Source organism: Massilia sp. P1_C10, from assembly GCF_056406475.1.
On the sequence record NZ_JBFUAC010000003.1, the window covers coordinates 398510 to 456180 of the forward strand.

Below are 57671 nucleotides of genomic sequence, written 5' to 3' on the forward strand. Positions count from 1 at the left end.
CGCCACCAATCCGAGCGCCAACGACGTGGTGCTGCTGCTGGCCGCGTCCGGCGGCACGCCGTACGTGCTGGGCGCGCTGCGCGCGGCGCGCGAAATCGGCGCGCTGACGGTCGGCTTCGCCAACAACGTCGACGCCCCGGTGGCCAACGAGGCCGAAATCGGCGTCACCCTCGACACCGGCTCCGAGCTGATCTCGGGCAGCACCCGCCTGAAGGCCGGAACCTCGCAGAAGATCGCCCTGAATACTTTCTCAAGTGCATTGATGGTGCGTTTGAACAAGGTTTATGGCAACCTGATGGTAGACTTGAAGCCGACCAACGCAAAGCTGGTGAAGCGCGCGGTGAGCCTGACGATGATTGCGACGGGCGCCGACGAGCCCGCAGCCCGCGCCGCGCTGGAGCAGTGCGATTTCCACGTCAAGGTCGCCATCGTGGCCCTGTCCAAAAAAACCAGTATCGACCAGGCCCGGGCATTGCTCGAGGCGGCGCGCGGCAGCGTGCGCCAGGCGCTCGCCGCATAACCGGGCGGCGCCCGGCGCACTGTGCCGCGCGATCACGAAAGTCCTATGCAAACATCGCAAGTGAAGAGTCCGTGGCTGTGGGTGCCGTCGCTGTATTTCGGCCAGGCCATTCCGTACGTGGTCGTCATGATGCTGTCCGTGATCATGTACAAGGCCAACGGCATCTCGAATACCGACATCGCGCTGTATACCAGCTGGCTGTACCTGCCGTGGGTGATCAAGCCGCTGTGGTCGCCCTTCGTCGACATGTTCCGCACCAAGCGCTTCTGGATCGTCAGCCTGCAGCTGCTGATCGGCGCCTCGCTGGCGCTGGTCGCGCTGACCATGCGGCTGCCGACCTTCTTCCAGGTCAGCCTGGCCGTGCTGTGGCTGATGGCGTTCAGCTCGGCCACCCATGACATCGCCGCCGACGGCTTCTACATGCTCGGCCTGCGCCAGCAGCACCAGGCCGCCTTTGTCGGCGTGCGCAGCACCTTCTACCGCCTCGGCATGCTGGCTGGCCAGGGCGCGCTGGTCTACCTCGCCGGCCAGCTGACCGAACGCACCGGCGACGTGCGCTTCGCCTGGTCGGTGGTGTTCTTCGTGCTTGCCGCGATGTTCCTGGCGCTGTGCGTGTACCACCACTTCATGCTGCCGCGCCCCGCCGAGGACCACGCGGTCGCAAGCGGCGGCAGCCCGCTGGCCGAATTCTTCGCCACCTTCGGCGCCTTCTTCAAGAAGCGCGAGATCTGGCTGATCCTCGGTTTCATTCTGACCTTCCGGCTGGGCGAGTCGCAGCTGCTGAAACTGGCCGCGCCGTTCCTGATGGACCCGCTGGCAAAGGGCGGCCTCGGCCTGACCACCTCGCAGGTCGGCGTGGCGTACAGCACCGTCGGCGTGATCGCGCTGACTCTCGGCGGCCTGCTCGGCGGCTTGCTGATTTCGCGCCTCGGCCTGAAACGCTGCCTGTGGCTGATGGTGTTCTCCGTCCACATCCCCGACCTGGTGTTCGTCTACCTGGCGAGCGTGCAGCCGCAGAACTTCTACCTGATCTGCTCGTCGCTGGCGCTGGAACAGTTCGGCTACGGCTTCGGCTTCACCGCGATGATGATGTACATGATCATGGTCGCGGAAGGCGAGCACAAGACCGCGCATTACGCGATCTGCACCGGCCTGATGGCGCTCGGCATGATGGTGCCTGGCATGGTCAGCGGCAAGATCCAGGAGCTGCTCGGCTACCAGCACTTCTTCATCTACGTCTGCCTGATGACGATCCCGGCCTTCATCATGGCCGCGCTGGTGAAGATCGACCCGGAATTCGGCAAGAAATGAATTTCGGCCGGCTGACTTCGCTCGACGCATTCCGCGGCTTCACGATTGCCGCCATGCTGCTGGTGAACAACCCGGGCGACTGGAACAACCTGTACCCCCAGCTAGAACACGCGAAGTGGAACGGCTGGACCTTCACCGACACCATCTTCCCGTTCTTCCTGTTCATCGGCGGCGTGTCGATGGCGCTGTCGCTCGGGCGCCTGGCCGCGCAAGGCGCCGACAAGCCGCGCCTGCTGCGCAAGCTGGCCCTGCGCGCGCTGCTGATCTTCGCGATCGGCTTCGCGCTGAACGTGGTCCCGTATTTCAACTGGCCGATCGTGCGCATTCCCGGCGTGCTGCAGCGGATCGCCATCTGCACCCTGCTGGCCGCGCCGATCGTCGTGTACTGCACCTGGCGCCAGCAACTGGCGTGGATAGTCGGCCTGCTGGCCGCGTATTCGGCGCTGATGCTGTGGGTGACGGTGCCCGGGTTCGGCGCCGGCGTGCTCGAGCCGGGCAAGGATATCGGCGCTTACCTCGACCGCATGCTGCTCGGCAAACACCTGTGGATCCAGTCGAAGACCTGGGATCCGGAAGGCTTCGTCAGCACATTGCCGGCGCTGGGCAGCCAGCTGATCGGCGTGCTGGCCGGCCGCTGGCTGCTGTCGTCCGCGCCGCGCACCGAGCAGACCGTCTGGATGCTGCTGATCGGCCTGCTGCTGCTGGCGCTGGGCTCCACGCTGGACGCCGTCCTCATGCCGATCAACAAGAGCCTGTGGACGCCGTCGTTTTGCCTGTTCATGAGCGGCTGGGCGCTGGTGGCGTTCTCGGCGTTCTACTGGCTGCTCGACGTCAACCCGAGCGCCGCGGTGCGCGAAGCGGCCGGCCGCTGGAGCAAGCCCTTCGTCATCTACGGCATGAACGCGCTGTTCATCTTCGCGCTGTCCGGCCTGATCGCCAAGATGCTCGGTTTCATCAAATTCGCCCAGCCGGACGGCAGCAAGCTTTCGCTCGGCAAGATGCTGTACGCGCCGGTCAAGGCGCTGCCGATCGCGCCGGTCAACACCTCGTTGCTGTACGCCCTGCTGTTCAACGCCTTCATGTTCAGCATCGCCTGGCTCATGTGGCGCAAAAAATGGTTCGTCAAAGTCTAGAATCCCGGGAGTCGATTTGCCTCATCTGAAAAAACGCGCACTCGTGCTGGCCGCCGTGGCCGCCCTGCTGGCCAGCTGCACCACGATCAAGAAGCCGGCCGCGCCGGTGGTGGTGGCCGCCGCGCCGACCGAACTGCCGCCCGCGTCGCCGCACGAATTCCGCGCCGCCTGGGTGTCGACCGTCGCCAATATCGACTGGCCGACCAAGCCGAACCTGAACGCGGCGCAGCAGCAGGCCGAGGCGATCGCCATCCTCGACCGCGCCAAGTCGCTGAACATGAACGCGGTGGTGCTGCAGGTGCGCCCGAGCGCCGACGCGATCTACCCGTCGAAGCTGGAGCCGTGGACCGAATACCTGACCGGCGCGCAAGGCACGCCGCCGCAGCCGATGTACGATCCGCTGGCGTTCTGGGTCGCGCAGGCGCACGCGCGCGGGCTGCAGCTGCACGCCTGGTTCAACCCGTACCGGGCGCGCCATTCGGGCGCCAGGTCGCCGCTGGCCGCCAACCACATCGCCAAAACCAACCCGGCCGCGGTGAAAACCTACGGCAAGTTCCTGTGGATGGACCCGGCCGAGGAGTCGGCATCCAGGCAGACGCTGGACGTCGTGCTCGACGTGGTGCGCCGCTACGACATCGACGGCGTGCACATCGACGACTACTTCTATCCGTATCCGATCGAGGCGCCCAATGCCGAGGGCGGCGCGGCCGCGCTGGACGGCAACGGCGGCTCCAGGGCGGAACTGGACTTCCCCGACCAGCCGGCGTGGCAGCGCTACCTCGCGACCGGCGGCAAGCTGGACCGCGCGTCGTGGCGGCGCCAGAACGTCAACCACCTGATCGAGGCGCTGTACACCGGCATCCACCGCGAGAAGAGCTGGGTGCTGTTCGGCATCAGCCCGTTCGGCCTGGGCAAGCCGGCGCTGCGCCCGGCCGGCATCGCCGGCTTCAGCCAGTACGACAAGCTGTACGCCGACGCCGAACTGTGGCTGCAGTCGGGCTGGCTCGATTACCTGTCGCCGCAGCTGTACTGGGCGATCGAGCAAAAGCCGCAGGCCTACGACGTGCTGCTCGACTACTGGATCGCGCAGAACGGAAAGGGCCGGCACATCTGGCCGGGGCTGTTCACCAGCCGCATCGGCGCGCCGAGCAAGGACTATCCGCCGGCCGAGATCGTCGAGCAGATCAAGGTCACGCACGCGCGTCCGGGCGCGACCGGCCACGTGCATTTCAGCATGGCCGCGCTGATGGAGAACCGCAAGGGCATCAGCGACCAGCTGAAGGCCGCCGACTACGCGACACCGGCGCTGGTGCCGGCGACGCCGTGGCTGGCCAGCGCCAAGCCGGGTGCGCCAGGCGTGCTCGCCAAGCGCGAAAAGGGCGCTGTCACCCTGAAGCTTGCGCCGGGCAAGGACAATGCGCAGTACGCTATCTGGTCGCGCTACGGCAATGAGTGGCGCTTCACGGTGGCGCCGGCGTCGCAGGCCGAAGTGCGCGTGCTCGGCGAGCCGGCCGCGGTGTTCGTCAACGCGGTCGACCGCCTGGGCAACGAAAGCGCGCCGGTCGCGGTGCTGGGGAAGTAAGACGTCATGTGGAATCTGGAACTGGAACCCGATAGCTCGCTCGGCCTCGGCATCGACGCCGGCGGCACGCAGACGCGCTGGGCGCTGGCCGAGCCGGACGGCGCCATCGTCGCCGAAGGCCAGGTCGCCGGCCTGTCGGCGCTGCAGATGAGCAGCGGGTCGGGACGCCAGGCGGTGTACGCCAACTTCGCCATGCTGGCGCAGGCGGTGCTGGTGCATGGCCGGCCGAGCAAGGTGCGCGCCGGCCTGACCGGCTTCGGCGGCGACGGCGAGCAGTTGCAGCGATGGCTGTCCGAGCTGCTGCAGATCCGCACCCGCGCAATCACGCTGTCGAACGATATCGAAATCGCTTACCTCGGCAGCTTTGCGCCGGGCGAAGGCTACCTGGTCTACGCCGGCACCGGCTCGATCGGCGCCTGGATCGATGAGGAGAAAGTGTTCCATCGCGCCGGCGGCCGCGGCGTCATGCTCGACGACGGCGGCGGCGGCTTCTGGATCGCGCGCGAAGCCCTGCGCCTGATCTGGCGCAACGAGGACGAGCGCCCGGGGGCCTGGCAGGATTCGCCGATGGCGCGCGCCGTGTTCGCGCATATCGGCGGCGAGGACTGGTCGCTCTCGCGCCAGTTCATCTACGGCCAGGAGCGCGGCGAAGTGGGCAAGCTGGCGCTGGCGGTCGCCGCCAGCGCGGATGCCGATCCGGCGGGCATGGCCATCCTGCGCGGCGCCGGCGAAGAGCTGGCGCGGCTGGCCAAGGCGCTGATTTCGCGCTTCGGGCCGCGTCCCGTCGTGCTGGCCGGACGCGCGTCCGAGCTGCATCCGATCATTGAACAGACGATGCGGGCGGCGATGCCGGCCGGTATATCGCTCACGCAGGCGGTGGGACAGGCGCATTACGCGGCTGCGCGCATCGCCGCGAAAGAAAACCAGGGGTCAGGTCCGCCGGACCCGACCCCGCCTTTGTCACCACCCTGAATGAAGCCGATGAAAAAAACACTGCTCGCCACGCTCATGATCGCCCTGCTCGCCGGCTGCGCCGCGCCGGGCCCGCGCATCGACCACTCGCTGACCGCCAAGGCGCAAAGCAGCCGCGTCAAGTTCATCGTCGTGCACTACACGGTGAGCAACCTGCCGGGATCGATCAGGACCCTGACCCAGGAAGGCGTGAGCGCGCACTACCTGCTGACCGACGAGGCTGAACCGCGCGCCTACAATCTGGTCGACGAGACGCGCCAGGCCAACCACGCCGGCGTGTCGAACTGGAAGAACTACACGCTGCTCAACGGCAGCTCGATCGGCATCGAGATCGTCAATCCCGGCTTCACCACCGACGCCAACGGCGTGCGCACCTGGTATCCGTTCCCGCAGGCGCAGATCGACCAGCTGATCCTGCTGATCAAGGACCTGGTCGCCAGGCACCGCGTGGCGCCGGAGAACATTCTCGGCCACAGCGACATCGCGCCGGGCCGCAAGCAGGACCCGGGACCGATGTTCCCGTGGTTCCAGCTGGCGCAGGCCGGCCTGGTCGTGTGGCCGGATTCGGCGCGCGTGACGGCGGTGCGGCCGCAGTTCGACGCCGCGCTGCCGGACGTGGCATGGTTCCAGAAGCGCCTGGCGCAGTGGGGCTACGCGACGCCGCAGACGGGCGAGCTCGACACCGCCACGCGCAACGTGCTGACCTCGTTCCAGATGAAATACCGTCCGGCCATCATCGACGGCACGCCGGACGCCGAGACCGCGGCGCTGCTGGACGTGCTGACCACGCCGGCGCCGAAAGCGCCCTGAATAAGCGCGGCATAAGGATTTCCCTGTATGCTGCGAAAAAAGGAAGGATAAGGTTATGCGCCTCCGCCACATTGAAGTATTCCACGCCATCATGCAGGTTGGCACCATCAGCGGCGCCGCGCAGGTGCTGCATATCTCGCAGCCCGCGGTGACCAAGGTGCTGCAGCACGCCGAACTGCAGCTCGGCATGCCGCTGTTCGAGCGGGTGCGCGGCAAGCTGTATCCGAAGCCGGAAGCGCACCGCCTGTTCGTCGAGACCGAAAAGCTGAACCGCGACCTGCAGGGCATCCGCCGTCTCGCCGCCAGCCTCAAGGGCCGCGCGGTGGAAACCATCCGCCTGGTGTCGACGCCGACCATCGCCATCGGCGTGCTGCCGGGCGCGATGTCGGCGTGGCGCCGCGACTTCCCGCAGACGCGCTGCGAGCTGGCCACCTTCCACACCAGCGAGATCGTCAACGCGCTGCGCCTGGGCGAGGCCGACCTCGCGCTGTCGCTGCAGGACCCGCGCCATCCCGGCATCGTCGCCGAGCCGCTGGCGCAGGGCGTGATGACGGTGATCGCGCCGCCGGGCACCTGGACCGACGCCGAACTGAAGCTGCCGGTGACGCCGGCCGATCTCGCGGGCGAACTGATCGGCCATGCCGAGAACGATCCGCTGGGCGAGCAGGTGATTGCCGCGTGCGAGGACGTCGACATCACGCCGGTGTTCCATACCGTCGTGCAGACTTACCAGATCGCCCGTTCTCTGGTCGAAGCGGGCGCCGGCATGGCGGTGGTCGACCCGTTCACGGCGGCGTCGGGCGGCGACAAGCTGCAGCGGCGGCCGTGGGCGCCCTCGATTCCGGTGCAATTGTTTTTGCTTACCGCGAGCCATTCGCCGCTGTCGCACGGCGCGCGCGAACTGGCCAACAGCATCGGCGCGACCGCGCGCGCCTGTATCGAAAAGGTGTAATCAATGAAGCACACAGTGGCCAGCGAAGAGATCGCCGGCAGCGAAGAATTCCGTCATCTGTCGACCATCGAAGGCATTGCGGTCGATTTGCGTTATGCGACCGCCGACAACTTCGTCGGGCGCGACCTGTACTCCCCGTTCGACTGCGCGTGGCTGCATCGCGACGCGGCGGCGGCGCTGGAGCAAGTGGTGGCTTACCTGGCCGAACGCCGGCCGGGCGCCAAGGCGCTGGTGCTCGACGCGCTGCGGCCGCAGCGGGTGCAGCAGCAGCTGTGGGATGCGCTCGACGGCACCGACTTGCAGATGTACCTGGCCAATCCGGAGCGCGGCTCGATCCACTCGTTCGGCATGGCGCTCGACATCACGATCCTCGATGAAGAGGGGCGGGAGCTCGACATGGGCACCGGCTTCGACGACCTGACCGAGCTGTCGCATCCGAAGCTCGAGCCGGAGATGCTGGCGCGCGGCGCGATCACGGAGCAGCACATCGCCAATCGCCAGCTGCTGCGCGACGCCATGTTCCAGGCCGGCTTCCAGGGCATCAATACCGAGTGGTGGCATTACGATTGCGGCGACCGCGCCGTGGTGCGCGAAACGTTCCGCCGGGTGCTTTAAGATGCGGCATCCGCAGCACCGGGGTCAGGTCCTGCGGACCTGACCCCATTTTTGAGTAGATGCCGCTCGACCAACTGCGCAATACTCATCACAAAGCGCGCCCTGCCGATCGTTGAATCCTGTCGTAGCCCTTCAGCCATCAGGCGGTTTTCCAAGGGATTAAGAAGCCGTAACTGTGCCACCATCAGGGCGTGTAATCGCTCAATCACTGACGCTGCAAGCTCGCGTTCGGATCGAGAAATCTCGTGGCCCAGCAATTGGCCCACCTCCGGCCGTTGCAGCACCGTGACGAACTCGCGATCCTTCGCGAGCTGCGCGACGAGGGTTCTACGGGCGCGAAGAGTGTTATGCACATCGAGCGCGGCGTACACCATGCCCCCCGCTGCGAGTATATTACCGAGGACCATCAACGCAATTGGCCATTGCATCGCTACTACTCCGCTAGTCAACGACGAGAAATTCGAAAAACGGCTTGCGCTTGATCACGTGGCGCTTGAACCGCTCGAATGCATGCAGTCCAAAGACAAAGCCGATTGCACTGTACGAATAAATTTTTGCATATGGCAGGCCCGGGTCGCGGGCCAGAAAACCGAATGCTGCGGAGAACATAAAGCCCAGGGCGATCCCCAATCCAAATTGTGTCACGTTTCGGGAGGAGAGGCCGATTGCCATCGAGTAAAGTGCGGCCGTCAATGCGGCAGATTTGGCCTCAACGGCGCCCGAAAACCAGTTCTCCAGTGCCAGGGGAAACAAGGGGAGACCAAGATGGAGCACAAGGCTGATGAGGAAATTCTGCCAGCCATCGAAACGTCCGCGTTCGCCGGGCGGCCCATTATGTTGCCGGTGATCGGTGGGCACGAAATTCTCCTGAAGCTGAGAAAATAGTCCAGCATACGGTGCTGCGTCAAAAAGCGTTTAGCGATACCGCAAGCATAAAGACGGAGTTGGTCACTGCCTATGTGCGGCCGGGATGTTCCTTGCGATGCGATTCTCGCAGGGTCTTTTGCCCACCGCTGCAGGTGTGATTCGGTAATCGTTCATAATCTACTCAAGAAGTGAGTCGATTGCCTGCATTTTTCGCCTCATCACCTTCATGAAGAATCTTAAGGAAAAACCGAATGAGCGAATACATCACCGTCGACACCCCTGACGGAAGTTTTCAGGCATACCTGGCGCGCCCGGAGACGTTGCCGGCGCCGTCCATCGTCGTCATCCAGGAGATTTTCGGCGTCAATCTCGACCTGCGCGACACCTGCGACGCGCTGGCCGCGCAAGGTTATCTGGCGGTGAGCCCCGACCTGTTCTGGCGCCAGGAACCGGGCGTCGACATGTCTGACCAAAGCCCGGAGGAATGGAAGAAAGCCTTTGCGCTGTACACCGCCTTCGACCGTGATGCCGGCGTCGCGGACATCGCGGCGACCATGGCGGCAGCACGCGCGCTGCCCGGCGCCAGCGGAAAAATCGGCGTGATGGGTTATTGCCTTGGCGGCCTGATGACCTTTCTGACCGCCGCGCGGGTCGGCGCCGATGCCGCAGTGGTCTATTACGGCGGACAGACCGACAAGTATCTCGATGAGGCGGACGACCTCACGACGCCGCTGATGGTCCACCTTGCCGAGGACGACGAGTACATTCCGAAGCCGGCGCAGGAGGCGATCACGACGGCGCTGGCGGACGAGCCGCTCGCCCACGTGTTCATTTATCCGGGAGTGAACCATGCGTTTGCGCGCCATCGCGGCACGCACTACGACGCTGACGCCGCCGCCCTGGCCAACGGCCGCACCGCGGAATTTTTCGAACGCCACCTCAAGTAGGCGGCAGCGCGCCGTGGTGCGCGTGACCTTCCGCCGCGTTCTTCAAGAAGCGGCGTCCGCGGCGCCGGGGTCTGGTCCTGCGGACCTGACCCCATCTTTAAGTAGCCGCCGCTCGACCAATTGCGCAATGCCCAACAGTGTTGGCCATTGCATTGTTATGCCTCCACGTTTCGGGAAAAGGGGTCAGGTCCGCGGGACCAGACCCCTGACTGCGATTACGCCGCGGAGAGGGCTGCGACCACTGCGCGCGTTGCCGCGGCCACCACATCGCTGCGCGTTTTCGCGTCTTTGTCAGGCTGCGTGAAGAAGATGGCGATGACGATCGGCGCGGCGTTCGGCGGCCACACGACGGCGATGGTGTTGGTGGCGCCGTAGCTGCCAGATCCAGTTTTGTCGGCCACTTTCCAGCCGGCCGGCACGCCCGCGCGGATGCGCTCCGCGCCGGTCGTGCTGGTCGCCATCCAGTCGATCAGTTTCGCGCGCGCCGCCGGCGCCAGGGCGTCGCCCAGCGTCAGCTTCTGCAGCGTCTGCATCATCGCCACCGGCGTGGTGGTGTCGCGATCGTCGCCGGGCATCGCGCTGTTCAGCTCGGTTTCCCAGCGGTCGAGGCGGAACTCGGTGTCGCCGATCGAGCGCGCAAACGCCGTCACTGCGGCCGGGCCGCCGATCTGTTTCATCAGCAGGTTGGCCGCGGTGTTGTCGCTCAATTGCAGCGTCGCCGCGCACAGTTCGGCGTTGGTCATGCCGCCGGCGAGGTGCTTCTCCGTCACGGGCGAATACGTGACCAGGTCATCGTTGCTGTAGCGGATGCGCTTGTCCAGCCACGCCGGGCCGCGCGCCAAGATACTTGACGACGCAAGTACTTTGAAGGTGCTGCACATCGGGAAGCGTTCCGTGCCGCGAAAGCTCAGGCGGATCTTGCGGCCAGTATCGTACGCGCACACGCCGAGCCGCCCGCCGGAGGATTTTTCGACTTGCTCGATCGCTGCAGCGAAGCCGTCGGCGCGCGGCGCCATCACGGTGCAGCCGGCCAGCGGCGCCGCCGCCGCGGTCAGCAGGAACCCGCGCCGCGAGATCATTGCGTTGCCCCAGATCGCGCCACCCAGTCGACCAGCGCGTCGAGCACCGCGCGGCCCTTGCCGTTGCTGATCTGATCGCTGTTGATCATCGCCACCACCACGCACTGCTGGCCCAGCGCATCGCGCACGTAGCCGGCCACCGCCGTCACGTTCGACAAGGTCCCGGTCTTCATGCGCGCATGGCCCGCCGCCGGGCTGTCCTTCAGGCGCTTGCGCATGGTGCCGTCGACCGCGACGATCGGCATGCTGGCCTGGAACTCCGGCGACCAGTCGCTGCGCAGGCCGGCTTTCAGCAGGCCGCCCATCTGCGCCGCGCTGATGCGCTCGAGGCGGGACAGGCCGGAGCCGTTTTCCATCACCAGGCCGACGTCGTCGATGCCGTGCTGGCGCATCCACGCGCGCACGGCGGCGTCGGCGCGCGTGAAGGTCGTCTCAGTGCTTGCCGCCAGCGGCCGGCTGCCCAGCATCGGATCAGCTTCGAGGGCGCCCATGCTGAGGAAAACAGTGCGCGCCAGCGTGTTGTCGGACGGCTTGTTGATGTCGCGGACGACTTCCGGCAGCGCGCGCGCGACGTGATCGGCCAGCAGCTTCGACTCCGGCGCCGCGACGCCGTCGACCACGTCGCCGCTGAATTTCCCACCCAATTTTTTCCACGTGGCGCGGAACAGCCGGCCGACGTAGTCCTGGCGGTCGACCACGTTGATGCTGTAGCCGCGCGCGCAGTTCTTCGGAAAGGTCCCGTGCAGCACGACCTTGATGCGGCCGTCGATCCGCTGCGCTTCCGGCCTCTTCCAGCCGTCTTCCCATTTGGCGCAGTCAGCGTCGACCAGCTTCATGTCCGAGCCGATGCTGACCTTTTCCAGCGACGGCTGCATCGCCAGCTTGAGCTTCCTGTCGTCCGAGCGCATGTCGATCTGCAGCATGTTCTTGTTGACCAGCAGCGCGTCGGGAATCACGTTGTAGTAGGCCTCGGGCGCCTCGTCGAACGGCGGCATGCCGACGTCGCTGCGCGGCGGCGAAAACAGCGAGCGGTCCAGCACCAGGTTGCCGGCGATGCGGTCGATGCCCTGGTTGCGCAGCGCCTGCAGCATCTTCTCCAGCACCTCGCCGCTGAAGTCGGCATCGGCGCCGCCGCGCAGCACCAGGTCGCCTTTCAGCACGCCCTTCACCACGTCGCCGGACGAACGCAATTCGGTGCGGCCCTTGAACACCGGCCCCAGCGTCTCGAGGCCGACCAGCGTGGTCACCAGCTTCATCGTCGACGCCGGCTGCATCGGCCGGTCCGCCAGGTGCGACAGCACCGTGGTGTCGCCGCGCAGCACCAGCACGCCGATGGCGTCCTGCGGAATGCCGTTGGCGGCCATCTGACCGGCCACCGGCTCGGGCAACTGCGCCTGGGCGAGCGGCAGCCAGGCGGTGATCAATGCGGCGAGGGCGATGCGACGGAACATGCAGGGCTCCTTAATGGAAGAACAGGTAGGCGACGAAAATGGCGGCGACGATGCCGGCGAAGTCGGCGATCAGGCCGTACGAGATCGCATAGCGCGTCTTGCGGATGCCGACCGAGCCGAAGTACAGCGCGACGATGTAGAAGGTGGTGTCCGCCGAGCCCTGGAAGATGCAGGCGAGGCGGCCGACGAAGGAGTCGACTCCGTAGGTTTTCATCGCGTCGATCATCATCGCCTTCGAGCCGCTGCCCGACAGCGGTTTCATCAGCGCGGTCGGCAGCGCCGGCACGAAGTCGGTGTTGAGGCCCATCTGCACGAACACCCAGTTCAGCGCGCCGACGATATAGCCCATCACGCCCGAATTGCGGATCACGCTGATCGCCACCAGCATGCCGACCAGGTAGGGGATGATCGTGAGCGAGGTCTGGATGCCGCCCTTGGCGCCTTCGATGAAGGCGTCGTACACATTGACCTTCTTGCGCATCGCGCCGACGATGAACACGATGATGATCGAGAACAGGATCAGGTTGCTGGCCACCTTGGACACCAGTTCGATCTCGGGCTTGGTCAGGTAGTTGGTGAAATACCAGATCAGCAGGCCGATGGCCGCGGTCATGCCGCCCAGCCAGCCCAGCACCACGGTGTTGAGCAGGTTGATGCGCTGCTTGAGCGACACCGCGATGATGCCGGTGACGGTCGCCACGTACGTTGCGATCATGCACGGGATGAAGATGTCGGACGGGTCGGCCGCGCCGAGGATCGCGCGCTGGGCCATGATGGCGAGCGGGATCAGGGTCAGGCCGGAGGTGTGCATCACCAGGAACATGATCTGCGCGTTGCTGGCCGTGTCCTTGTCGGGATTGAGCGTCTGCAGGCTTTCCATCGCCTTCAGGCCGAACGGCGTGGCGGCGTTGTCGAGGCCCAGCAGGTTGGCCGAGAAATTCATCACCATGTGCCCGGTCGCCGGGTGGTCTTTCGGCACGTCGGGGAAGATGCGCGAGAAGAACGGCGCGATGACCTTGGCCAGCCAGCCGACCGCGCCGGCTTTCTCGCCGATGTTCATGATGCCGAGCCACAAAGTCATCACGCCGGCCAGCGGCAGGGCGATATCCATCACGGCCAGCTTGGCGGAGTCGAAGGTGCCGTCGACGATGCGCTTGAAGATCTCGGTATCGCCGAGAAAAATCCACTGCGCGATCGCCGCGATGAAACCTACCAGGAAAAAACCGGACCAGATGTAATTCAATGCCATTGTCGTCGACTATATGCGTATTGGATGAGCACGATTGTGCAGCGAGAGTATAGGCCCAGTGCGGGGTGCGAGGATGAAAGAATGCGCTGGAGCCATGCAAAAAAGTTATGTGATGGCGCGGCGCGGGCGGGGCCTGGTCGTGCGGACTTGACCCCATTTTTGCCCTGAGTTGACATATCATACGACCCCATGAAACTCCGACACGCCGCCGCCGCCCTCCTGTTCGCGCTCTCCTGCATCGGCCCGGCCGCCGCCGCCGAGCCCAAGGTCCTGCACATGTTCCTGTCGACCAGCGAGACCGGCCTCGACCCCGCGGTGGCGTCCGACATCGCCTCGCTCAGCCTGCTGGAAAACCTGTTCGACCCGCTGCTGCGCTACGACTACCTCGCGCGCCCGGTCAAGCTGCGCGAAAACACCGCGGTCGCCATGCCCACGGTCGAGGACGGCGGCCTGACCTACACCTTCAAGCTCCGGTCCGGCATCCACTTCACCCCCGACCCCGCGTTCAAGGGGGCGCAACGGGAAGTGACCGCCGCCGATTACGTCTACAGCCTGACGCGCCTGTACGACCCGATGCTGAAGTCCCCGTGGCTCAGCCTGTTCGAAGGCAAGATCGCCGGCGACCAGGCGCTGCACGACAAGTTCAGCTACGACACCCCGATCGAGGGCCTGAAGGCGCTCGACCGCTACACCCTGCGCATTCGCCTGACGGCGCCGGACACCAATTTCCTGTTCTACCTGGCCACGCCGGCCACCGGCGTGGTGGCGCGCGAAGTGGTCGAGGCGTATCCGAACCAGGTCGGCAACCACCCGGTCGGCAGCGGCCCGTTCATGGTCGGCGACTGGAAGCACAGCGACAAGATCGTGCTGCTGGCCAACCCCGATTCAACCGCCGTGTTCCATTCGACTCCCGGCCCGGACGCCGACAGCCAGGCGATCGCCCGCGCGCTCGAGGGCAAGCGCCTGCCGCTGGTGGACCGGGTCGAGGTGAAGATCGCCGAGGAGTTCCAGGGCCGCATGCTGGGATTCCTGGGCGGCGAGTACGACTACCTGGAGCAGGTGCCCGAGTCGATGACCGACATGGTGATCGCCGGCGGCAAGCTCAAGCCGGCCCTCGCCGCGCAGGGCATGGAGCTGTCGCGCTTCCCGGTGATGCAGACTTACTACATGTGGATGAACATGGACAATCCGCTGATCGGCGGCTACAGCAAGGAAAAGGTGGCGCTGCGGCGCGCCATTTCGCTGGGCTACGACAGCGCCGAGGACATCGCGCTGCTGAAGAAGGGCTTTGCCATCAAGGCGCAGTCGCCGGTCGCGCCCAACGTGCTCGGCTACGACCCGGCCTACCGCAGCCCGGTGCCTTACGATCCGGCGCTGGCCAATGCCCTGCTCGACCGCTTCGGCTATACCCGGCGCGACCCGGACGGGTTTCGCCGCACCCACGACAACCAGCCGCTGACCTTGACCATGCACAGCGAGGCGACGGCCGCCGGCCGCCTGCGCGACGAATTGTGGCGTAAAAACCTCAACGCGATCGGCCTGCGCGTGGTGTTCGTCACCGACAAGAAGACCGAGATCATCAAGGCATCGCGCCTGGGCAAGGTGATGATGTTCGAGAGCAACTGGATCGCCGATTTCCCCGACGGCGACAATTTCTACCAGCTGCTGTACGGCCCCAACGCCGGGCGCGCCAACTACGCCCGCTTCAACCTGCCGGCCTACAACCAGCGCTACGAACAGGCGCGGAAACTGGCCGATTCGCCGGCCCGCCAGCAGCTGTATTTCGAGATGAACCAGCTGATCCACGCCTACAACCCGTGGGTGCCGCTGTCGCACGTGATCTCGGCCGATTTGCGCCAAGCGTGGCTTAAAAACTACAAGCGGCACCCGGTTGAGTTCACCGCATGGCGATATCTCGACATTGACCTTGCGCAGCGGAAACGAGCCAGTAGAATGGCCCGCTAAGCCTGTAAGCGCGGCTTATGGCCCGTGCATTCCATAAAGTTATAGTTGACTCAGGTTAATTCATTGGATGGAGGCAAGCGCCTGCGCTTACTCTCAAATGTCACATTGATGTAATGCAAAGACATTACAAATAATAAATTGCCGATTCGGCAGCACCAGTTCAATCAAGGAGAGCCACCCGTGAAGTTAAAGAAACTCGCATACCTGATCGCCATCATCGGCGCCGCCGGCCCAGCCGTGGCCCAGGAAGTGCAATCGAACCAACCCATCCAGCGCGTGGAAATCACGGGTAGTAGCATCAAGCGCATCGCCAAGGAAGGCGCGCTGCCAGTCCAAGTCATCACTTTCGAAGACATGGAAAAGCGGGGCATCACCTCCTCGGAAGAACTGATCCGCTCGATCGCCTCGAACGGCATCGGCGCCGACAACATGACCTCCGGTAACAACGTGTTCGGCGCCGACGCCGACCGCGTCAGCGGCGGCGCTTCGTTCGCCGCTCTGCGCTCGCTCGGACCGAACGCCACGCTGGTGCTGCTCAACGGCCGCCGCATCGCCACCCACGGCGGCAGCGGCAAGGCAGTCGACCTGAACTCGATTCCGCTGGGCGCCATCGCCCGCGTCGAGATCCTGAAAGACGGCGCCTCGGCGATCTACGGCACCGACGCGATCGGCGGCGTGGTCAACTTCATCACCAAAGACAACTATGTCGGCAACCAGATCTCGGGCACCGGCTCGGTGACCCAGGCCGGCGGCGGCACCAACCGTCGCGGCCAGCTGCTGGTGGGCCGCGGCGCGCTCGACACCGACGGCTGGAACGCCATGCTCAGCTTCACGGTCGACAGCAACGACAAGCTGTCGTCGAAGCAGCGTGATTTCGCCAACGGCTACCAGCCGCTGCGCGGCCTGTCGCCGGACACCACCGGCACCCCGTACGCCAACCAGCTGACCGGCGCCGGCACCGCGCTGGGCACCGGTTTCAAGGTCCCCGGCGACGCCACCACCTACCTGCAGGCCAATCCGCTGAGCTTCCAGGGCAAGTGCGACACCATTCCCGGCATGTCGCAGTACGCCACCGCGCTGTGGAAAGACGTGACGCCGCCGTCGCGCACCACTTATTCCTGCGCCTACGACTATGGCGCGGACTACGTGATGCAGACCCCGGTCGACCGCCTGAACGCGATGGGCCGCTCGGTCTTCAAGCTGACCAACGACAGCCGCGTGTTCGTCGAAGTGCTGGCGTCGCGCACCCGCGCCATCTCCTCGCTGACCCCGGTCCAGGTGCAGACCTCGCTGGCCGCCGGCAACGCCTACCCGGTTGGTGGTCCTTACTACCAGGACCTGACGCCATACGTGTCGACTTTCGACAAGACCAAGCCGATCATCTACAAGTGGCGCGCCAACATCGCCGGTGACCGCACCCAGGAAAACCAGACCGACAACGCGCGCCTGCTGGTCGGCCTCGAGGGCGTGACCTTCTTCAACTGGGACTACAAGCTGGGCATCTCGAAGGCCTTCAGCAAGACCCAGACCGACCTGAAGGACGGCTACGTGTTCACCGCGCCGTTCTACAAGGTGCTGGGCTCGGGCATCGTCAATCCATGGGTTGGCCCTGGCCAGACCCAGACCCAGGCCGCGATCGACGCAGTCAACGCGACCAAATACATGGGCAAGCTGCAGCACGGCCGTACCACCCTGAGCCAGGTCGACGGCACCATGTCCGGCGAACTGTTCAAGCTGCCGTCGGGCCCGTTGTCGGCCGCGGTCGGCTTCGACCTGCGCAAGGAAGGCTACGGCTTCGCCCAGGACACCGACGCCACCTTGATCCTGCTGGCCCCGGGCAATGCCCGCCTGAACGCCGCAACGCGCAACATCAAGGCGATGTTCGCCGAAGTGATCGTGCCGATCACCAAATCGCTGGAAGTGCAAGGCGCCGTGCGCCGCGACGATTACAGCATCATCGGCAGCACCACCAACCCGAAAGTCGCGTTCCGCTTCGAGCCGGTCAACTGGCTGCTGTTCCGCGGTTCGGCCAGCAAGGGCTTCCTGGCGCCGAGCTTCACCCAGCTGTACTCGCAACAGCTGCCGTTGGAACTGCCGAACGGCATCATCGATCCGGAAGGCTGCCCAACCCACCCGGGCGACCCACGTTTCTGCGCCATTTCGCGCCTGTCTTACTTCAGCGGCGGCAACACCAAGCTGAAGCCTGAGACCTCCAAGCAGGGCACGATCGGCTTCGTGGTCGAGCCGATGAAGGGCTGGTCGGTCGGCGTCGATTACTGGGCGATCAATTCCAAGGACAAGATCCTGAACCGCACGCCGCAGGTGATCCTGGCGAACTACACGCTGCTGCCGGAAAACATCATCCGCAACGCCGACGGCACCATCGCCTACATCCAGGCGGGCTGGATCAACGCTTCGGGCAGCAAGACCCGCGGCGCCGACGTCAACGCGCGCGCCGACGGCAAGGTCGGCAGCTACAAGTGGTCGGCCGGCCTGGACGGCACCTGGACCCAGACCTTCCAGTTCGCGGAGATCGAAGGCCAGCCGTTCAAGGAATTCGTCGGCAACTTCTACACCCGCGACCTGTACCTGCGCTGGAAACACCAGGCGAGCGTCAGCCTGAGCAAGGGCGACTGGAGCACCCTGCTGTCGCAAAGCTACTCGTCGGGCTACAAGGACCAGGTGCCGAACCGCGGCCTCGGCACGCCGCCGGCCGGCTTCGTCCCTGACGTCGAGAGCCACATCCGTTACAACCTGTCGGCGACTTACACCGGTATCAAGAACCTGACCCTGACCGCAGGTATCCTGAACCTGTTCGACAAGGATCCTGAGTTCACCGCGCACAACGTCGATGAAGTCGTCGGCGCCGGCTGGGATCCACGCGTTTCGGATCCACGCGGCCGTACCTTCACCGTGACGGCCCGCTACAAGTTCTGATGAGGTCAACGCGCCGGCCGGCAACGGCCGGCGCCACCTGACGCTTCGGCGGCGCTGCAGTATGAGCGCCGCCGAAATTTTTTCCGGATTATCGTTTACGAATTACCAGACAACAGACGATGGCTGACCAACCAACAAGCCGGCGCCGCTTCGGTGCCGTGCTGGCCGCCGCCGCCGCGGGCGTGGCCCTGCCGGCCGGCGCGGCGCCGCATCGTCGCCGCCCGCACGCCATGAAACGACCATTGATCAAACCGCCGCGCCTGCGCGAGGGCGACCTCGTCGCCGTCATCGCGCCCGGCGGCTACACCAGCGACGCCTCGATCGGCAAGGCGGTGCAGCGCATCGAAGCGCTGGGCTTTCGCGCCATTCTCGGCGCCAACCTGCGCGAAGTGCACGGCAACTACGCCGGTTCGGTGCAGCAGCGCCTGGCCGACCTGCACGCGATGTTCGCCAACCCCGAGGTCAAGGCGATCTGGTGCATCCGCGGCGGCTCCGGCTGCATCTCGCTGCTGGCCGGCATCGACTACGCGCTGGTGCGCGCCAACCCCAAAGTCCTGCTGGGCTACTCCGACATCACCGCGCTGCACCTGGCGATCCACCGCCACGCCGGCCTGGTGACTTTCCACGGACCGGTGGCCTCGTCGACGCCGTCCGATTATTCGACCGCCCACATGCTGGCCGTGCTGATGGATCCGCAGCCGACCTACACCATCCCGATGGCGATGGAAAACGCCAGGCGCGCGCTCGAGGAGCCGCACTACGCGATCCGCACCGTGCACGGCGGCGTCGCGACCGGGCCGCTGATGGGCGGCAACCTGAGCATGGTGGCCGCGCTGGCGGGCACGCCGTACGAAGGCGACTTCCGCGGCGGCATCCTGTTTATCGAAGAGGTGAACGAGGCGCCGTACCGGATCGACCGCTGGATGACCCAGCTCGATTTATCGCTTGGGCTGGCGAAGGCGGCCGGCGTGATGATCGGCATTTGCGACAACTGCGGGCCGGGCCACGAAGACATCTCGCTGACGCTCGACGAAACGCTCGACATCCACCTGCAGCCCTTGAAGGGGCCGGCGGTCAGCGGCTATTCGTTCGGGCATATCCGCAACCAGTTCACCATCCCTGTCGGCGTGCGCGCCACGCTCGACGCGGAGCGGCAGACGGTGACCTTGCTGGAGCCGGCGGTCAGCTAACGAAGCCTGGGTCCGACCCGTCGGGTCAGACCCTTGACGCCGCTTTCACGCCATCCAGAAAAACACCGCCGTCATGCGCTTGTCGGCATGCTCGAAGCCGAAATAGCTGCTGGCCGAATGCACCATGTTGGCGCGGTACAGCAGCATCCGGTTGAAGCGGTTCTCCACCCGCGTCTCTTCCTGCCACGCTTCCGGCGGCAAGCCCTTGACCCCCAGCGCCTCGCGCAGGTTGGCGTGCGGCGGGCTGCAGAAATTCCCCCCCAGCCTGCCGTCCGGATAGCGCAGCCGGTAGAACGAGGTGCCGGCCTCCGGCTCCGGCCGCGGCGTCAGGTAGATCACCGCGGCGTAGCGGCACAGCTTGCGCGAATCGGTGTGCGGGCGCGGCCCCGATTCGGCCATCCCGACCAGCTGCGCATAATTGTGATTGAGGAAGGCGCCTTCCGGCGTGGCTTCGGTCCACAGCCGCTTCGCGCCCGTCACCTGCCTGACCCATGCTTCGACCAGCGCCAGTTCGTCCGGCAGCAGGGCGCCGGCGGCGCGCATGCCGGGCCACGGCTCGGGCCGGTGCGGCGCGCCCAGTTCCCATTCGGTCAGGCCGTAGCAGCGCTGCGCCACCGCCTCGGGGTCGGGCAGGATGTCGTCCTTGATCCAGTAATCGCGCCCCAGCTGGGGCTTGCGGTAGGTGAGGGCCGGCAGCGCCATCAGTGCCCGACGATCTGCGACAGCACCGAAAACGCCGCTCCCGTCTGCGACTGCTCGAGCAGGATGGTCAGTTCGGAAAAGGTGCACATCATGTTGACCACGGCGATCTTGTCCCACGCCAGCTTCTTCAGCACGGCATGGTAGATGCCCGGCGTCTTGCGGGTCTCCGGATTCATGCGCAAGGTCAGCGCGGTCAGGTTCTCGACCCGGGCCAGCAGGCGCTCGTCGCCGAAGGCTTCCTCGACCAGGTGGGTCAGCGGGCGGCTGCACACCACCAGGATTTCATGCACGCCTCGCGTGACGGTCACGAAGGTACCCGGATACGGCTCGGCCAATGCCAGCAGCTGGCGCTGGCATTCGTTGCTGTTGTCCGACAGCCGGTAGGTGGAAATAGTCAGGTCGGTGCGTGTGGTCAGTTCGCCCAGCCGCGGCGCCAGCACGATCGAGTGCGCCATGTCGTTCTGCGGCAGGCGCTCGGAGATGCGGCGCAGCGCCATCACGACGGCGGCCTGGCCGACCGGCTTCCACAGGTCCGATTCGAGCTGGGGGCGCAATTGGCGCGCCAGTTCCGAGAGGTTGATCAGGCCGGCGGCGATCCCCTCGGTGAGGAAGGGCGACTCCGACACTAACTGCTCAACTTTGTTGGCGATCGACAGCATTTTTCATCCGAATCTCCCGAGGCGTGACGCCTGGCGGGACGTAGTCACAAACGGCTGGTCAAGGCGATGCTTTGCGCGAATCGCGGGGAAAACGCTCCCCGTTGTCGCGGACGACTTCGCTACTTACTGATACTGGGTGGAATGGTGCGCTGGATTGCTCGATGGATCAGAGCGGCCCCGGCGACGGGGGGCGCGAGGCGGGCGGAGGCGAAGAAACGACGAAGGCCAATTGCGATGAAAAAGTCATGGTTTTTTTCCCGTTGATTGCGCTGTATGCCGGAGTCTCCGCGCGCTTGCTATCGATGTCACCTGGCCGTTGTATTTGCCGGTCACTGAGAACGAGTGTAGACCGTACTCAATTGAAATTGCAATCGAATTGCGGCGTCGAATCTATCGAAATGTTTCGTTTTTGCAGCATATTCATGCTGTGTATTGACTCCAATGCAATTTTTCGACAATTAAGGGGTTTTCACCGAATTTTATTTTGTAGGAGTAAGACTACACCGATCGATCGATAGCTATTCTTTTGTATGGGTAGGAAAAAAAGCGACATGTGTATATCCACTTTTGCCCGGCAAACGCGAAAAAACGCCGGCCGCGGGGGCGTTAAAGATGAATCTGGGGGCAGTCGGCGCCAAACCGGGAATGTTCATTCCAACATTTGACCAAATGCAACTGGTTCATTACATCCGGAACATTATTTTGGAAAGAAGGCGGCGCACCGGTGATATCACTGTGTAAATGTCCAAAACTGAACATTTGCCCGACGCCAGACCATTTTCACTAGTTTTTTGACTTCGGCGGATCGATGGGAATAGTGTCGGCATCTCGACGGTGGAGACATTGGCGCGCTGCACGGCGCGGCGAGCACTTTCGGGCCATGCCGGCAGGGAACGCGACCGGCAAATCAACCACAATATACGGAGAACAAATGAAATTTCGCAAAACCCTGATCGCTGCGTCGCTCGCCGCCATCCCGATGATGCTCGCAGGCCAGGCCGTCGCCGGCCAAAAAATGATGGGCGATCCAGTTGCGGCCGTTGCCGCGGACGAAGCGGCGCTGGCCGGCAAGCTGAAGGCCGCCAACGCCAAGCATGGGCTCGATGACGACCATGGCTACAAGCTTGAAAAAATCCACGCCGGCGTTCGCGGCACCAAGGTCAGCCGCCTGGCCCACACCTACAAGGGCGTGCGCGTGTTCCACTCCGAAACCGTGCTGGTCACCAACGACGCCGGCAAGATCGTCAGCGAGTCGGTCAGCGACCGCCGCTCCGGCCTCGGCTACGGCGCCAGGGCCGCCAAGATGGGCGGCAAGTTCTCCAGCTTCAACGTGCAGCCGGCCATTTCCGCCGCCGCCGCGATCGACGTCGTGTCGCGCGCCATCGGCCCGATCACCGGCCAGGCCGCCGCGCCGAAGGCCGAACTGATCGTCTACCCGGTCGTCAGCCAGGTGCGCACCGCGGCCGCCGCCAACAAGCTCGACAGCCAGCTGAACGCGGTGGACGTGCAGGACCAGGTCACCGGCTATGAATTGGCCTACCTGGTGTCGACCCGCATGATCACCGCCGGCGACCACCCGGTATTCCACGACACCATCGTCAGCGCCAGCGACGGCCACGTGATCAAGCAGTGGAAGATGGTGCAGACCGTGGTCGGCACCGGCTACAGCCAGTACAACGGCACCGTGCCGATCAGCACCACGCTGTCGGGCAGCACCTACAGCATGAAGGACGCCACCCGCGGCGTCGGCGGCACCTTCGGCGCCATGGCCATCACCAACGCCAACCACACCACCAGCGCCGGCAGCATCTACACCAACAGCACCAACACCTGGGGTGACGGCCAGCAATACATCGCCGGCGGTTCCACCACCAACGCCAACGGCCAGACCGCCGCGGTGAACGCGATGTGGGGCCTGATGAACACCTACGACATGCTGAAGAACACGCTCGGCTGGCAGTCGCTCGACGGCAACAACACCGCGACCTACATCGCCGCGCACGTCAACACCGCCTACGACAACGCCTATTACAGCGACACCTGCAAGTGCATGTACATCGGCGACGGCGGCACTTCGTTCAACAGCCTGGGATCGATCGACGTGATCGGCCACGAGATGGGCCACGGCGTCACCGCCGCCACCTCGAACCTGACCTATTCCGGCGAGTCCGGCGGCCTGAACGAGTCGGCCTCCGATATCCAGGGCGAAGCGGTGGAAGCCTACGCGCGCGCCGGCGGCACCGGCACCGTGATTCCGAACACCGGCAACGACTGGATGATGGGCACGGAAATCGCCAAGAACGGCCAGCCGCTGCGCTGGCTGTACAAGCCGAGCAAGGACGGCGCCAGCCCGAATGCCTGGACCAGCACCATCGGCAACCTCGACGTGCACTACTCGTCCGGCCCGAACAACCGCATGTTCTACTTCCTGGCGCAGGGCTCGAACTCGACGTCGACGTCCGACTACTACAGCGCCTACCTGAACAAGGCACCGCTGGCCATGACCGGTATCGGCACCGACAAGGCCTTCCGCATCTGGTTCAAGGCACTGACCACCAAGTTCACCGCCTCGACCAACTACGCCACCGCGCGCACCAAGGTGCAGCAGGCGGCGCAGGAACTATATGGCGTCGGCTCGAAGGAAGACATCGCGGTGCAGCGCGCCTACGCGGCGATCAACGTGGGCGCCGACGTGGCCGAAACCGGCACCGGCGTGTCGATCAGCTCCAACCCGGCCAGCGTGACGGTCGCGCCAGGTGCTGTGGCCAACTTCTCGGTCACCGCGACCGGCGGCACCGCGCCGTACACCTACCAGTGGCTGCGCAACGGCGCCAACATCGCCGGCGCCACCTCGCCGAGCTACAGCCTGACCGCGCAGACCACCGACAACGGCGCCCTGTTCAGCGCCAAGGTCACCGACTCGGCCGCCACGCCGACCACGGCCACTTCCGCCAGCGCCACCTTGACGGTGACGTCGGGCGGCGGTTCGACCGAGCGCGTCACCAACGGCAGCTTCGAGTCCGGCACGACGGGCTGGGCCGGCACCACCGGCGTGATCGGCAACTACGCCGGCCAGACCGCGTATGACGGCACCCGCTTCGCCTGGCTGGGCGGCAATGGCGTGACGGCCAGCGAGACCATCACCACCACCGCGGTGCTGCCGTCGACGGCGACCTCGGCCAACCTGACGTTCGCGCTGCACATCGACACGGCCGAAACCACCACCACCACGGCGTACGACAAGCTGGTCGTGACGGTGAAAAACTCGGCCGGCACGGTGCTCGGCACGCTGGCGTCCTACAGCAACCTGAACAAGGCGACTGGCTACCAGATCCGCAGTTTCAACCTGCTGCCGTACAAGGGCCAGACCGTGACGCTGTCGTTCGCGATGAACGAGGACTCGTCGCTGCAGACCTCGTTCGTGGTCGACAAAGTCAGCGTCATCACCCAGTAACACGGTAACGCGGGGTCTGCTGCTGCGACCCCATTTGCCGCCTACTCCACAGCCGGGGTCGGACCAGTTGGTCTGACCGCGGTTTCTTTTTGGGCGCCGTCGCCGGCGCACTTGAGGCGGATCAAGGTCCCCCACAAAGCTTGTGGCAATCCACTTTGCGCATTCGTATTTGGTGTCAGCTTGGAAGGTGTTCCTTTAACGCCTGAACCCAGGAGATGACATGAACCTGCGCAAAACCCTGCTGGCCGCATCGCTCGCCGCGATGCCATTCCTGGCGAGCGGCGCCGCCGTTGCCGCCGATCCCGTGATGGCCGCACCCCTCGCGGCCACCCCGCTGCCCCACGCCGCCCTGCTGGCGCGCCTGCGCGGCGCCAACGACAAGCGCGGCCTCGACCCCGACCACGGCTACATCGTGGCCGCCGAGCATCCCGGCGTGGCAGGCACCCGCATCACGCGCCTGCACCACACCTACAAGGGGGTGCGCGTGTTCGAGTCCGAATCGGTGCTGGTGACCAACGACGCCGGCAAGGTCGTCAGCGAATCGCGCAGCGAGCGCAGCGCCGGCCTGGGCGCCGGCCCGGCCAGCGCCATCATGGGAGGACGCTACGCCAGCTTCAGCGTGCATCCGTCGATCGCGCCGTCCGCCGCGATCGCGGTGGCCGAGGGCGGCGTCAAGCCCGCCGCCGCGCCGGTCGCGGCCCGTTCCACCGCCGAGCTGATCGTGTATCCGATCGTCGAGCAGGTGCGCATCGCCGCAGCCGCCAACAAGGTCGACAGCGAATTGAACGCGATGGACCTCGAGCCGCGCGTCCAGGGTTATGAGCTGGCCTATCTGGTGCAGACCCGCATGGTAGTCGGCGGCGAGAAACCGGTGTATATCGACGCCATCGTCAGCGCCGTCGACGGCCGCGTGATGAAGCAATGGCAGGCGCTCAAGACCGTGGTCGGCACCGGCCACAGCCAGTACAACGGCACCGTGCCGATCAGCACCGCACTGTCGGGCAGCACCTACAGCATGAAGGATCCGCTGCGCGGCGCCGGCGGCACCTTCGGCGCCAACGCGATCACCAACGCCAACCACACCGGCAGCGCCGGCGCGATCTATACCTACAGCACCAACAGCTGGGGCGACGGCCAGCAGTACATTTCCGGCGGCAGCACCACCAACGCCAATGGCCAGACCGCCGCCGTCAACGCGATGTGGGGCCTGATGAACACCTACGACATGCTGAAGAACACGCTCGGCTGGCAATCGCTCGACGGCAACAACACCGCCACCTACATCGCCGCGCACGTGTTCAACAATTACGACAACGCCTTCTACGACGACGGCTGCCGCTGCATGTTCATCGGCGACGGCAATAGCTTCCTGAGCCTGGGGTCGATCGACGTGATCGGCCACGAGATGGGCCACGGCGTGACTGCCGCCACCTCGAACCTGACCTACTCGGGCGAGTCGGGCGGGCTGAACGAGTCGGCCTCGGACATCAGCGGCGAGATGGTGGAAGCGTACGCGCGCGCCGGCGGCACCGGCACGAGCATCCCCAACACCGGCAATGACTGGATGATGGGCAAGGAAATCAGCAAGACCGGCACGCCGCTGCGCTGGATGTACAAGCCGAGCAAGGATGGCGCCAGTCCGAATGCGTGGAGCAGCAGCATCGGCGGCATCGACGTCCACTACAGCAGCGGTCCGAACAACCGCATGTTCTACTTCCTGTCGCAGGGATCGAGTTCGGTGGCGTCGTCCGACTACTATAGCGCCTACCTGACCAAGTCGCCGCTGAACATGACCGGCATCGGCAGCGACAAGGCCTACCGCATCTGGTTCAAGGCGCTCACCACCAAGTTCACCGCGTCGACCAACTACGCCGACGCGCGCAACAAGGTGCTGCAGTCGGCGCAGGAGCTGTATGGCGTGGGCAGCCGCGAAGCGATCGCGGTGCAGCGCGCCTACGCGGCCATCAACGTCGGCGCCGACATCGACGAGACAGGCGCCGGCGGCGGCGCGCTGGCGATCGCCTCGCAGCCCGCCAACGGCACGGTGGCGCCGGGCGCCACGGCCAGCTTCGCGGTGGGCGCGAGCGGCGGCACCGCGCCATACCGTTATCAGTGGCTGCGCAACGGCGCCAACATCGCCGGCGCCACGGCCGCCAGCTACAGCCTGACGGCGCAGGCCGCCGACAACGGCGCCCGGTTCAGCGCGCGCGTCACCGACTCGGCGACGACGCCGGCCAGCGTGACCAGCGCCCAGGCCACGCTGACGGTGGCGTCGGGCACGTCGACCGAACGCGTGGTCAACGGCAGCTTCGAGTCGGGCACCACGGGATGGGCCGGCAATACCGGCGTGATCGGCAGCCACGCGGGACAGGCGCCGTATGACGGCACGCGCTTCGCCTGGCTGGGCGGGAATGGCTACAGCGCGCGCGAGACGATCACGCAGGCGGTGGCGATTCCGCCAAGCGCGGTAGCGGCCAATCTTACATTCGCGCTGCACATCGACACGGCGGAGAACACCAGCTCGGTCGCCTACGACAAGCTGGTGGTGACGGTAAAGAACCCGGCCGGCACGGTGCTGGGGACGCTGGCGACCTACAGCAACTTGGACAAGGCGGCGGGATACCAGGTCCGCAGCTTCAACCTGCTGGCGTACAAGGGGCAGACCATCGTGCTGTCGTTTGCGATGACGGAAGACTTCGCGCTGCAGACGTCCTTCGTGGTCGACAAAGTGAGCCTGGTCACGCAGTAAAAACCTGGGTCTGACACCACGGGACTCGGCGTCCTGGTCAGGCCCTGGACGCCGCTACTTGCGCCGCAGGCCGGTGAATCCCACCGGCTCCCATTCGCGCATCGCCAGCAGCAGGCCGCTGCCGCGCCGTTTCGACAGCGGCGACGCCAGGCTTTCTTCGTGCAGCTCGGCGAAGGTGGCGCGCAGCCGGCGCAGCTCGCCCTGCATCTTGTCGATCGCCGCCGCCGTCAGCATCCCGTGCGAGAAGGCCAGCGATTCGTCGGCGCGCGCGAAGCGGCTGTCGAGGAAGTCGACCAGGCCCTGCTCGCGGAAATAGTCGCGGATCGGCCCATCGACCAGCCAGTCGAAATCGCGCGCGACATTGAGCCGGATCCGGTTGCCGGGCAGGAGGCTGATCACGTGCAGCCGGTCCAGCCGCAGCAGCCGTTGCAGGCACTCCGCCTCGCTCAGGCGATACGCGGCCAGCATGTCCTTCAGCGTCCAGTGATTGAGCGCGCACACCGCCACCAGCAGCAGCACCGGATCGGAGATCAGTTCCTTTTCCTGCGCCACAGTCAGGGTGCGCAAACGCGGCTCGCTGGCGCTGGCCTGCTGCGCCAGTTCGGCCAGCGTGAAGCCGAGCAGGCTGCACACCTCGACCATCCGGTCCAACGAAAACTGGCCCGAGCTGAACAGCCGCTTGACGCTGGGCTCGGACAGGCCGAGCGCGGCGCCGACATCGCGGTAGGTTTTTCCCTGCTGTTTCAACTCGCGCTTGAGGGTGGCGACTAACTGGGTGGCTTCGGTCATGGGCACTCTGGTATCGTAATGTGATGCTTCGGATGGCAATCTCGGCGACTATATCGACGAGAGTACCATTCCGCGCTGAGCTGCGGCAAGCTCGATGCCTGTTCATTACATCTGGGAGCGCATCTTGAAAACCTGGCTGGTTCACCTGCCCCTCGCCGTCACTGTCGCGCTGGCTGCGGCGCTGGTCGCGCATGGCCCGGTCGCGCAGTTCGCGCACTATCACGAGTTTGCCGACCAGTCGGTGCTGATGGGAGTGCCGCATGCCGCGGACGTGCTGTCCAACCTCGCCTTCGCCGCAGTCGCCGCGTGGGGCCTGCTGCGCGTGCGGCCGATGCGGATCGGCTACCTGCTGTTTCTCGGCGCGCTGCTGCTGACGGCATTCGGCTCCGCGTTTTACCACCTGGCGCCGGACGATGCGGCCCTGGTGTGGGACCGGCTGCCGATCGCGCTGGCGTGCGCCGGCCTGCTGGCGGCGGTGCGCGCCGAGTGCGTGTCGGCGCTGCACGAGAAGCGCGACGTCGTTCTGCTGGGGATGCTCGCGCTGTTCAGTGTGGGGTGGTGGCAGTTCACGGGGATGTTCGGCGCGGGCGACTTGCGCCCTTACCTGCTGCTGCAGATACTGCCGCTGATGCTGATTCCGCTGTGGCAGTGGATTTACCGCGCCTCCCGCCGCGACAGGATTGCATTCGGGTCCGCGCTGGCGCTGTACGCCGTCGCCAAGGTGGCGGAGCTGAACGATCATCAGGTGCTGGCCGCGCTGGGCTTTATCAGCGGCCACACGATCAAGCACCTGCTCGCCGCCGGCGCCGCCGCCATCATCGTCGGCCGGCTGATCGAGCGGAGGGAGACTGGTCCTGCGGACCTGTCCCCATTTTCACCAAACGAGACTGCCTGTCGCCGCTGATTACAGCGCGCGGGCGATCAGGATCTTCTGGATGTCGCTGGTTCCTTCGTAGATCTGGCACACGCGCACGTCGCGGTAGATGCGCTCGATCGGGAAGTCGCTCACGTAGCCGTAGCCACCGAACACCTGCATCGCGTCCGACACCACGCGCTCGGCCATCTCGGACGCGAACAGCTTGGCCATCGCCGCTTCCTTCAGGCACGGCAGGCCGGCATCCTTCATCGACGCCGCGTGCAAAATAAGCTGGCGCGCCGCTTCAATCTTCATCGCCATCTCGGCCAGCTTGAACTGCACCGACTGGTGCTCGAAGATCGGCTTGCCGAAGCTTTCGCGTTCGCGCGAGTACGCCAGCGCCGCCTCGAACGCGGCGCGCGCCATGCCGACCGACTGCGAGGCGATGCCGATGCGGCCGCCCTCGAGGCCCGACAGCGCGATCTTGTAGCCCTGGCCTTCTTCGCCGATCAGGTTCTCGGCCGGGATGCGGCAGTTCTCCAGCAGGATCTGCGCCGTGTCCGACGAGTGTTGGCCCATCTTGTGCTCCAGGCCCGCGACGATGTAGCCGGGCGCCGACGTCGGCACCCAGAACGCGCTGATGCCGCGCTTGCCGGCCGCCTTGTCGGTCACCGCCATCACGATCGCGACGTCGCCGTTCTTGCCGCTGGTGATGAACTGCTTGGTCCCGTTCAGCACATACTCGTCGCCGTCGCGCACGGCGGTGGTGCGCAGCGCGGAGGCGTCGCTGCCGGTGTGCGGCTCGGTCAGCGCGAACGCGCCCAGCATCTTGCCCTGCGCGAGGGGACGCAGCCACTGTTCCTTCTGCGCGTCGTTCGCGTACATCATGGCGATCGAGCATACCGGGCAGTTGTTGACCGAGATGATGGTCGAGGTGCCGCCGTCGCCGGCCGCGATCTCTTCCAGCACCAGCGCCAGCGAGACGTAGTCGAGTCCCGCGCCGCCCAGATGCTCGGGCACAGCGACGCCGAACGCGCCAAGCGCGGCCAGCTCTTTCAGTTCCTCTTTCGGGAAGGTCTGCTCCTTGTCCCAGCGCGCGGCGTTGGGCGCAAGGCGCTCCTGCGAAAAGGCGCGCAGCGCGTCGCGGATCATCTGGTGTTCTTCGGTCAGTATCATTCTGTCTCTCGGTTTCGGCTCACCAGGGAATTGGCGCGCCGTCGTAATTCAAAAAGCTGCCATTGTCGGCAGCGGTCAGCCGGGCCAGCGTCGCGCGCAGTCCGGCCACGCTTTCCTCGACTTCGATGTCGGCCTCGTCGCCGCCCATGTCCGTCTTCACCCAGCCCGGATGAAACGCGGCGCAGATCACGCCTTGCGGGCCGAAGTCGATGCTCGCATCCTTCAGCACCGAGTTCAGCGCTGCCTTGCTGGCGCGGTACAGCGTGCCGATCGACGCGGTGCGCGCGCCGATCGATCCCATGCGCGACGAGATCACCGCCAGCTTGCCGCGCCGCTGCGCCACCAGCGGCGCGACCATCGGCAGCAGCCGCATCGCCGCCAGCACGTTGGTGTGCATGACCGCGTCGAAGTCGGCTTCGGCCGGGAAACCGTCGTGGCGCGGACCGTACAGGCCCGCCACCAGCCAGGCCGTATCGATCTTCTCGTCGTCGAGGCGCCAGCCCAGGCCGGCGATCGACTCCGCGCTGGCCACGTCGAGCGGGTACGCCACCATGCCGGCGGCCGCCAGCGCATCGCACTGCTGCTGCGTACGCGCGGTGGCGATCACGCGCCAGCCGTCGGCCAGGTACTGGCGCGCCAGTTCGCGGCCGATGCCGCGCGACGCGCCGAGGATCAGCGCGGTCGGCATGGTCAGACCATTTCGAAGGCCATCGCGGTCGCTTCGCCGCCGCCGATGCACAGCGAAGCGACGCCGCGCTTGCCGCCGGTCTTTTTCAGTGCGCCCAGCAAGGTGACGATGATGCGCGCGCCGGATGCGCCGATCGGGTGGCCCAGCGCGCAGGCGCCGCCGTGGACGTTGACCTTGCTGTGCGGGATATCGAGTTCGTGCATCGCTGCCATCGGCACCGCGGCGAACGCTTCGTTGATCTCGAACAGGTCGACGTCGCGCGCGTTCCAGCCGGTCTTCTTCAGCACTTTTTCCAGCGCGCCGATCGGTGCGGTGGTGAACAGGTTCGGCTCCTGCGCGTGGGTCGAGTGCGCGACGATGCGGGCGATCGGCTTCAGGCCCAGTTTGGTGGCGGTCGATTCGCGCATCATCACCAGCGCGGCGGCGCCGTCGTTGATCGACGACGACGAGGCGGCGGTGATGGTGCCGTCCTTCTTGAACGCAGGACGCAGCGAGGGGATCTTGTCGAGCTTGGCCTTGAGCGGACCTTCATCCTTGTCGATCACGGTGTCGCCGGCGCGGCCCGACACGGTGACCGGCGCGATCTCCCACTGGAAGCTGCCGTCGGCGGTGGCGTTCTGCGCGCGCTTGACCGACTCGATCGCGAACGCGTCCTGCGCTTCGCGGGTGAAGGTGTACTTGGTCGCGCACTCTTCGGCGAAGGTGCCCATCGAGCGGCCGCCGCCGGTCTTCTCGTCCTTGCTGTAGGCGTCTTCCAGGCCGTCGAGCATCATGTGGTCGAACATCATGCCGTGGCCGATGCGGTAGCCGCCGCGCGCCTTCGGAATCAGGTAAGGCGCGTTGGTCATCGACTCCATGCCGCCGGCGACGATGACGTCGGCGCTGCCGGCCATCAGGCTGTCGTGCGCGAAGATGGTGGTCTGCATCGCCGAGCCGCACATCTTCGACAGGGTGACGGCGCCGGCCGACAATGGCAGGCCGGCCTTGATGGCGGCCTGGCGCGCCGGAGCCTGGCCCTGGCCGGCCATCAGGCAGTTGCCGAAGTAGACGTGTTCGACCAGGTTCTTGTCGACGCCGGAGCGTTCGACCGCGGCTGCGATCGCGACGGCGCCGAGGTCATTGGCGCTCTTGGAGGAAAAATCGCCCTGGAACGCGCCCATTGGAGTGCGGGCTGCGCCGACGATAACGACTGGATCATTCATTTTTGGATCTCCAAAACAGGTGTTGAAATGCGGGGTGGGGATGCCGGCGCACGCACTTGCGCGCGCCGCTCGTTACAAAAGCGGATTGCTTGAGGATACGGAAAAACGTCTTCGATGTGGCCGTCCATGATGCGCTGCTTGCGCGATTGCCAGAACTCGTGCGTCAGCAGGTCGGCGTGGTGCTCCATGAACACCTTGCGGATATTGGCGTTGCCGAGCAGGAAGCGGCCGAACTGCTCGGGGAACACGTCGTGCCGGCCGATCGTGTACCACGGCTCGGCCGACATCTCTTCTTCCTCGTTGCGCGGCTCGGGGATGTCGCGGAAATTGCAGTCGGTGATGTACTCGATCTCGTCGTAATCGTAGAACACCACGCGGTTGTGGCGGGTCACGCCGAAATTCTTGTACAGCATGTCGCCGGGGAAGATGTTGGCCGCCACCAGCTCCTTGATGGCGTTGCCGTATTCGATCACGTCGTGCGCCAGGCGCGCGTCGTCGCCGGCCTTCTCGGCGTTGCTCAGGTCGATGTTCAGCGGCACCATGCGGCGCTCGATGTAGAGGTGGCGGAGGATGATCTGGCCGCCCTCGATCTCGACCAGCGACGGCGCGTGGTGCATCAGCTCGGCGACCAGCTCCTCCGAGAAACGCTCGCGCGGGAACGCCACGTTGGAGTATTCCAGCGTGTCGGCCATGCGCCCGACGCGGTCGTGGTACTTCACCAGCAGGTACTTTTCCTTGATCTGGGCGCGCGTGGTTTCCTTCGGCGCCGGATAGAAGTCCTTGATCACCTTGAACACGTAGGGAAACGACGGCAGCGCGAACACCAGCATCACCAGGCCGCGGATGCCGGGCGCGATCTCGAAGCGGTCCGAGGTGTGCTTGAGGTGCTGCAGGTAGTCGCGGTAGAACAGCGTCTTGCCCTGCTTTTGCAGGCCGAGGATGGTGTAGATCTCGCTGCGCGGCTTGTGCGGCAGCAGGCCGCGCAGGAACTGCACGTAGGCCGACGGTACTTCCATGTCGACCAGGAAGTAGGCGCGCGTGAACGAGAACAGCACCGTCACGTGTTCCTGCTCGTACAGCACGGTGTCGAGCACCAGCTCGCCGTGGCGGTCGTGCAGGATCGGGATGATGAAGGGGAACTCGCGGAAGCCGTTGATGGCCTTGCCGACGATGTAGGCGCCCTTGTTGCGGAAGAACAGGTTCGACAGCACCTGCAGCTGGTGGTTCGGCTCCGTCGGGGCGTCGCCGAACATCTGCTTCAGGCGTGACTCCACCTGCGCGATGTCGCGGTCGAGGTCGGCGAATGTGCAGTCGAGCTGGAAATTCGTCACCACCCGCTTGAGCGTGAAGCGCAGGCCGTCGCTGTGCGGATGGTAGACCCGGTAGGTCGGCAGCAGTTCCTCGGTTTCGATGTACTCGGTCGAGACGACAGGACGCACGAAGATGAAGTCGTTGTGGAAATAGGTGCGGTGCAGGATGTTGCAGCAGACCGAGTTGAAGAAGGTCTCGGCGCATTCCGGCTGCTTGTGGCCGGACAGGATGCCGATGTAGTGCAGCTTGGTTTCGCGCCACACCTCGTCGGTCAGCTCCTCGCCGGCATACTCGTCCTCGAGGACTTGTACACATTCCTGCACGCGCTGGTCGTAGAAGCCGATGCGTTCGCGCGCCGCCTGCTGGGCGACGGCCCAGGCGCCGCTCTCGAAGTGGCGCTTGGCGGCCTGGCTGGTCTGGCGGAACAGGCGATAGTGCTTGTCGAAACCGTCCAGGATCGTGCGCGCGATGTCGAAAGCGATCTGGGACGACAGCAGTTTCGGAAACGCGGCCTGGGTCATGGAGGGGATCTCGGTGGGGGTATAGCAGGGGTTTTAGTGAAGCGACGCTTTGCTCCTGCGAAACGGTCGAGCCTTGCAAGGCTCGACTCCTTCCAGGTCGGTTGGACCTGACCCCGATTTTACTGCGTAACGGAAAACCGTTCCGACGCTTACTTGGTTTCGGCGAACAGTTCGCGTCCGATCAGCATGCGGCGGATCTCGCTGGTGCCGGCGCCGATCTCGTACAGCTTGGCGTCGCGCCACAGGCGGCCGACCGGATACTCGTTGATGTAGCCGTTGCCGCCCAGCGTCTGGATCGCTTCGCCGGCCATCCAGGTCGCCTTTTCGGCGCTGTACAGGATGGCGCCGGCCGCGTCCTTGCGCAGGTTGCGGATCTGCTCGGGCGAGGTGGCGCGGTCGCAGGCCTGGCCGACGGCGTAGACGTAGGCCTTGCAGGCCATCATGGTCGAGTACATGTCCGCGAGCTTGCCCTGCATCAGCTGGAATTCGCCGATCGGCTGGCCGAACTGCTTGCGGTCGTGCACGTACGGCACCACCGCGTCCATGCAGGCGGCCATGATGCCGAGCGGGCCGCCCGACAGCACGGTGCGCTCGAAGTCCAGGCCCGACATCAGCACATTGACGCCCTTGCCCAGGCCGCCCAGCACGTTTTCGGCCGGCACTTCGCAATCCTGGAACACCAGTTCGCCGGTGTGCGAACCGCGCATGCCCAGCTTGTCGAGCTTTTGCGCGATCGAGAAGCCCTTGTAGCCCTTTTCGATCAGGAAGGCGGTCATGCCGCGCGGGCCGGCTTCGAGGTCGTTCTTGGCGTACACCACCAGCACATCGGCGTCGGGGCCGTTGGTGATCCACATCTTGGTGCCGTTGAGGACCCAGCGGTCGCCCTTGAATTCGGCCTTGAGCTTCATGCTGACGACGTCGGAGCCGGCGTTCGGCTCGGACATGGCGAGGGCGCCCACGTGCTCGCCCGAGATCAGCTTGGGCAGGTATTTGCGCTTCTGCTCTTCGGTGCCGTTGCGCTTGATCTGGTTGACGCACAGGTTCGAATGGGCGCCGTAGGACAGGCCGACCGAGGCCGACGCGCGCGAAATCTCTTCCATCGCGACGATGTGCGCCAGGTAGCCCATGTTGGCGCCGCCGTATTCTTCGCTGACGGTGATGCCGAGCACGCCCAGCTCGCCCATCTTGCGCCACAGGTCCATCGGGAACTGGTCGCTGCGGTCGATTTCGGCGGCGCGCGGCGCGATTTCCACGGCGGCGAACTGTTGCACCGCTTCGCGCAGCGCGGCGATGTCTTCGCCATGATCAAAGGTCAAGCCTGGCAGGTGCAGCATGTCGTCCTCACGGGAAATTTGAGCAAAAGTGGATGATACGCGGATGTGACGTTAACGTAAACGTAAAGTAAGTCAGGCGGTGTCGGCCGTCGCCTCGGCCAGCATGCGCCGGCATTCTTCCTCGTGGGTGGCGACCTCGGCCAGCGCCATCTCGATGTCGGCGCGCTGCTGCTCGAGCGTTTCGCGCTGGTGCGCCAGCACGCCGAGGAAGCGCTGCATCTGCGCCACGGTATCTTTCGGCGACTCGTACATGTCGACGATGCTGCGGATTTCGGACAGCGTCAGCCCGAGCCGTTTGCCGCGCAGGGTCAGCTTGAGGCGGGTGCGGTCGCGCGCGGTGTAGACGCGGTTGCGGCCGCCGGCGCCTTCGCGGCTGGGCGTGAGCAGGCCGTGGTCTTCGTAGAACCGGATGGCGCGCGCGGTGATGTCGAATTCGCGCGCCAGCTCGGCGATGGTGTAAGTGGGCATGGCGATCCGTGCAAAAGTGGGAATCCGCTTAGAATAAAAGCATGCGGCTTCCGTTTACGTCAACGTAAAGCACATTGTAGCGCCGCCCGCCATCAAAGAACACGAAAGATCCGCCATGAACCCACTCGAGTCGCAACTTGACTACCCCTTCGGCGACACCCTGCCGGCCATCGGCGCCGTCCATCCGATCGCGTCCGGCCTGTGGTGGCTGCGCATGCCGCTGCCGTTCGCGCTCGACCACATCAACCTGTGGCTGCTGGCCGATGGCGAAGGCTATGCCGCGGTCGACTGCGGCGTGGCCACCGACGCTACCCGCGCCGGCTGGGAGCAGGTATTTGCCGGCCCGATGGCCAGCGCGCCGCTGACGCGCGTGATCGCGACCCACTGCCATCCGGACCACATCGGCCTGTCCGACTGGCTGTGCAAGCGCTTCGGCGCGCCGTTCTGGATGACCACCGGCGAATACGGCTTCGGCCGCATGATGTCGGCGGCCCTGCCGGGCGTCGACGGCACCGCGGCGATTCCGCACTTCGAGCGTCACGGCCTGGCCGGGGACGACCTGCTGGCCCAGATGGAAACGCGGCGCAACTACTTCCCGTCGCTGGTGCCGGCGGTGCCTGAGGCCTACACCCGTATGCGCGACGGCGACCGGATCGCCATCGGCGCCCACAGGTGGCAAGTGATCGCCGGCTTCGGCCACTCGCCCGAGCACGCGTCGCTGTACTGCGCCGAGCTGGGGGTGCTGATCTCGGGCGACATGGTGCTGCCGCGCATCTCGACGAACGTCTCGGTGTTCGCGGTCGAGCCGGAAGGCAATCCGCTGCAGCTCTACCTCGATTCGCTGGCCAGGTTCGACGCGCTGCCGGCCGACACCCTGGTGCTGCCGTCGCACGGGCGGCCGTTCCGCGGCCTGCATACCCGCATCGGCCAGCTGCGCGATCACCACGAAGCCCGCCTGGCCGAGGTGCTGGCCGCCTGCGCCGGCGCGCCCTGTTCGGCGATGGACATCGTGCCGGTGATGTTCAAGCGCAAGCTCGACGCCCACCAGCTCACGTTCGCGCTGGGCGAGGCGCTGGCGCATTTGCATAAATTGTGGCGCGATGGATTTGTGCGGCGCGTAACCGGAACCGATGGCATGATCCGGTTCACGCTCGCCGGCGGCGAATAAATTCGCGCAGACGAGCGAAAGATGCATACTTTTGGATGAAGTTCAAGTCATAATAACTGCGACAAAACGCTCGTAGCGTATATACTTCCCTCGACTGTTACATACCTATTGCTACATTGTCACAATCGGTCTCTTGCTTCAAGAGACTGACTTTCATTCCATTGCATGAAATAGTGCCGACCATGAATTCATCCAACGAACGGGAAAGCTTCAGCGTGCGCTTGCAGCAAGCGCTGAAAAACGCCCATTATTCGCCCGACAGTCCGACTCGCCTGGCGCGCGAATTTAACATTCGCTTCGACGGACGCCCGATTACCGTCCACGCGGCCCGCAAGTGGCTGGTCGGCGAAGCAATTCCGACCCAGGAAAAGCTGCGGATGATTGCCCAGTGGCTGGGCGTGCCCGCCGAATGGCTGCGCTTCGGCGGCCCCGAAAGCGTCGAAGCGCATGCGGAGCCGGTCAACGGCTTCTCGCGCTTCGAATCGGCCGACGTCAAGCTGATTGCCGACCTGCAACTACTCGACGAGCATCACCGCAAGATCGCCCGCGAATTCATCCGCATGCTGGTGCGCATGAACTATCAGAAATAGCGGCAACACCCCTCCTCCGTTCGCGCCCCCGCCCCCGGCGCATTTCCTCGATACTGATTGCTCAGGCGCAAATATTCGCCGAAATTTCCATTTACCATAGCATTGGCGACGCGTTGATGCACAATGTCAATATGGGCTCTTCGAAATTCTATGTGGAAATTTTGAGTGTAGGGCGGCACAAACGCGGATTAGTGGCCCATAATCACAGCAGCGCCTGGCAGTCCCGCCACCGAGTTTTGTAATGCATCCGAGGATATCGCCGCCCTATGAAAAGCAACTACAGCAACACTGCGCAGCTGAAGGATTTGATGACCGTGCCGCCGATGACCGCGGCCCAGCATGCCGAAGTGATGCGCAAGCGCATCGCCCACCGCAGGATGGTCGAAGAAGCGAAAGAGATGAAAAAGGCAGAAAGCTGGCAGTTCGACAAGCGCTAGGCTTGTCCCGGCAGTTCAGGAATCCGCGGGGGGCTTCATGCCGCCCCAGCGTGGCGCGAGCGCATGCTCGATGCCGAACAGGTCGATGACCCGCGCGACGGTGTGATCGACCATCTCGTCGATGCTGGCCGGGCGGTGGTAAAAGCTTGGCAGCGGCGGGAAAATAATCCCCCCCATTTCCGTCACGGCCGTCATGTTGCGCAGGTGCGCCAGGTTGAACGGCGTCTCGCGCACCATCAGCACCAGTCGGCGGCGCTCCTTGAGCACCACGTCGGCCGCGCGCGCGATCAGGTTGTCCGACAGGCCGTGGGCCACGGAGGCCAGGGTCTTCATCGAGCAGGGCGCGATAATCATGCCGTCGGACTGGAACGAGCCGCTGGCAATGGCGGCGCCGACGTCGCGGTTCTTGTGCACCACGTGGGCCAGCGCCTCGACTTCGCGGCGCTGCATGCCCACTTCCTGGTGCAGGGTCAGGCTGGCGGCGTCGGAGATGACCAGGTGGGTCTCGATGCCGTCGATTGCCCGCAAGTGCTGCAGCAGCCGCACGCCGTACACCGCGCCGGTGGCGCCGGTGACGGCGATGACCAGCCGCCGCGGCTTTGGATCAGGCATCGAGCAGCGCTTTGAGCTCGCCCGATTCGAACATCTCGTTCATGATGTCCGAGCCGCCGATGAATTCACCCTTCACGTACAGCTGAGGGATGGTCGGCCAGTTCGAGAAATCCTTGATCCCCTGGCGTACTTCCGGATCGTCCAGCACGTTGACGGTGGCGATGTTATCGACGCCGCAGGCCTTCAGGATCTGGATCGCGCGGCCGGAAAAGCCGCATTGCGGGAATTGGGCGGTGCCCTTCATGAACAGCACGACGGGCGTGCTGTTCACGGTCTCTTTGATCCAGGTTTGTACGTCGCTCATGGCTGCCTCGGTAAAAAATTGATTAATGGGTGCATTTTATAAGAAAACCCCGGTCGCTGCCGCGGACCAAGGGCCGGGGTCGGGTCCGGCGGAGCGACGGGGACGCCTGGCCCCCCGGGTTGGTCGCCGCCGCCTGATTACTTGCGCAGTTTGGCGAAAGCGGCCGCCATGCTGCCGGCCGCGTCAGGCTCGCGCTGCTTCTGGTGCTGCGCCACGCGCTTGCCATCGGTGCGGTCGGCGCGCTGCTCCGGCTTGGCGCCCGGCTGCGGGGCGCTGTCGGTCAGGCGCATGGTCAGCGCGATGCGCTTCCTCTTCTCGTCGACTTCCAGCACCTTCACGCGCACCACCTGGCCGGCCTTGACCACCGTGTGCGGATCCTTGACGAAGGTATTCGACAGCGCCGAAATGTGGACCAGTCCATCCTGGTGCACGCCGATGTCGACGAAGGCGCCGAACGCCGCCACGTTGGTCACCACGCCCTCGAGGATCATGTCGGGGCGCAGGTCGCGGATCTCCTCGACGCCTTCCTTGAAGGTCGCGGTGGTGAATTCCGGGCGCGGATCGCGGCCCGGCTTCTCCAGCTCCTTCAGGATGTCGGTGATGGTCGGCACGCCGAACTTGTCGTCGGCGTAGCGCGCAGGGTTCAGGGTTTTCAGCAGGCCGGCGTCGCCGATCACCGCCTTCATGTCTTTCTTGATATCGGCCAGGATCTTCTCGACCAGCGGGTAGGACTCCGGGTGCACCGCCGAGGCGTCGAGCGGATTGTCGCCGCCCATCACTCGCAGGAAGCCCGCGGCCTGTTCAAAGGTCTTGTCGCCGAGGCGCGGCACGGCTTTGAGCGCGGCGCGCGAGCCGAAGGCGCCTTTCAGGTCGCGGTAGGTCACGATGCTCTGGGCCACACTGGAGGACAGGCCGGACACGCGCGCGAGCAGCGGCGCCGACGCGGTGTTGACGTCGACGCCGACCGCGTTCACGCAGTCTTCGACCACGGCGTCGAGCGCGCGCGCGAGCTGGCTCTGCGAAACGTCGTGCTGGTACTGGCCGACGCCGATCGACTTCGGATCGATCTTCACCAGTTCGGCCAGCGGATCCTGCAGGCGGCGCGCGATCGAGACGGCGCCGCGCAGCGACACATCCATGTCGGGCAGCTCGCGCGAGGCGAATTCGGAGGCCGAGTAGACCGAGGCGCCGGCTTCCGACACTACCATCTTGGTCAGCTTGAGTTCAGGGCGTTGCCTGATCAGGTCCTGCGCCAGCTTGTCGGTTTCGCGCGAGGCGGTGCCGTTGCCGATCGAGACCAGCGAGACGTTGTGCCTGGCCGCGAGCTGCGCCAGCACGTGCAGCGAGCCGTCCCAGTCGTTACGCGGCTGGTGCGGATAGATCACCGCGGTGTCGACCACCTTGCCGGTGGCGTCGACCACCGCCACCTTGACGCCGGTGCGCAGGCCGGGATCGAGGCCCATGGTGGCGCGCGGGCCGGCCGGCGCGGCCAGCAGCAGCGCCTTCAGGTTCAGCGCGAACACGTTGATCGCGTCGATCTCCGCCTTTTCGCGCAGGGCGCCCATCAACTCGGTCTCGAGGTGCATGAAACTCTTCACGCGCCAGGTCCAGCGCGCGGTGTCGGCCAGCCACTTGTCGGCCGGGCGGCCCAGGTTCTTGATGCCGAAGCGCGCGGCGATGCGGCCTTCGCACGGATTGTGCGGCGCGTCCCACTTCGGGCGCTCGGCCTCGGTGTCCAGGCGCAGGGTGACGTCGAGGATGCCCTCGCGGCGGCCGCGCAGCAGCGCCAGCGCGCGGTGCGACGGCACGGTGCCGATCGTCTCGGAGTAGGCGAAGTAGTCGGCGAACTTCTCGCCCTCGTCCTCTTTGCCGGCAACGACCTTCGATTCGACCACGCCGTGTTCGCGCACGTACTCGCGCAGCGACTGCAGCAGCTGGGCGTCTTCGGCGAAGCGCTCCATCAGGATCTGGCGGGCGCCGTCGAGGGCCGCCTTGGCGTCTGGCGCGCCGGGGTTGGCGCCGTCGTCGCTGGTGAAGGCATCGCGCAGGAACTTGGCCGCCTCGGTGTCGGGATTGAGGGTCGGATCGGCCAGCAGGCTGTCGGCCAGCGGCGCCAGGCCTGCCTCGATCGCCAGTTGCGCCTTGGTGCGGCGCTTCTGTTTGTACGGCAGGTACAGGTCCTCGAGGCGGGTCTTGTCCTCGGCGTGGGTGACGGCGTCGAGCAGGGCCGGCGTCATCTTGTTCTGCTCCGTGATCGACGCGATGATCGCTGCGCGGCGGTCCTCGAGTTCGCGCAGGTAGCGCAGGCGCTCCTCGAGCAGGCGCAGCTGGATGTCGTCGAGGCCGCCGGTGGCCTCCTTGCGATAGCGCGCGATAAAGGGCACGGTGGCGCCCTCGTCGAGCAGGGCGATGGCGGCGGCGACTTGGGCCGGCTTGGCGGCGAGTTCGAGGGCGAGGCGTTGTTCGATAGTCGGGAGCATGGGGCAAATTCGGGTAAGTCGAGGGGTGGATGATACGCAATCGACTGGAATGCGCCAGTCTTGACAGCGTAAATCGTAATCTCGCCGGGGTCAGACCCGTTTTTTCGACGAGTGATTTCTTCTTCCGAAAAATAAAAAGCGGGTCTGACCCCTTCATCTTCCTTCATCTTCAGGGCTGGCCTGCTATCCGCACTGCCGGTTCGAATTTCGTCGGGGTCAGACCCGTTTGTTCGATAAGTGATTTGTTCTTTCGGCGAATAAAAAGCGGGTCTGACCCCATATTTTCTTGTGGAGTGCCGTCAATCGCTTGTCCGACTGGCTTGTTTTGCCAGCCGTTTGAGGCGATGATGTCAGACGGACGCTGCAGTTTGTTGCGTGTGGTAATCTTTTTCGCATCTGTGCGGTCGCGGACAAAACAAGCGGCCGCGGATGACGCATAATATTGGGTCTTGTCTTTTTTGATACAGAATGCACAGAACAATGCACACGATGGATTTGATGCGCGAAGACCCGAGTGACGCGCCGGCTGCCCCGGCGCCGGCGCCAGCCCAGCCATCCGCGCCCGCGGCGCCGCTGGCGCCCCCGGTGGCCAGCTGGCTGCAGCGGGTCGACGCCGCCGCCCACCCGCGTCCCAAGCTGAGCGCCGAGATCAAGGATCCCAAACTGGCGCAGTTCAAGTTCGTCTATGTGCTCGCGCCCACCAGCGGCGGCCGCCACGTCGCGCTATGCCTGTGCAAGGCGCGCCTGCGCCCGAACGGCGACGTCGCCGCCGCGAGCCCCGTCAGCGAAGTGTTTTCGCTGCTGTCCGCCCCGCCCGCCTATCTCGAGGGCGATGACGAGGACCTGGTGCGCTTCTTCATCGCCATGCGCAGCGGCGCCCAGCAAAGCAGCAGCGCCACCGAGCCCAAGGGCAAGATCGGCGCCATCCTGCTGCAGATGCTGCTGGAACAGGACAAGCTGCTGTGGGCGAACTCCTGGCCCGACATGTCCAATGGCCTGGTGTATCCGCTGCAGGCGGGTCCCGTGCGCAAGGCCAACCTGGTCTGGCGCGACGAGGGCCGCACCGTCCGTCTCGGCTGGCAGGTCGAGCCGGCGCCCGGCGCCACCCACAGCGCCGCCGACCAGATCGATTACATGCTGCCGACCGATCCGCCGTGGTACATCGATAACCTGTCCTGCGGCGCGCTCGAACTGAACCGCGGAGGCGTCGACATCTCGCTGGCCGAGCTGCAGGCGCTGGTTGCCCAGGCGCCGGCGCTGACCGGCGCCGACAAGCGTCGCGTCTCGCAGCTGCTGCTGGCGCACGGCCTGCAGCAGCTGATGCCGCTGCCCCAGCCGCTGACCCAGCGCATGCGCGACGACGTCAAGCCGCGCCCTTTCCTGCTGCTCGACTCGGTCCAGCTGGCCGACGGCGCCACCCAGCGCTGGCACGACATGGGCGTGCTGTCGTACGACTACGACGGCGAACGCGTCTCGTTCGACCCGGCCCAGCGCGTGGTGCGCCAGATCGGCGACGTCACCGAAGTGATCGCGCGCGACGCCGCCGCCGAGGCCGCCGCCTTGGCGACGCTGAACGCGCTCGGCTTCCGCAAACCGTCGACCCCGCCGCTGAACGGCCTGGCCGGCGCCCTGCAGCTCGACAGCCAGGCGCACTGGATCCGGTTCGCCCAGGGCGACCTCGATACGCTGAGCGCCGCCGGCTGGCAAGTCAAGCGCTCGAAAACCTACCGCTACGACGTGGTCGCGGTGGAAGACTGGTACGCCGACATCGACCAGCCGCCCGAAGCCGGCAACGCCTGGTTCGAGCTGGAACTGGGCATCGTGGTCAACCAGAAGCGCGTGCCGCTGCTGCCGGTGCTGGTCCAGCTGATCCGCAGCGCGCCGGCCGACTTCGATCCGGACGTGCTGGCCGCCCACGCCGACACCGACCAGATGCTCGCGCCGCTGCCCGACGGCCTGCGCGTGGCGCTGCCGTGGGGCCGCCTGAAACCGATCCTGGCCACCCTCGGCGAGTTGTATTTCAGCGACAAGATCAAGAACAAGGTGCGCCTGTCGACGCTCGACGCGGCCCGCCTCGAAGACCTGGCGCGCGGCACCGAACTGCGCTGGAGCGGCGGCGAACAGCTGCGCGAGACCGGCCGCAAGCTCAGCATGTTCGGCGCGGTGCAGAAGGTGCCGGCCCCGGCCAGCCTGCAGGCGACCTTGCGCGACTACCAGGCCGACGGCCTGGCGTGGATGCAGTTCCTGCGCGAATACGACCTGGCCGGCATCCTGGCCGACGACATGGGCCTGGGCAAGACCGTGCAGACGCTGGCCCACATCCTGGTCGAGAAGGAAGCCGGCCGCCTGACCAGCCCGGCGCTGGTGATCGCCCCGACCAGCCTGATGACGAACTGGCAGGACGAAGCCGCCAAATTCGCCCCGAGCCTGAAGGTGTTGCTGCTGCAAGGCAAGGAGCGTCTCGACCTGTTCGACCAGATCGACGGCGCCGACATTGTGCTGACCACCTACGCGCTGCTGCCGCGCGACGAGGAAAAGCTGCGCGAGCACGCTTACCACCTGGTCATCCTCGACGAATCGCACTACATCAAGAACAACCGCTCGAAGGCGGCCCAGAGCGCCGGCCTGCTGAACGCGCGCCACCGCCTGTGCCTGACCGGCACGCCGCTCGAGAATCACCTGGGCGAGCTGTGGTCGCAGTTCCACTTCCTGCTGCCGGGCCTGCTGGGCGACGAAAAGACTTTCAACAGCCAGTTCCGCCATCCGATCGAGCGCCAGGACGACCCGCTTCGGCGCGCCCTGCTGAACCGCCGCATCAAGCCCTTCCTGCTGCGCCGCACGAAAGACAACGTCGCCAAGGAACTGCCTCCGAAGACGGAAATGGTGCGCAAGGTCGAGCTGTCGGGCGCCCAGCGCGACCTGTACGAGACCGTGCGCCTGGCGATGGACAAGAAGGTGCGCGACGAAATCGACAAGAAGGGCGTGGCGCGCAGCCAGATCGTGATCCTCGAGGCGCTGCTCAAGCTGCGCCAGGTCTGCTGCGATCCGCGCCTGGTCAAGGCGCTGCCGTCGCGCAAGAAGGACAGCGGCTCGGCCAAGCTGCTCGACCTGATGCAGATGGTCGACGACCTGCTCGACGAAGGCCGCAAGATCCTGGTGTTCTCGCAGTTCACCAGCATGCTCGAGCTGATCCAGCAGGAACTCGACCTGCGCCGCATACCGTTCGCGCTGCTGACCGGCGAAACCAAGGACCGCGCCGCCCAGGTCGCCGCGTTCCAGCAGGGCGCTGTGCCGATCTTCCTGATCAGCCTGAAGGCCGGCGGCGTCGGCCTGAACCTGACCGCGGCCGACACCGTGATCCACTACGATCCGTGGTGGAATCCGGCCGCCGAGCAGCAGGCCACCGACCGCGCCTGGCGCATCGGCCAGGACAAGCCGGTGTTCGTCTACAAGCTGATCGCCAAGGGCACGCTGGAAGAAAAGATCCAGCTGCTGCAGCAAAAGAAATCCGACCTGGCCCAGTCGATCCTCGCCGACGGCGAATCGCAGAAGCTGGTGCTGACCCAGGAAGACTTGCAAGCCATTTTCGCCCCACTCGAGGAGTAAGCATGATCCCAGGCAGCGCCGACCAGTTCCGCACCATTGCCGAAATCGGGGGCGACGTCGCCTGGATCGTCGATTGCGCCACCGGCCAGCCCACCTATATCAGTCCCTCGGTGGCAGAGCTGGTCGGCTACAGCCCGGACGAGCTGCGCGACCAGGCGGCCGACGGCGCCGTGATGCCGCTGCTGGCCGGCCTGCCGTCGCGCCTGGCGCGCTTCGCCGCAGGTGACCTGAGCCGCCTGAAGCTGGTGCGCGAAATCGAATTCCCGCACCGGGATGGGCGCCTGATCCCCATCGAAATCATTTCCAGCGTGCTGGTCGACCAGGCCGGCCAGCCCAGCGCGGTGGTCGGCCTGGCGCGCGACCTGTCGGCGCGCCGCGAACACGAAGCCGGCCGACGCCGCTTCGCCAGCATGTTGAACCACGAATTCCGCACCCCGTTGTCGACCATCGACGGCGCCATCCAGCGACTGGAAGTTACAGGCGCCGACGCCGACCAGCCCACGCGCGACCGCTACCGCCGCATTTCTACCGCGGTCGAGCGCCTGATCGGCATGCTCGATCAGTATTTGTCGCCCGACCGGGTCGAGGCCAGCGGCACGGTGCGCCGCACCGACAGCATCAACCCGCGCCGCTTGCTGGAGGAAGGCGCCCTGCTGGCGCGCGCGGCCGGCCGCCACGCCACGCTGGCGCTGGGCGACCTGCCCGACACGATGCGCGGCGAACCGCAGGGCCTGCGCCTGGCGCTGAAGGTGTTGGTCGACAACGCGCTGCAGTATTCGCCGGCCGGTTCGCCGATCGAACTGTCGGGCCAGCGCACGGCGAACGGCATCGAACTGCGGGTGCGCGACCACGGCGCCGGCGTGCCGGACGGCGAGTCCGAACTGATCTTCGCCAAGTCGCGCCGCGGCAGCAATGCGGGCGAGCGCGCCGGCTCCGGACTGGGCCTGTACATGGCCCGCTCGGTCGTCGAAGTGCATGGCGGCACAATCGTCATGGACAAAACTGGCGCCGACGGCTCCGCGTTCAAAATCTTTCTTCCAATACGTGAGTCCGCAGGGAAACTTGTTGCGTGAACGGGGGACAACAGTGATAATTCCGGTAACAATTTTCAGGTTGGCACTGGGTCTCGCAAATGCCCAGGGTTAATGAGACGAACAAAATGACCAACCCATGACGCAAATACTGATCGTTGAAGACAACGGCGAATACGCCGGGGACATGGCCGAATTCCTGGTGGAGCTCGACCATGACGTCACGATCGCCACCACGGCCGGCGAGATGTGGGCCGCGCTGACCAAGACGCCGACCGCGGTGGTCGTGCTCGACCTCGGCTTGCCCGACGAGGACGGCTTCAATGTGATTCCTCGCATGCGCCAGCTGTATCCCGAGATCGGCCTGCTGGTGCTGACCGGCCGGGTCGCCTTCGACAACCGCATCCTCGGCCTGCGCCTCGGCGCCGACCATTACCTGACCAAGCCGATCAAGTTCCCCGAACTGGCCGCCCACATCGAAGCGCTCGACCGCCGGGTGCGCCCGCCGGAGGCAGTCGCGCCGGTGCCGACCAAGTGGACCCTGCGCGTCAGCGCGCGCCAGCTCGAACTGTCGGGCAGCGTGATCGACCTGACCGAAAAAGAGTGCAACTTCCTGCATCTGCTGACCATCAACACCCGGCCGGTGCCGCGCCAGGTGATCGTGGCCGGCATGGGCGGCGATGATCCGGACGCCAGCCGCCGGGTCGACATGCTGGTGTACCGCCTGCGCAAGAAGGCCCGCAGCGGCCTCGGCCAGGACCTGCCGTTGCGCAGCGCCTACGGCGAGGGCTACAGCCTTTCGGCCGGATTTACCCTGCTCTGACGATAAATAGGGACAGGGTCAACGCGAGTTTGACCTTTCTATAAAACAATTAGGGACAGGGTGGTGTAGAATCGGGATTTTCCACCGATTTCACACTGCCATGGCCCGTTTGCCCCGCCTGATCGTCCCCCATCAAGCCCACCACGTTGTCCAGCAAGGGATCGACCGCGCGCTGATTTTCCGCGAGCCCGAGGATTACGCGCGCTTTCTCGGCTGGCTGCGCGACAGCGCCAAGTCGTACAAGGTCGCGATCCACGCCTACGTGCTGATGCCGTCCCAGCTGCAGCTGCTGGCCACGCCATCCGATGCCGACGGGCTGGCGCTGGCGATCCAGCGCGTCGGCCGCTACTACGTTCCCTGGTTCAACGCCAAATATGGGCGCTCGGGCAGCCTGTTCCAGGGCCGCTTCAAGACCGCGGTGCTCGACGCGCCGGCCTACCTGATGCAATGCAGCCAGTACATCGAAGCGACGCCGGTGCGCGAGCACGCCGCGGCGGACGCGCTGGCGTATCCGTGGTCGAGCTATGCGCATCACGCGGGCGTGCGACCGGATCCGGTCATTACCGACCATGCGCTGTACTGGGCGCTGGGCAACACCCCGTTCCAGCGCGAGGCCGCCTACAAGGAACTGGCCGAGCGCGGGCTGGGCGGGGCGCAGCTGGCGGCAATCGAGCAGGCGGTGCTGAAGGGCTGGCCGCTGGGCTCGGATGCGTTCAAGCTGGATTTGCAGAACAAGGCCAAGCGCCAGGTCCTTCCGGCCAAGCGGGGCAGACCGTTCAAGGCCAAGCCGGCCGCTGAATGAAAAATGGGGTCAGGTTCAACGAACCTGACCCCGGTTTTGCGCGCCGCCCGCTGAGTAATCGAAAACCTATCGGCTCTGTCCCCATTTAATTTTGCAAGCTATAGGAGCAAAATTAATCCTACTCCGACCCTAATTGTTTTAATTGACGGCTTCTGCTGCATTGCACTATTCTCAGCCTTCACCTGTTTAAAGTTGTGGAGAATGCACATGATTGCCCAAGGCTTGTACGATCCCTCGAATGAACACGATGCCTGCGGCGTCGGTTTCATCGCCCACATCAAGGGCAACAAGAGCCACTCCATCATCGAACAGGGTCTGCTGATCCTGAAAAACCTCGACCACCGGGGCGCGGTCGGCGCCGACAAGCTGATGGGCGACGGCGCCGGCATCCTGATCCAGATCCCCGACCAGTACTACCGCGACGAGATGGCGCGCCAGGGCGTCGAGCTGCCGCCGCCCGGCGAATACGGCGTCGGCATGGTCTTCCTGCCGAAGGAAAACGCCTCGCGCATCGCCTGCGAACAGGAAATCGAACGCGCCGTGCGCATCGAAGGCCAGGTGGTCCTCGGCTGGCGCAACGTGCCGATCGACGACGCCATGCCGATGTCGCCGACCGTGCGCGCCAAGGAGCCGGTGATCCGCCAGATCTTCATCGGCCGCGGCCCGGACATCATGGTCACCGACGCGCTCGAGCGAAAACTGTACGTGATCCGCAAATCGTCCGGCCACGCGATCCAGGCGCTGAAGCTCATTCACGGCAAGGAGTTCTTCGTGCCATCGATGTCGGCCCGCACCATCGTCTACAAGGGCCTGCTGCTGGCCGACCAGGTCGGCGTGTATTACAAGGACCTGCAGGACCCGCGCTGCATCTCGGCGCTGGCGCTGGTGCACCAGCGCTTCTCGACCAACACCTTCCCCGAGTGGCCGCTGGCCCACCCGTACCGCCTGATCGCACACAACGGCGAGATCAACACCGTCAAGGGCAACTTCAACTGGATGCGCGCGCGCGAAGGCGTGATGAAGTCCGCCGTGCTGGGCGACGACCTGGGCAAGCTGTTCCCGCTGATTTACGAAGGCCAGTCCGACACCGCCTGCTTCGACAACGCGCTCGAACTGCTGATCATGTCCGGCTATCCGATCGCCCAGGCGATGATGATGATGATCCCGGAAGCGTGGGAAAACCACACGCTGATGGACGACAACCGCAAGGCCTTCTACGAGTACTACGCGTCGATGATGGAGCCGTGGGACGGCCCGGCCGCGATGGCCTTCACCGACGGCCGCCACATCGGCGGCACGCTCGATCGCAACGGCCTGCGCCCCGCGCGCTACATCGTCACCGACGACGACCTGGTGGTGATGGCGTCCGAGTCCGGCGTGCTGCCGATTCCCGAATCGAAGATCATCCAGAAATGGCGCCTCCAGCCGGGCAAGATGTTCCTGATCGACCTCGAAGCCGGCCGCATCATCGACGACAAGGAACTGAAGGACACCTACGCCAACGCCAAGCCGTACAAGGCCTGGATCAATTCGGTGCGCATCAAGCTGGGCGAGATCAAGCTGGCCGAAAGCCAGCTCGCGCACAACCGCGCCAAGGACACGCCGGCGCAGGGCGAGAAGCCGGCGCCGAGCGTGCTCGATCGCCAGCAGGCCTTCGGCTATACGCAAGAGGACCTGAAATTCCTGATGGCGCCGATGGCCTTGCTGGGCGAGGAAGCCACGGGCTCGATGGGCAACGACTCGCCGCTGGCGGTGATGTCGAACAAACTCAAGCCGCTGTATAACTACTTCAAGCAGCTGTTCGCGCAGGTGACCAACCCGCCGATCGACCCGATCCGCGAAGCGATGGTGATGTCGCTGGTGTCCTTCATCGGCCCGAAACCGAACCTGCTCGACACGAATAACGTCAATCCGCCGATGCGCCTCGAAGTGTCGCAGCCGGTGCTGGGCTTTAACGATATGGTGCGCCTGCGCGGCATCAGCTCGCACACCGGCGGCAAGTTCAAGTCGTATGAGCTGAATATCTGCTACCCGATCGCCTGGGGCAAGGAAGGCATCGAAGCCTCGCTTGCTTCGCTGTGCGCGGAAGCGGTCGACGCGGTCAAGTCCGGCCACAACATCCTGATCATCTCCGACCGCGCGGTCTCCAGCGCACAAGTGGCGATTCCGGCGCTGCTGGCCACGTCCACCATCCACCAGCACCTGGTCGGCCGCGGCCTGCGCGCCTCCACCGGCCTGGTGGTGGAAACCGGCTCGGCGCGCGAGACCCACCACTTCGCGCTCTTGGCCGGCTACGGCGCCGAAGCCGTGCACCCGTACCTGGCGATGGAAACGCTGGTCGAATTGTCGCAAGGCCTGGCCGGCGACCTGTCGGGCGACACCGCCATCTACAACTACACCAAGGCGATCGGCAAGGGCCTGCTGAAAGTGATGTCGAAGATGGGCATCTCGACTTACATGTCGTATTGCGGCGCGCAGATCTTCGAAGCGGTCGGCCTGAACAAGTCGCTGGTCGACAAATACTTCCGCGGCACCGCGTCGGGCGTCGAAGGCATCGGCGTGTTCGAAGTGGCCGAGGAGGCGCTGCGCCTGCATAACCTGGCCTTCGGCGACGATCCGCTGCTGGAAGAGAACCTCGACACCGGCGGCGAGTACGCCTACCGCGTGCGCGGCGAAGACCACATGTGGACGCCGGACGCGATCGCCAAGCTGCAGCACTCGACCCGCGCCAACAACTTCAACAGCTACAAGGAATACGCGCAGATCATCAACGACCAGACCCGCCGTCACCTGACCCTGCGCGGCCTGTTCGAGTTCAAGCTCGACCCGGGCAAGGCGATTTCGATCGATGAAGTCGAGCCGGCCAAGGAGATCGTCAAGCGCTTCGCCACCGGCGCGATGTCGCTCGGCTCGATCTCGACCGAAGCCCACGCCACGCTGGCGATCGCGATGAACCGCATCGGCGGCAAGTCGAACACCGGCGAAGGCGGCGAGGACCCGGCGCGCTACACCCAGGAGCTGAAAGGCATCCCGATCAAACAGGGCCAGACCATGTCGTCGGTGATCGGCGAGAAGAACGTCGTCGTCGACATCCCGCTGCAGGACGGCGACTCGCTGCGCTCGCGCATCAAGCAGGTCGCGTCGGGCCGCTTCGGCGTCACCGCGGAGTACTTGAATTCCGCCGATCAGATCCAGATCAAGATGGCGCAGGGCGCCAAGCCCGGCGAAGGCGGCCAGCTGCCGGGCCACAAGGTCTCGGAATACATCGCCAGCCTGCGCTTCTCGGTGCCGGGCGTCGGCCTGATTTCGCCGCCGCCGCACCACGACATTTATTCGATCGAGGATTTGGCGCAGCTGATTCACGATTTGAAAAACGCCAATCCGCGCGCATCGATTTCTGTGAAGCTGGTGTCGGAAGTGGGCATCGGCACGGTGGCCGCCGGCGTCACCAAGGCCAAGGCCGACCACGTGGTCGTCGCCGGCCATGACGGCGGCACCGGCGCTTCGCCGCTGTCGTCGGTCAAGCACGCCGGCACGCCGTGGGAGCTGGGCCTGGCCGAAACGCAGCAGACGCTGGTCCTGAACGGCCTGCGCAGCCGCATCCGCGTGCAGGCCGACGGCCAGATGAAGACCGGCCGCGACGTCGTCATCGCCGCCATGCTGGGCGCCGACGAAATCGGCTTCGCCACCGCGCCGCTGGTGGTCGAAGGCTGCATCATGATGCGCAAGTGCCATCTGAACACCTGCCCGGTCGGCGTCGCCACGCAGGACCCGGTGCTGCGCGCGAAGTTCTCGGGCAAGCCGGAACACGTGGTCAACTACTTCTTCTTCGTCGCCGAGGAAGCGCGCCAGCTGATGGCGCAGCTGGGCATCCGCAGCTACGACGAATTGATCGGCCGCGCCGACCTGCTCGACAAGTCGAAGGCGATCTCGCACTGGAAGGCGCAGGGCCTGGACTTCTCGGCGATCTTTTATCAGCCGCCGGTCCAGCCGGGCAAGTCGGTGTTCCACACGGAAGAACAGGAGCACGGTCTTGAAAAGGCGCTGGACCACAAGCTGATCGCGCAGGCCAAGGCGGCGCTGGAGAAGGGAGAACGCGTCTCGTTCATCTCGCCGGTGCGCAACGTCAACCGCACGGTCGGCACCATGCTGTCGGGCGAAGTGGCCAAGCGCTACGGCCACGCCGGCCTGCCGGACGACACCATCCACATCCAGCTGCAAGGCACGGCGGGCCAGTCGGCCGCGGCCTTCCTCGCCGCCGGCATCACGCTCGACCTGGTCGGCGAGGGCAATGACTACGTCGGCAAGGGCCTGTCGGGCGGGCGCATCATCGTGCGGCCGAACACCGAGTTCCGCGGCTGGGCGGTCGACAACATCATCGTCGGCAACACCGTGCTGTATGGCGCGATTTCGGGCGAAGCCTTCTTCAACGGCGTGGCCGGCGAGCGTTTCGCTGTGCGCAACTCCGGCGCCACCGCGGTGGTCGAAGGCTGCGGCGACCATGGCTGCGAGTACATGACCGGCGGCACCGTCGTCGTGCTCGGCGCGACCGGACGCAATTTCGCGGCCGGCATGTCGGGCGGCGTCGCGTACGTCTACGATCCGGCCGGCGACTTCGAGAAGCGCTGCAATACCACGATGGTCAATCTCGAGCGCGTGCAAAGCGCGAAGGAGCAGGGCGACGTGTCGGGCTGGCACAGCCAGACCCGCGACGGCGAGCGCGAATCGGACGAAGCGATTCTCAAGCGCCTGATCGAGCGCCACTTCAAGCACACCGGCAGCACGCGGGCGCGCTACCTGCTCGACAACTGGGCCGAGGGCCGCGCCAAGTTCGTCAAGGTGTTCCCAACCGAGTACAAGCGCGCGCTGGAAGAGATGCACAACAGCAGCATGGAAGAAGCGGCCGAGAAGATCGCCGCCTGACAAACCGTCGCCGTACCAGCGAAGGCTGGTACCCATGCCGAGTCGGCCAGGCCAGAGCGACTCGCGTGACAGTACAAAATAAAAGGATTAATCGTGGGTAAAATCACCGGCTTCATGGAATTCAAGCGCCAGGACGAGGAGTATCTGCCGGCGCCGGCACGGGTCAAGAACTACCAGGAATTCGTGCTGCACCTGTCCGATCCGCAGGCCAAGCTGCAGGCGGCGCGCTGCATGGACTGCGGCATCCCGTTCTGCAACACCGGCTGCCCGGTCAACAACGTGATCCCTGACTGGAACGACCTGGTCTATCACGGCCATTACCGCGCCGCGCTCGACAACCTGCACTCGACCAACAACTTCCCCGAGTTCACCGGCCGCGTTTGTCCGGCGCCGTGCGAGTCGGCCTGCACGCTGGGCATCAACAACGACCCGGTCGGCATCAAGTCGATCGAGCACAAGATCATCGACACCGGCTGGGAGCATGGCTGGGTGGTGCCGCAGCCGCCTGCAAAGCTGACCGGCAAGAAGGTCGCCGTGGTGGGATCGGGTCCCGCCGGAATGGCCGCGGCGCAGCAGCTGGCGCGCACGGGCCACGCCGTCACCGTGTTCGAAAAGAGCGACCGCATCGGCGGCCTGCTTCGCTACGGCATCCCAGACTTCAAGATGGAAAAGTCGCACATCGACCTGCGCGTCAAGCAGATGGAAGCCGAAGGCGTGGTGTTCCGCACTAGCACCCTGATCGGCAAGGATTTTCCGGCGACCGTCAACAACTGGGCCAAGGAAACCATCTTCCCCGAAGACCTGGCCAAGGACTTCGACGCGATCATCTTGGCCGGCGGCGCCGAGCAGCCGCGCGACCTGCCGGTGCCGGGCCGCGAGCTGAAGGGCGTGCACTTCGCGATGGACTTCCTGCCGCTGCAGAACAAGGTCAACGCCGGCGACAAGGTCAAGGACCAGATCAAGGCCGGCGGCAAGCACGTGGTCGTGATCGGCGGCGGCGACACCGGTTCCGACTGCGTGGGCACCTCGAACCGCCACGGCGCCGCGTCGGTGGCGCAGTTCGAACTGATGCCGATGCCGCCGGAAGAAGAAAACAAGCCGCTGGTGTGGCCTTACTGGCCGACCAAGCTGCGCACCTCGTCGTCGCACGAAGAAGGCTGCGAGCGCGATTGGGCGGTGGCCACCAAGCGCCTGGAAGGCAAAGGCGGCAAGGTCGAGAAGCTGATCGCCTGCAAGGTCGAATGGAAAGACGGCAAGATGACCGAAGTGCCGGATTCGGAATTCGAGATGAAGGCCGACCTGGTGCTGCTGGCGATGGGCTTCGTCTCGCCGGTGCAGCAGGTGCTGGACGCGTTCGGCGTCGACAAGGACAACCGCGGCAATGCGCGCGCCACGACCGACGGCGAAGGCTGCTATGCCACCTCGGTGCCGAAAGTGTTCGCGGCGGGCGACATGCGGCGCGGGCAATCGCTGGTGGTGTGGGCGATCCGCGAAGGCCGCCAGTGCGCGCGCGCCGTCGATGAATTCCTGATGGGGTCTTCGGTCCTGCCGCGCTGATCGCAGTATCGGGGTCTGGTCCTGCGGACCTGACCCCATTCTTCATCTACTGCTTGCGGATAAACGACGTCACCTTGCTCAGAACCTCCGGGGAGATCGTCTCGTCGAGCGCGCCGTACTCGTCCGTCTTCCCAGTCTTCGCGGTCTGGAACATGTGATTGAGCGATGGCATGACGGCCGACTCCACCTTCCGGTTCCCGCCCGCCTTTAATGCGGCCACGATGCCGTTCATGCTCTCGACCGGCACCTGGCGATCGAGGCTGCCGTTCAGCACAAGCACCGGGCAGCGCACCGCGCGCCAGTCGGGGACCGGATTTGCCTTGAGCAGCGCCGGCAGCATCGGCTGCGCCGCCATCGCGGTCGACAGCGTGCCCTGGTTCATCCGGTGCTTGACCACCAGCGCACGGTCTTCCGCCGACAAGCCATCGTACAGCGCCTTGAGCGCGGCGACGCGCGCAGCAGGATCATCCTGCGTCATGACGATCCGGTAGTAGTCACGCACATACGGCATCAACCGCTCCACCGCAGCCGCATCGGCGCCATGGTCGGCCGCCTCCATGCGGTCCTGCAGCAGCATCAGGTCGATGCCGGGCAGGCCGACGCCGGCCAGCGAGACGATGAAGTCGATCGCGCCCGGATGGCCGGCCGCATAGCGCGCGGCGAGCATCGGTCCTTCGCTGTGGCCAAGCACGCCGACATGGCGAAACTCCCTGGTGGCCCTCATCGCCCGGACGACCGCGCCCACATCGTCAGCCAGCTGTGCCTGCGTGTGATTCGCATAGTCGCCGGTGGAGCGGCTGATCCCGCGCTTGTCGTAACGCAGCACCGCAATTCCCTGGCGCGCGAGATGGTCCGCCAGCACGGCAAAGGTGCGGTGGCCTTCGACTTCTTCGTCGCGCGTCTGCGGGCCGCTGCCATGCACCAGGATGACCAGGTTGGGACGGTTGGCGCTGGCCGGCATCGACAGCGTCGCGCCGAGCATCACGCCGTCGGCGCTGGGAATTGCAAGCGTCCGTTCGAAAGGCATGGGCGCCACCGGCGTCTGCCTGCGCACCTTGCGCGGAAAGTCGGCGACCTGCTTCAGGTCGAGCGGGAATGCCGCGCCGCCCTGTTTCCATTCCCCCTTGAAATGGTCGTCGGCCCAGGTCAGCGTCATCGAACCGAAGCCCAGTTCGAGTAGCGCCGTACCGCCCGTTTCGCTGACGCTCTTCATCGGAATGTCATACGCGCCCTGGTCCGGACTGGCAAAACTTGCCCACGCCGAACCGTCCGCCCGCTTGAATATTTCGGCGCCGAGCTTCAGCACGCGCCCGTCGGGCAAGGTCAGCTCGCCCATCCAGCGGCCGGGATGATTGTCCAGCATGCCGGCGTTGGCGCTCACCTGCGCGAGCAACAGCAAGACTGGGGCAAAATTTCGCAAAAACGGTTTCATCAGCGGTCCCATCGGAAAATGAAGAAGTATACGAACGGCAATGTTTTCAACTTGGCGAATCTTACGCGCAAAACCGGATCGTGTACGAAAAAGCCAAGGTTGTTTGATCCATATGTTTTTCATTGCGCGCCGCACAAGCGTCCCGAATGGTACGATTTCAGCTTGCTCGGATGATCAGATGGAAAACCTTCCATCCCCAGCCGTAGTCGAACAGTGAGGTGGGGTTGGAAAAAGTGTCAGACGTAGTCGAACCGGATGTGCTGGGAGCCTTGCGTCGCGCCACCGCCGACCGCCACGACATCCTTGACCGCGCCATGCCGCTGGCGGCCGCCGCGCCGTCGCTGGCCGATTACGGCGCCCACCTGGCTTTGCTGCACACCTGGCTGGCCGCGATCGAGGGCTGGCTGGCCGGCTACCACGACGGCCCGCAGGATCCCGCGCGCCTGGCGCCGATCCCGCGCGCCGCCATCATCGCGGCCGACCTGGCCGATCCCGCGATGCCGGCCCAGCTTCCGCTGCTCACACACGCCGCACCGCATTGGCCGGCCGGCGCCGGCGCCGCCTATCGCTGGGGCGTCTGCTACGTCGTCGAAGGCTCGCAGCTGGGCGGCGCGGTGCTGTTCAAACGCCTGCGCGGCGCGCTCGCCCCGCATCCGCTGACCTATCTGGGCGCCGACGGCGCCGCGGTCGGCGCGCGCTGGCAGCACTTCATCGCGCAGCTGCGCGCCAATGTCACCGCGCCGTGCGACGTCGCCGACGCCTGCGCCGGCGCCTGCGACGCGTTCGACAGCCTGCTCGCGCTGATGGACGCCGCGCATGAGTGACACCGACCTGACCCTGGCCAACTGCGCCGCCGAGCCCATCCACATTCCCGGCTCGATCCAGCCGCACGGCGCGCTGTTCGCGTTCAGCGCGCAACGCCTGCTGGTGGCGTGGAGCGCCAACTGCTTTGACCTGACCGGCGTGCAGCCGTCGCTCGGCGCCGAACTGGCGTCCTTGAACCTGCCGCTCGATGCGGTCGAACTGATCTACCAGGCCGGCGACGATCTCGATGCCGGCGAAGCGATGCCGTCCGCGTGCGAAGTGACTATCGGCGACGAGGAATTCGACTGCATCGTGCACGCTCACGACGGCCGCATCATCGCCGAATTCGAGCGCCGCGCGCTCAGCTCGGACGTGGTGGCCTCGTTCGCCCTCAAGGCGCACGGTGCGATCGACCGCCTCAAACGCCAGCAGTCGGTCGACGCATTGCTGAACATGGTGGTGCAGCAGGTGCGCCAGCTGACCGGCTTCGACCGCGTGATGGCCTACCGCTTCCGCCACGACGACAGCGGCGACGTGGTCGCCGAAGCCTGCAGCGAGGCCGTCGAAGCCTACCTCGGCCGGCGCTATCCGGCCAGCGACATCCCGGCGCAGGCGCGCCGCCTGTACCTGATCAACACCCTGCGCCTGATTTCGGACGTCGGCTACACGCCGGTGCCGGTGCTGGGCTGCGAAGGCGACGCGCCGCTCGACATGAGCCACGGCGTTCTGCGCAGCGTCTCGCCGATCCACATCGAGTACCTGCAGAACATGGGCGTGCATGCGTCGATGAGCATTTCGATCGTGGTCGGCGGCCGCTTGTGGGGCATGCTGGCCTGCCATCACATGGCGCCGCGCCAGGTGCCGTACTCGATCCGCATGGCGGCCGACGTGCTGGCCCAGGTGCTGGCGTCCAGCGTGCAGACGCTGGAAGCGCGCGGCCACGCGGCCGGCATCGAACGCGCCGCGGAACTGGGCTCGCGCGTGCTCGAGGCCATGAGCCACGAAGACCAGGTGCTGCGCGCGCTCGGCGATCACGCGCCCGAACTGTGCGAGGCGCTGCAGGCCGATGCGCTGGTGGTCGCCCAGCACGGCGAGTTCGTTATCCACGGCGCCATCGAACCCGAACTGGTTCGCGAAATTCTCGCGTCCATCGCCGACGTCGGCGAGGTGCTGTTCCAGCGCACCGAGGTGGCCGACTGGCCGGAGGACCTGCAAGCGCAGCTTGGCAAGTGGGTCGGCATGCTGGTGATGTCGTACGACGCGTCCTCGCAGGGCATGCTGCTGGCGCTGCGCACCGAGCAGGTCGAGGCGGTGCGCTGGGCCGGCAAGCCCGAAAAGATCGTCGCGCTCGGGCCGCTCGGCCCGCGCCTGACGCCGCGCGGCTCGTTCGACGAATGGTGCGAAACCGTGCGCGGACGCGCCGTGCCGTGGGACGCCACCAGCCTGACCATCGCCAGCGGGCTGCTGTCGAAAATCAGCCGCGCGGTCGCCGCGCGCAACGCCGAAATCGACCGCGCGCGCACCGAGCTGATGGCGATGCTGGGCCACGACCTGCGCGATCCGCTCCAGGCCATCAACATGGCCGGCGCGCTGCTTGAACGGGGCTCGCAGTC

General features: G+C 65.5%; 44 protein-coding genes (2 of these 44 running past the window's edge). 26 read left to right on the plus strand and 18 right to left on the minus strand.

Going from position 1 to position 57671, the window contains the following annotated elements; all coding sequences use genetic code 11:
* The 8 genes in view from AC1D02_RS09475 to AC1D02_RS09510 are tightly spaced (at most 55 nt apart) and all read left to right on the plus strand, a layout consistent with a single transcriptional unit that may run on beyond the window.
* Positions 1–520 carry the 3' portion of an N-acetylmuramic acid 6-phosphate etherase gene (locus AC1D02_RS09475; protein ID WP_477316055.1) on the plus strand. 362 nt of this gene lie to the left of the window's left edge, so only the last 520 of its 882 coding nucleotides appear in the window; the start codon falls outside the window, past its left edge; the stop codon is at positions 518–520.
* Between the two features lie 45 nt (positions 521–565).
* Positions 566–1831: an MFS transporter gene (locus AC1D02_RS09480; protein WP_477316057.1), complete on the plus strand. Its 1266-nt coding sequence runs from the start codon at positions 566–568 to the stop codon at positions 1829–1831.
* Positions 1828–2964: an acyltransferase family protein gene (locus AC1D02_RS09485; protein WP_477316059.1), complete on the plus strand. Its 1137-nt coding sequence runs from the start codon at positions 1828–1830 to the stop codon at positions 2962–2964. The genes AC1D02_RS09480 and AC1D02_RS09485 overlap by 4 nt, the downstream gene beginning before the upstream one ends.
* Positions 2965–2980: 16 nt before the next feature.
* On the plus strand, positions 2981–4546 hold the full coding sequence (locus tag AC1D02_RS09490) for a glycoside hydrolase family 10-like protein (RefSeq protein ID WP_477316061.1): 1566 nt from the start codon (positions 2981–2983) through the stop codon (positions 4544–4546).
* Positions 4547–4552: 6 nt separating this feature from the next.
* The gene (locus tag AC1D02_RS09495; protein WP_477316063.1) at positions 4553–5518 is read left to right on the plus strand and encodes an N-acetylglucosamine kinase; all 966 of its coding nucleotides are present in this window, start codon (positions 4553–4555) and stop codon (positions 5516–5518) included.
* Positions 5519–5527: 9 nt separating this feature from the next.
* The gene (locus AC1D02_RS09500) at positions 5528–6328 is read left to right on the plus strand and encodes an N-acetylmuramoyl-L-alanine amidase (RefSeq protein WP_477316065.1); all 801 of its coding nucleotides are present in this window, start codon (positions 5528–5530) and stop codon (positions 6326–6328) included.
* A gap of 55 nt (positions 6329–6383) precedes the next feature.
* Positions 6384–7280 (plus strand): LysR family transcriptional regulator, encoded by an 897-nt coding sequence (locus AC1D02_RS09505; protein ID WP_477316067.1) that lies wholly within the window; start codon positions 6384–6386, stop codon positions 7278–7280.
* A 3-nt stretch (positions 7281–7283) separates the two neighbouring features.
* Positions 7284–7895, plus strand: a complete 612-nt coding sequence (locus tag AC1D02_RS09510; RefSeq protein ID WP_477316069.1) for a M15 family metallopeptidase — start codon at positions 7284–7286, stop codon at positions 7893–7895.
* Here the strand turns inward: AC1D02_RS09510 and AC1D02_RS09515 are convergent.
* Positions 7892–8323, minus strand: a complete 432-nt coding sequence (locus tag AC1D02_RS09515; protein ID WP_477316071.1) for a hypothetical protein — start codon at positions 8321–8323, stop codon at positions 7892–7894. The two genes, AC1D02_RS09510 and AC1D02_RS09515, sit on opposite strands and share 4 nt — an antisense overlap.
* A gap of 13 nt (positions 8324–8336) precedes the next feature.
* On the minus strand, positions 8337–8753 hold the full coding sequence (locus AC1D02_RS09520; protein ID WP_477316073.1) for a hypothetical protein: 417 nt from the start codon (positions 8751–8753) through the stop codon (positions 8337–8339).
* A 260-nt stretch (positions 8754–9013) separates the two neighbouring features.
* Between AC1D02_RS09520 and AC1D02_RS09525 the strand changes: the two genes are divergently transcribed.
* The gene (locus AC1D02_RS09525) at positions 9014–9709 is read left to right on the plus strand and encodes a dienelactone hydrolase family protein (RefSeq protein ID WP_477316075.1); all 696 of its coding nucleotides are present in this window, start codon (positions 9014–9016) and stop codon (positions 9707–9709) included.
* Between the two features lie 215 nt (positions 9710–9924).
* On the opposite strand, the gene bla is transcribed toward AC1D02_RS09525, so the two are convergent.
* Genes bla through AC1D02_RS09540 form a run of 3 tightly spaced genes read right to left on the minus strand, consistent with a single transcriptional unit; the run spans position 9925 to position 13488 of the window.
* Entirely contained in the window at positions 9925–10788 is an 864-nt protein-coding gene (gene bla / locus AC1D02_RS09530) for a class A beta-lactamase (RefSeq protein ID WP_477316077.1), read from the minus strand.
* Entirely contained in the window at positions 10785–12239 is a 1455-nt protein-coding gene (gene dacB / locus AC1D02_RS09535) for a D-alanyl-D-alanine carboxypeptidase/D-alanyl-D-alanine endopeptidase (RefSeq protein ID WP_477316079.1), read from the minus strand. The genes bla and dacB overlap by 4 nt, the downstream gene beginning before the upstream one ends.
* Before the next feature lie 10 nt (positions 12240–12249).
* The gene (locus tag AC1D02_RS09540) at positions 12250–13488 is read right to left on the minus strand and encodes a nucleoside recognition domain-containing protein (protein ID WP_477316081.1); all 1239 of its coding nucleotides are present in this window, start codon (positions 13486–13488) and stop codon (positions 12250–12252) included.
* Between the two features lie 189 nt (positions 13489–13677).
* Here AC1D02_RS09540 and AC1D02_RS09545 point away from each other — a divergent pair, with 189 nt between their 5' ends.
* From AC1D02_RS09545 to AC1D02_RS09555, 3 genes are all read left to right on the plus strand, one after another.
* Positions 13678–15453: an ABC transporter substrate-binding protein gene (locus AC1D02_RS09545; RefSeq protein ID WP_477316083.1), complete on the plus strand. Its 1776-nt coding sequence runs from the start codon at positions 13678–13680 to the stop codon at positions 15451–15453.
* A 180-nt stretch (positions 15454–15633) separates the two neighbouring features.
* Entirely contained in the window at positions 15634–18390 is a 2757-nt protein-coding gene (locus AC1D02_RS09550; RefSeq protein ID WP_477316085.1) for a TonB-dependent receptor domain-containing protein, read from the plus strand.
* A gap of 119 nt (positions 18391–18509) precedes the next feature.
* Positions 18510–19580: a S66 peptidase family protein gene (locus AC1D02_RS09555; protein WP_477316087.1), complete on the plus strand. Its 1071-nt coding sequence runs from the start codon at positions 18510–18512 to the stop codon at positions 19578–19580.
* 45 nt (positions 19581–19625) lie between these two features.
* On the opposite strand, the gene AC1D02_RS09560 is transcribed toward AC1D02_RS09555, so the two are convergent.
* Both AC1D02_RS09560 and AC1D02_RS09565 read right to left on the minus strand, forming a co-directional pair.
* Positions 19626–20282: a DUF6445 family protein gene (locus AC1D02_RS09560; protein ID WP_477316089.1), complete on the minus strand. Its 657-nt coding sequence runs from the start codon at positions 20280–20282 to the stop codon at positions 19626–19628.
* Positions 20282–20941 (minus strand): hypothetical protein, encoded by a 660-nt coding sequence (locus tag AC1D02_RS09565; RefSeq protein ID WP_477316091.1) that lies wholly within the window; start codon positions 20939–20941, stop codon positions 20282–20284. The genes AC1D02_RS09560 and AC1D02_RS09565 overlap by 1 nt, the downstream gene beginning before the upstream one ends.
* A 931-nt stretch (positions 20942–21872) precedes the next feature.
* On the opposite strand from AC1D02_RS09565, the gene AC1D02_RS09570 reads away from it, so the two are divergent.
* Together AC1D02_RS09570 and AC1D02_RS09575 are read left to right on the plus strand one after the other, a co-directional pair.
* Positions 21873–24395, plus strand: coding sequence for a M4 family metallopeptidase (locus AC1D02_RS09570; RefSeq protein ID WP_477316093.1), 2523 nt, complete (start codon positions 21873–21875; stop codon positions 24393–24395).
* A gap of 220 nt (positions 24396–24615) precedes the next feature.
* Positions 24616–27144, plus strand: a complete 2529-nt coding sequence (locus tag AC1D02_RS09575) for a M4 family metallopeptidase (RefSeq protein ID WP_477316095.1) — start codon at positions 24616–24618, stop codon at positions 27142–27144.
* A 54-nt stretch (positions 27145–27198) separates the two neighbouring features.
* On the opposite strand, the gene AC1D02_RS09580 is transcribed toward AC1D02_RS09575, so the two are convergent.
* Positions 27199–27933: a helix-turn-helix domain-containing protein gene (locus tag AC1D02_RS09580; RefSeq protein ID WP_477316097.1), complete on the minus strand. Its 735-nt coding sequence runs from the start codon at positions 27931–27933 to the stop codon at positions 27199–27201.
* A 124-nt stretch (positions 27934–28057) separates the two neighbouring features.
* On the opposite strand from AC1D02_RS09580, the gene AC1D02_RS09585 reads away from it, so the two are divergent.
* Positions 28058–28837 carry a hypothetical protein gene (locus AC1D02_RS09585; protein WP_477316099.1) on the plus strand — a complete coding sequence of 260 codons (780 nt, stop codon included), beginning with the start codon at positions 28058–28060 and terminating at the stop codon, positions 28835–28837.
* Here AC1D02_RS09585 and AC1D02_RS09590 read toward each other — a convergent pair whose 3' ends face one another.
* The 6 genes from AC1D02_RS09590 to AC1D02_RS09615 form a co-directional block, all read right to left on the minus strand.
* Positions 28838–29965, minus strand: coding sequence for an acyl-CoA dehydrogenase family protein (locus AC1D02_RS09590; RefSeq protein ID WP_477316101.1), 1128 nt, complete (start codon positions 29963–29965; stop codon positions 28838–28840).
* A 19-nt stretch (positions 29966–29984) separates the two neighbouring features.
* Complete coding sequence (locus tag AC1D02_RS09595; protein ID WP_477316103.1) at positions 29985–30653, minus strand: SDR family oxidoreductase; 669 nt, start codon at positions 30651–30653, stop codon at positions 29985–29987.
* A gap of 2 nt (positions 30654–30655) precedes the next feature.
* Positions 30656–31855, minus strand: coding sequence for an acetyl-CoA C-acetyltransferase (locus tag AC1D02_RS09600; protein WP_477316105.1), 1200 nt, complete (start codon positions 31853–31855; stop codon positions 30656–30658).
* Positions 31852–33687 (minus strand): bifunctional isocitrate dehydrogenase kinase/phosphatase, encoded by a 1836-nt coding sequence (gene aceK, locus AC1D02_RS09605; RefSeq protein ID WP_477316107.1) that lies wholly within the window; start codon positions 33685–33687, stop codon positions 31852–31854. The genes AC1D02_RS09600 and aceK overlap by 4 nt, the downstream gene beginning before the upstream one ends.
* Before the next feature lie 149 nt (positions 33688–33836).
* On the minus strand, positions 33837–35021 hold the full coding sequence (locus AC1D02_RS09610) for an isovaleryl-CoA dehydrogenase (RefSeq protein WP_477316109.1): 1185 nt from the start codon (positions 35019–35021) through the stop codon (positions 33837–33839).
* Positions 35022–35093: 72 nt separating this feature from the next.
* Positions 35094–35489: a MerR family transcriptional regulator gene (locus AC1D02_RS09615; RefSeq protein ID WP_477316113.1), complete on the minus strand. Its 396-nt coding sequence runs from the start codon at positions 35487–35489 to the stop codon at positions 35094–35096.
* 115 nt (positions 35490–35604) lie between these two features.
* Between AC1D02_RS09615 and AC1D02_RS09620 the strand changes: the two genes are divergently transcribed.
* The 3 genes from AC1D02_RS09620 (at position 35605) to AC1D02_RS09630 (ending at position 37684) form a co-directional block, all read left to right on the plus strand.
* Positions 35605–36657 (plus strand): MBL fold metallo-hydrolase, encoded by a 1053-nt coding sequence (locus AC1D02_RS09620; RefSeq protein WP_477316115.1) that lies wholly within the window; start codon positions 35605–35607, stop codon positions 36655–36657.
* A gap of 182 nt (positions 36658–36839) precedes the next feature.
* The gene (locus tag AC1D02_RS09625) at positions 36840–37247 is read left to right on the plus strand and encodes a hypothetical protein (protein ID WP_477316117.1); all 408 of its coding nucleotides are present in this window, start codon (positions 36840–36842) and stop codon (positions 37245–37247) included.
* 266 nt (positions 37248–37513) lie between these two features.
* On the plus strand, positions 37514–37684 hold the full coding sequence (locus AC1D02_RS09630; protein ID WP_477316119.1) for a hypothetical protein: 171 nt from the start codon (positions 37514–37516) through the stop codon (positions 37682–37684).
* 15 nt (positions 37685–37699) lie between these two features.
* Here AC1D02_RS09630 and AC1D02_RS09635 read toward each other — a convergent pair whose 3' ends face one another.
* The 3 genes from AC1D02_RS09635 to AC1D02_RS09645 all read right to left on the minus strand — a co-directional run bounded on the left by AC1D02_RS09635 (position 37700) and on the right by AC1D02_RS09645 (position 41080).
* Positions 37700–38296 carry a UbiX family flavin prenyltransferase gene (locus tag AC1D02_RS09635; RefSeq protein ID WP_477316121.1) on the minus strand — a complete coding sequence of 199 codons (597 nt, stop codon included), beginning with the start codon at positions 38294–38296 and terminating at the stop codon, positions 37700–37702.
* Positions 38289–38600, minus strand: a complete 312-nt coding sequence (grxD, locus tag AC1D02_RS09640) for a Grx4 family monothiol glutaredoxin (RefSeq protein ID WP_477316123.1) — start codon at positions 38598–38600, stop codon at positions 38289–38291. Before grxD ends, AC1D02_RS09635 begins: the two co-directional genes overlap by 8 nt.
* A gap of 137 nt (positions 38601–38737) precedes the next feature.
* Complete coding sequence (locus AC1D02_RS09645; protein WP_477316125.1) at positions 38738–41080, minus strand: Tex family protein; 2343 nt, start codon at positions 41078–41080, stop codon at positions 38738–38740.
* A gap of 480 nt (positions 41081–41560) precedes the next feature.
* Here AC1D02_RS09645 and AC1D02_RS09650 point away from each other — a divergent pair, with 480 nt between their 5' ends.
* From AC1D02_RS09650 to AC1D02_RS09675, 6 genes are all read left to right on the plus strand, one after another.
* The gene (locus AC1D02_RS09650) at positions 41561–44686 is read left to right on the plus strand and encodes a DEAD/DEAH box helicase (protein WP_477316127.1); all 3126 of its coding nucleotides are present in this window, start codon (positions 41561–41563) and stop codon (positions 44684–44686) included.
* 2 nt (positions 44687–44688) lie between these two features.
* Complete coding sequence (locus AC1D02_RS09655) at positions 44689–45759, plus strand: PAS domain-containing sensor histidine kinase (protein WP_477316129.1); 1071 nt, start codon at positions 44689–44691, stop codon at positions 45757–45759.
* A gap of 97 nt (positions 45760–45856) precedes the next feature.
* Positions 45857–46540 (plus strand): response regulator transcription factor, encoded by a 684-nt coding sequence (locus AC1D02_RS09660; RefSeq protein WP_477316131.1) that lies wholly within the window; start codon positions 45857–45859, stop codon positions 46538–46540.
* A 100-nt stretch (positions 46541–46640) separates the two neighbouring features.
* Positions 46641–47342, plus strand: a complete 702-nt coding sequence (locus tag AC1D02_RS09665; protein WP_477316133.1) for a transposase — start codon at positions 46641–46643, stop codon at positions 47340–47342.
* A 207-nt stretch (positions 47343–47549) separates the two neighbouring features.
* Positions 47550–52265 carry a glutamate synthase-related protein gene (locus tag AC1D02_RS09670; protein WP_477316135.1) on the plus strand — a complete coding sequence of 1572 codons (4716 nt, stop codon included), beginning with the start codon at positions 47550–47552 and terminating at the stop codon, positions 52263–52265.
* A gap of 93 nt (positions 52266–52358) precedes the next feature.
* On the plus strand, positions 52359–53822 hold the full coding sequence (locus AC1D02_RS09675) for a glutamate synthase subunit beta (RefSeq protein ID WP_477316137.1): 1464 nt from the start codon (positions 52359–52361) through the stop codon (positions 53820–53822).
* 46 nt (positions 53823–53868) lie between these two features.
* Here AC1D02_RS09675 and AC1D02_RS09680 read toward each other — a convergent pair whose 3' ends face one another.
* The gene (locus AC1D02_RS09680) at positions 53869–55254 is read right to left on the minus strand and encodes an alpha/beta hydrolase family protein (protein ID WP_477316139.1); all 1386 of its coding nucleotides are present in this window, start codon (positions 55252–55254) and stop codon (positions 53869–53871) included.
* 233 nt (positions 55255–55487) lie between these two features.
* Between AC1D02_RS09680 and AC1D02_RS09685 the strand changes: the two genes are divergently transcribed.
* Positions 55488–56078 carry a biliverdin-producing heme oxygenase gene (locus tag AC1D02_RS09685; RefSeq protein WP_477316141.1) on the plus strand — a complete coding sequence of 197 codons (591 nt, stop codon included), beginning with the start codon at positions 55488–55490 and terminating at the stop codon, positions 56076–56078.
* A protein-coding gene (locus AC1D02_RS09690) for an ATP-binding protein (protein WP_477316143.1) crosses the window boundary here: on the plus strand, positions 56071–57671 show its 5' portion. It continues 559 nt past the right edge of the window; 1601 of the gene's 2160 nt are visible here — the first part of the coding sequence; the start codon lies at positions 56071–56073; its stop codon lies beyond the right edge, outside the window. The genes AC1D02_RS09685 and AC1D02_RS09690 overlap by 8 nt, the downstream gene beginning before the upstream one ends.

Excerpts from the sequence above, each read along its gene's own strand:
- AC1D02_RS09560 (WP_477316089.1), bottom strand. The coding sequence starts at position 20,282 with ATGGCGCTGCCGGCCCTCACCTACCGCAAGCCCCAGCTGGGGCGCGAT.
- AC1D02_RS09495 (WP_477316063.1), top strand. The coding sequence starts at position 4,553 with ATGTGGAATCTGGAACTGGAACCCGATAGCTCGCTCGGCCTCGGCATC.
- AC1D02_RS09635 (WP_477316121.1), bottom strand. The coding sequence starts at position 38,296 with ATGCCTGATCCAAAGCCGCGGCGGCTGGTCATCGCCGTCACCGGCGCC.
- AC1D02_RS09670 (WP_477316135.1), top strand. The coding sequence starts at position 47,550 with ATGATTGCCCAAGGCTTGTACGATCCCTCGAATGAACACGATGCCTGC.
- AC1D02_RS09650 (WP_477316127.1), top strand. The coding sequence starts at position 41,561 with ATGCACACGATGGATTTGATGCGCGAAGACCCGAGTGACGCGCCGGCT.
- AC1D02_RS09580 (WP_477316097.1), bottom strand. The coding sequence starts at position 27,933 with ATGACCGAAGCCACCCAGTTAGTCGCCACCCTCAAGCGCGAGTTGAAA.
- AC1D02_RS09485 (WP_477316059.1), top strand. The coding sequence starts at position 1,828 with ATGAATTTCGGCCGGCTGACTTCGCTCGACGCATTCCGCGGCTTCACG.
- AC1D02_RS09665 (WP_477316133.1), top strand. The coding sequence starts at position 46,641 with ATGGCCCGTTTGCCCCGCCTGATCGTCCCCCATCAAGCCCACCACGTT.
- AC1D02_RS09525 (WP_477316075.1), top strand. The coding sequence starts at position 9,014 with ATGAGCGAATACATCACCGTCGACACCCCTGACGGAAGTTTTCAGGCA.
- AC1D02_RS09570 (WP_477316093.1), top strand. The coding sequence starts at position 21,873 with ATGAAATTTCGCAAAACCCTGATCGCTGCGTCGCTCGCCGCCATCCCG.
- AC1D02_RS09600 (WP_477316105.1), bottom strand. The coding sequence starts at position 31,855 with ATGAATGATCCAGTCGTTATCGTCGGCGCAGCCCGCACTCCAATGGGC.
- AC1D02_RS09500 (WP_477316065.1), top strand. The coding sequence starts at position 5,528 with ATGAAAAAAACACTGCTCGCCACGCTCATGATCGCCCTGCTCGCCGGC.
- aceK (WP_477316107.1), bottom strand. The coding sequence starts at position 33,687 with ATGACCCAGGCCGCGTTTCCGAAACTGCTGTCGTCCCAGATCGCTTTC.
- AC1D02_RS09565 (WP_477316091.1), bottom strand. The coding sequence starts at position 20,941 with ATGCTGTCGATCGCCAACAAAGTTGAGCAGTTAGTGTCGGAGTCGCCC.
- bla (WP_477316077.1), bottom strand. The coding sequence starts at position 10,788 with ATGATCTCGCGGCGCGGGTTCCTGCTGACCGCGGCGGCGGCGCCGCTG.
- AC1D02_RS09615 (WP_477316113.1), bottom strand. The coding sequence starts at position 35,489 with ATGCCCACTTACACCATCGCCGAGCTGGCGCGCGAATTCGACATCACC.
- AC1D02_RS09480 (WP_477316057.1), top strand. The coding sequence starts at position 566 with ATGCAAACATCGCAAGTGAAGAGTCCGTGGCTGTGGGTGCCGTCGCTG.
- AC1D02_RS09555 (WP_477316087.1), top strand. The coding sequence starts at position 18,510 with ATGGCTGACCAACCAACAAGCCGGCGCCGCTTCGGTGCCGTGCTGGCC.
- AC1D02_RS09645 (WP_477316125.1), bottom strand. The coding sequence starts at position 41,080 with ATGCTCCCGACTATCGAACAACGCCTCGCCCTCGAACTCGCCGCCAAG.
- AC1D02_RS09655 (WP_477316129.1), top strand. The coding sequence starts at position 44,689 with ATGATCCCAGGCAGCGCCGACCAGTTCCGCACCATTGCCGAAATCGGG.
- AC1D02_RS09625 (WP_477316117.1), top strand. The coding sequence starts at position 36,840 with ATGAATTCATCCAACGAACGGGAAAGCTTCAGCGTGCGCTTGCAGCAA.
- AC1D02_RS09680 (WP_477316139.1), bottom strand. The coding sequence starts at position 55,254 with ATGAAACCGTTTTTGCGAAATTTTGCCCCAGTCTTGCTGTTGCTCGCG.
- grxD (WP_477316123.1), bottom strand. The coding sequence starts at position 38,600 with ATGAGCGACGTACAAACCTGGATCAAAGAGACCGTGAACAGCACGCCC.
- AC1D02_RS09540 (WP_477316081.1), bottom strand. The coding sequence starts at position 13,488 with ATGGCATTGAATTACATCTGGTCCGGTTTTTTCCTGGTAGGTTTCATC.
- AC1D02_RS09610 (WP_477316109.1), bottom strand. The coding sequence starts at position 35,021 with ATGCTGCACCTGCCAGGCTTGACCTTTGATCATGGCGAAGACATCGCC.
- AC1D02_RS09590 (WP_477316101.1), bottom strand. The coding sequence starts at position 29,965 with ATGATACTGACCGAAGAACACCAGATGATCCGCGACGCGCTGCGCGCC.
- AC1D02_RS09515 (WP_477316071.1), bottom strand. The coding sequence starts at position 8,323 with ATGCAATGGCCAATTGCGTTGATGGTCCTCGGTAATATACTCGCAGCG.
- AC1D02_RS09630 (WP_477316119.1), top strand. The coding sequence starts at position 37,514 with ATGAAAAGCAACTACAGCAACACTGCGCAGCTGAAGGATTTGATGACC.
- AC1D02_RS09620 (WP_477316115.1), top strand. The coding sequence starts at position 35,605 with ATGAACCCACTCGAGTCGCAACTTGACTACCCCTTCGGCGACACCCTG.
- AC1D02_RS09510 (WP_477316069.1), top strand. The coding sequence starts at position 7,284 with ATGAAGCACACAGTGGCCAGCGAAGAGATCGCCGGCAGCGAAGAATTC.
- AC1D02_RS09660 (WP_477316131.1), top strand. The coding sequence starts at position 45,857 with ATGACGCAAATACTGATCGTTGAAGACAACGGCGAATACGCCGGGGAC.
- AC1D02_RS09595 (WP_477316103.1), bottom strand. The coding sequence starts at position 30,653 with ATGCCGACCGCGCTGATCCTCGGCGCGTCGCGCGGCATCGGCCGCGAA.
- dacB (WP_477316079.1), bottom strand. The coding sequence starts at position 12,239 with ATGTTCCGTCGCATCGCCCTCGCCGCATTGATCACCGCCTGGCTGCCG.
- AC1D02_RS09505 (WP_477316067.1), top strand. The coding sequence starts at position 6,384 with ATGCGCCTCCGCCACATTGAAGTATTCCACGCCATCATGCAGGTTGGC.
- AC1D02_RS09545 (WP_477316083.1), top strand. The coding sequence starts at position 13,678 with ATGAAACTCCGACACGCCGCCGCCGCCCTCCTGTTCGCGCTCTCCTGC.
- AC1D02_RS09575 (WP_477316095.1), top strand. The coding sequence starts at position 24,616 with ATGAACCTGCGCAAAACCCTGCTGGCCGCATCGCTCGCCGCGATGCCA.